Source organism: Acinetobacter rathckeae (assembly GCF_015627125.1).
GTDB lineage: Bacteria > Pseudomonadota > Gammaproteobacteria > Pseudomonadales > Moraxellaceae > Acinetobacter > Acinetobacter rathckeae.
Genome location: NZ_VTDO01000001.1, coordinates 115,343 through 173,013, shown reverse-complemented (window position 1 = coordinate 173,013; position 57,671 = coordinate 115,343). Strand labels below are relative to the sequence as shown.

54 protein-coding genes, 1 other RNA gene and 1 pseudogene (2 of these 56 running past the window's edge) are annotated in these 57,671 nt (G+C 39.7%); 20 read left to right on the top strand and 36 right to left on the bottom strand.

Translation table 11 applies throughout. The annotated features are described in order from the left end of the window. From I2F31_RS00805 to I2F31_RS00765, 9 genes are all read right to left on the bottom strand, one after another. Nucleotides 1-206: the beginning of a M20 family metallo-hydrolase gene (locus I2F31_RS00805; RefSeq protein ID WP_195769091.1), read on the bottom strand. The gene continues 1,036 nt to the left of window position 1, outside the view; only the first 206 of its 1,242 coding nucleotides appear in the window; it begins with the start codon at nt 204-206; the stop codon falls past the left edge of the window. Next, the gene (locus I2F31_RS00800; protein ID WP_195769092.1) at nt 199-1,011 is read right to left on the bottom strand and encodes an amino acid ABC transporter ATP-binding protein; all 813 of its coding nucleotides are present in this window, start codon (nt 1,009-1,011) and stop codon (nt 199-201) included. Before I2F31_RS00800 ends, I2F31_RS00805 begins: the two co-directional genes overlap by 8 nt. 2 nt (nt 1,012-1,013) lie before the next feature. Next, complete coding sequence (locus tag I2F31_RS00795) at nt 1,014-1,652, bottom strand: amino acid ABC transporter permease (RefSeq protein ID WP_195769093.1); 639 nt, start codon at nt 1,650-1,652, stop codon at nt 1,014-1,016. Continuing rightward, a complete protein-coding gene (locus I2F31_RS00790; protein WP_195769094.1) occupies nt 1,649-2,311 on the bottom strand; it encodes an amino acid ABC transporter permease in 663 nt (220 codons plus the stop codon). The genes I2F31_RS00795 and I2F31_RS00790 overlap by 4 nt, the downstream gene beginning before the upstream one ends. A gap of 12 nt (nt 2,312-2,323) precedes the next feature. After that, on the bottom strand, nt 2,324-3,181 hold the full coding sequence (locus tag I2F31_RS00785; protein WP_195769095.1) for a transporter substrate-binding domain-containing protein: 858 nt from the start codon (nt 3,179-3,181) through the stop codon (nt 2,324-2,326). 551 nt (nt 3,182-3,732) lie between these two features. After that, complete coding sequence (locus tag I2F31_RS00780; protein ID WP_195769096.1) at nt 3,733-4,227, bottom strand: DUF934 domain-containing protein; 495 nt, start codon at nt 4,225-4,227, stop codon at nt 3,733-3,735. Then, nucleotides 4,220-5,863: a nitrite/sulfite reductase gene (locus I2F31_RS00775; protein WP_195769097.1), complete on the bottom strand. Its 1,644-nt coding sequence runs from the start codon at nt 5,861-5,863 to the stop codon at nt 4,220-4,222. The genes I2F31_RS00780 and I2F31_RS00775 overlap by 8 nt, the downstream gene beginning before the upstream one ends. Before the next feature lie 163 nt (nt 5,864-6,026). After that, nucleotides 6,027-8,435, bottom strand: coding sequence for a glucose/quinate/shikimate family membrane-bound PQQ-dependent dehydrogenase (locus I2F31_RS00770; RefSeq protein ID WP_195769184.1), 2,409 nt, complete (start codon nt 8,433-8,435; stop codon nt 6,027-6,029). A 185-nt stretch (nt 8,436-8,620) separates the two neighbouring features. Continuing rightward, nucleotides 8,621-9,859: a carbohydrate porin gene (locus I2F31_RS00765; protein WP_228285107.1), complete on the bottom strand. Its 1,239-nt coding sequence runs from the start codon at nt 9,857-9,859 to the stop codon at nt 8,621-8,623. A gap of 405 nt (nt 9,860-10,264) precedes the next feature. Between I2F31_RS00765 and I2F31_RS00760 the strand changes: the two genes are divergently transcribed. Next, nucleotides 10,265-11,299, top strand: coding sequence for an AraC family transcriptional regulator (locus tag I2F31_RS00760; RefSeq protein WP_195769185.1), 1,035 nt, complete (start codon nt 10,265-10,267; stop codon nt 11,297-11,299). Between the two features lie 41 nt (nt 11,300-11,340). Here I2F31_RS00760 and I2F31_RS00755 read toward each other — a convergent pair whose 3' ends face one another. After that, nucleotides 11,341-12,555, bottom strand: a complete 1,215-nt coding sequence (locus tag I2F31_RS00755) for a class I SAM-dependent methyltransferase (RefSeq protein ID WP_195769099.1) — start codon at nt 12,553-12,555, stop codon at nt 11,341-11,343. Between the two features lie 102 nt (nt 12,556-12,657). Between I2F31_RS00755 and trhA the strand changes: the two genes are divergently transcribed. After that, the gene (gene trhA, locus I2F31_RS00750) at nt 12,658-13,299 is read left to right on the top strand and encodes a PAQR family membrane homeostasis protein TrhA (RefSeq protein WP_195773450.1); all 642 of its coding nucleotides are present in this window, start codon (nt 12,658-12,660) and stop codon (nt 13,297-13,299) included. A gap of 31 nt (nt 13,300-13,330) precedes the next feature. Here trhA and I2F31_RS00745 read toward each other — a convergent pair whose 3' ends face one another. Genes I2F31_RS00745 through ppx form a run of 5 tightly spaced genes read right to left on the bottom strand, consistent with a single transcriptional unit; the run spans nt 13,331 to nt 18,474 of the window. Next, nucleotides 13,331-13,930, bottom strand: coding sequence for a YggT family protein (locus I2F31_RS00745; protein ID WP_195769101.1), 600 nt, complete (start codon nt 13,928-13,930; stop codon nt 13,331-13,333). Nucleotides 13,931-13,940: 10 nt separating this feature from the next. After that, complete coding sequence (locus I2F31_RS00740) at nt 13,941-14,780, bottom strand: pyrroline-5-carboxylate reductase family protein (protein ID WP_195769102.1); 840 nt, start codon at nt 14,778-14,780, stop codon at nt 13,941-13,943. 22 nt (nt 14,781-14,802) lie between these two features. Beyond that, nucleotides 14,803-16,158: a tRNA lysidine(34) synthetase TilS gene (gene tilS / locus I2F31_RS00735; protein ID WP_195773293.1), complete on the bottom strand. Its 1,356-nt coding sequence runs from the start codon at nt 16,156-16,158 to the stop codon at nt 14,803-14,805. Then, nucleotides 16,095-16,919 carry an acetyl-CoA carboxylase carboxyltransferase subunit alpha gene (locus I2F31_RS00730; protein WP_195769104.1) on the bottom strand — a complete coding sequence of 275 codons (825 nt, stop codon included), beginning with the start codon at nt 16,917-16,919 and terminating at the stop codon, nt 16,095-16,097. Before I2F31_RS00730 ends, tilS begins: the two co-directional genes overlap by 64 nt. Nucleotides 16,920-16,953: 34 nt before the next feature. Further along, on the bottom strand, nt 16,954-18,474 hold the full coding sequence (ppx, locus tag I2F31_RS00725) for an exopolyphosphatase (RefSeq protein ID WP_195769105.1): 1,521 nt from the start codon (nt 18,472-18,474) through the stop codon (nt 16,954-16,956). A 264-nt stretch (nt 18,475-18,738) separates the two neighbouring features. Here ppx and trxA point away from each other — a divergent pair, with 264 nt between their 5' ends. From trxA to I2F31_RS00705, 4 genes are all read left to right on the top strand, one after another. Then, a complete protein-coding gene (gene trxA, locus I2F31_RS00720; protein WP_195773292.1) occupies nt 18,739-19,062 on the top strand; it encodes a thioredoxin in 324 nt (107 codons plus the stop codon). A 328-nt stretch (nt 19,063-19,390) separates the two neighbouring features. Further along, nucleotides 19,391-20,653, top strand: coding sequence for a transcription termination factor Rho (rho, locus tag I2F31_RS00715; RefSeq protein ID WP_195769107.1), 1,263 nt, complete (start codon nt 19,391-19,393; stop codon nt 20,651-20,653). A 393-nt stretch (nt 20,654-21,046) separates the two neighbouring features. Then, nucleotides 21,047-21,262 (top strand): hypothetical protein, encoded by a 216-nt coding sequence (locus I2F31_RS00710; RefSeq protein WP_195769108.1) that lies wholly within the window; start codon nt 21,047-21,049, stop codon nt 21,260-21,262. Nucleotides 21,263-21,325: 63 nt separating this feature from the next. Next, entirely contained in the window at nt 21,326-21,916 is a 591-nt protein-coding gene (locus tag I2F31_RS00705; protein WP_195769109.1) for an HAD-IB family hydrolase, read from the top strand. Between the two features lie 64 nt (nt 21,917-21,980). Here the strand turns inward: I2F31_RS00705 and I2F31_RS00700 are convergent, their stop codons facing one another. The 5 genes from I2F31_RS00700 to rpmI form a co-directional block, all read right to left on the bottom strand. Continuing rightward, nucleotides 21,981-22,274, bottom strand: coding sequence for an integration host factor subunit alpha (locus tag I2F31_RS00700; protein WP_195769110.1), 294 nt, complete (start codon nt 22,272-22,274; stop codon nt 21,981-21,983). Continuing rightward, nucleotides 22,271-24,649: a phenylalanine--tRNA ligase subunit beta gene (gene pheT, locus I2F31_RS00695; protein ID WP_195769111.1), complete on the bottom strand. Its 2,379-nt coding sequence runs from the start codon at nt 24,647-24,649 to the stop codon at nt 22,271-22,273. Before pheT ends, I2F31_RS00700 begins: the two co-directional genes overlap by 4 nt. A gap of 77 nt (nt 24,650-24,726) precedes the next feature. Next, entirely contained in the window at nt 24,727-25,707 is a 981-nt protein-coding gene (gene pheS / locus I2F31_RS00690; RefSeq protein WP_195769112.1) for a phenylalanine--tRNA ligase subunit alpha, read from the bottom strand. A gap of 223 nt (nt 25,708-25,930) precedes the next feature. Beyond that, nucleotides 25,931-26,290: a 50S ribosomal protein L20 gene (gene rplT, locus I2F31_RS00685; protein WP_195769113.1), complete on the bottom strand. Its 360-nt coding sequence runs from the start codon at nt 26,288-26,290 to the stop codon at nt 25,931-25,933. Nucleotides 26,291-26,301: 11 nt separating this feature from the next. Beyond that, on the bottom strand, nt 26,302-26,496 hold the full coding sequence (rpmI, locus tag I2F31_RS00680; protein WP_001096359.1) for a 50S ribosomal protein L35: 195 nt from the start codon (nt 26,494-26,496) through the stop codon (nt 26,302-26,304). A gap of 308 nt (nt 26,497-26,804) precedes the next feature. Between rpmI and I2F31_RS00675 the strand changes: the two genes are divergently transcribed. From I2F31_RS00675 to I2F31_RS00660, 4 genes are all read left to right on the top strand, one after another. Beyond that, on the top strand, nt 26,805-27,596 hold the full coding sequence (locus tag I2F31_RS00675) for an HAD-IIB family hydrolase (protein ID WP_195773291.1): 792 nt from the start codon (nt 26,805-26,807) through the stop codon (nt 27,594-27,596). A 26-nt stretch (nt 27,597-27,622) separates the two neighbouring features. Continuing rightward, on the top strand, nt 27,623-28,843 hold the full coding sequence (locus I2F31_RS00670) for a glycosyltransferase family protein (protein WP_195769115.1): 1,221 nt from the start codon (nt 27,623-27,625) through the stop codon (nt 28,841-28,843). A 297-nt stretch (nt 28,844-29,140) separates the two neighbouring features. Further along, the gene (locus I2F31_RS00665; protein WP_195773290.1) at nt 29,141-29,725 is read left to right on the top strand and encodes a biliverdin-producing heme oxygenase; all 585 of its coding nucleotides are present in this window, start codon (nt 29,141-29,143) and stop codon (nt 29,723-29,725) included. Between the two features lie 237 nt (nt 29,726-29,962). Continuing rightward, nucleotides 29,963-32,167 (top strand): OsmC domain/YcaO domain-containing protein, encoded by a 2,205-nt coding sequence (locus tag I2F31_RS00660; RefSeq protein WP_195769117.1) that lies wholly within the window; start codon nt 29,963-29,965, stop codon nt 32,165-32,167. Between the two features lie 49 nt (nt 32,168-32,216). Here I2F31_RS00660 and I2F31_RS00655 read toward each other — a convergent pair whose 3' ends face one another. The 7 genes and pseudogenes from I2F31_RS00655 to I2F31_RS00625 form a co-directional block, all read right to left on the bottom strand. Continuing rightward, on the bottom strand, nt 32,217-33,002 hold the full coding sequence (locus I2F31_RS00655) for an ABC transporter ATP-binding protein (RefSeq protein WP_195769118.1): 786 nt from the start codon (nt 33,000-33,002) through the stop codon (nt 32,217-32,219). A 12-nt stretch (nt 33,003-33,014) separates the two neighbouring features. Further along, entirely contained in the window at nt 33,015-33,806 is a 792-nt protein-coding gene (gene ssuC, locus I2F31_RS00650; RefSeq protein ID WP_195769119.1) for an aliphatic sulfonate ABC transporter permease SsuC, read from the bottom strand. Next, entirely contained in the window at nt 33,803-34,972 is a 1,170-nt protein-coding gene (gene ssuD, locus I2F31_RS00645; RefSeq protein WP_195769120.1) for an FMNH2-dependent alkanesulfonate monooxygenase, read from the bottom strand. Before ssuD ends, ssuC begins: the two co-directional genes overlap by 4 nt. A 15-nt stretch (nt 34,973-34,987) precedes the next feature. Continuing rightward, nucleotides 34,988-35,962, bottom strand: a complete 975-nt coding sequence (locus I2F31_RS00640) for an aliphatic sulfonate ABC transporter substrate-binding protein (RefSeq protein ID WP_195769121.1) — start codon at nt 35,960-35,962, stop codon at nt 34,988-34,990. A 497-nt stretch (nt 35,963-36,459) separates the two neighbouring features. Beyond that, nucleotides 36,460-37,386, bottom strand: a complete 927-nt coding sequence (locus tag I2F31_RS00635; protein ID WP_195769122.1) for an AEC family transporter — start codon at nt 37,384-37,386, stop codon at nt 36,460-36,462. A 20-nt stretch (nt 37,387-37,406) separates the two neighbouring features. Next, nucleotides 37,407-38,521, bottom strand: a pseudogene (locus I2F31_RS00630) (NADH:flavin oxidoreductase/NADH oxidase). Between the two features lie 29 nt (nt 38,522-38,550). Next, a complete protein-coding gene (locus I2F31_RS00625) occupies nt 38,551-40,689 on the bottom strand; it encodes a TonB-dependent receptor (RefSeq protein ID WP_195773289.1) in 2,139 nt (712 codons plus the stop codon). Between the two features lie 141 nt (nt 40,690-40,830). Between I2F31_RS00625 and mutM the strand changes: the two genes are divergently transcribed. After that, nucleotides 40,831-41,643 carry a bifunctional DNA-formamidopyrimidine glycosylase/DNA-(apurinic or apyrimidinic site) lyase gene (mutM, locus tag I2F31_RS00620; protein WP_195769124.1) on the top strand — a complete coding sequence of 271 codons (813 nt, stop codon included), beginning with the start codon at nt 40,831-40,833 and terminating at the stop codon, nt 41,641-41,643. 7 nt (nt 41,644-41,650) lie between these two features. After that, entirely contained in the window at nt 41,651-41,938 is a 288-nt protein-coding gene (locus I2F31_RS00615; protein WP_195769125.1) for a peptidylprolyl isomerase, read from the top strand. Between the two features lie 43 nt (nt 41,939-41,981). On the opposite strand, the gene mscL is transcribed toward I2F31_RS00615, so the two are convergent. Both mscL and typA read right to left on the bottom strand, forming a co-directional pair. Then, complete coding sequence (mscL, locus tag I2F31_RS00610; RefSeq protein WP_195773288.1) at nt 41,982-42,419, bottom strand: large conductance mechanosensitive channel protein MscL; 438 nt, start codon at nt 42,417-42,419, stop codon at nt 41,982-41,984. Between the two features lie 199 nt (nt 42,420-42,618). Continuing rightward, entirely contained in the window at nt 42,619-44,457 is a 1,839-nt protein-coding gene (gene typA / locus I2F31_RS00605) for a translational GTPase TypA (RefSeq protein WP_195769127.1), read from the bottom strand. Nucleotides 44,458-44,627: 170 nt separating this feature from the next. Between typA and I2F31_RS00600 the strand changes: the two genes are divergently transcribed. The 4 genes from I2F31_RS00600 to I2F31_RS00585 all read left to right on the top strand — a co-directional run bounded on the left by I2F31_RS00600 (nt 44,628) and on the right by I2F31_RS00585 (nt 48,853). Further along, nucleotides 44,628-45,995 carry a uracil-xanthine permease family protein gene (locus tag I2F31_RS00600; protein ID WP_195769128.1) on the top strand — a complete coding sequence of 456 codons (1,368 nt, stop codon included), beginning with the start codon at nt 44,628-44,630 and terminating at the stop codon, nt 45,993-45,995. Nucleotides 45,996-46,062: 67 nt separating this feature from the next. Next, a complete protein-coding gene (locus I2F31_RS00595) occupies nt 46,063-47,070 on the top strand; it encodes a methyltransferase (RefSeq protein WP_195769129.1) in 1,008 nt (335 codons plus the stop codon). A 22-nt stretch (nt 47,071-47,092) separates the two neighbouring features. Next, nucleotides 47,093-48,562 carry an amino acid permease gene (locus I2F31_RS00590; protein WP_195769130.1) on the top strand — a complete coding sequence of 490 codons (1,470 nt, stop codon included), beginning with the start codon at nt 47,093-47,095 and terminating at the stop codon, nt 48,560-48,562. A 135-nt stretch (nt 48,563-48,697) separates the two neighbouring features. Next, on the top strand, nt 48,698-48,853 hold the full coding sequence (locus I2F31_RS00585) for a hypothetical protein (RefSeq protein ID WP_195769131.1): 156 nt from the start codon (nt 48,698-48,700) through the stop codon (nt 48,851-48,853). 102 nt (nt 48,854-48,955) lie between these two features. Here the strand turns inward: I2F31_RS00585 and lysM are convergent, their stop codons facing one another. From lysM to I2F31_RS00550, 7 genes are all read right to left on the bottom strand, one after another. Next, nucleotides 48,956-49,432: a peptidoglycan-binding protein LysM gene (gene lysM / locus I2F31_RS00580; RefSeq protein WP_195769132.1), complete on the bottom strand. Its 477-nt coding sequence runs from the start codon at nt 49,430-49,432 to the stop codon at nt 48,956-48,958. Nucleotides 49,433-49,599: 167 nt separating this feature from the next. After that, entirely contained in the window at nt 49,600-50,679 is a 1,080-nt protein-coding gene (omp38, locus tag I2F31_RS00575) for an outer membrane protein Omp38 (RefSeq protein WP_195769133.1), read from the bottom strand. A gap of 372 nt (nt 50,680-51,051) precedes the next feature. Further along, nucleotides 51,052-51,306 (bottom strand): hypothetical protein, encoded by a 255-nt coding sequence (locus I2F31_RS00570; RefSeq protein WP_195769134.1) that lies wholly within the window; start codon nt 51,304-51,306, stop codon nt 51,052-51,054. A gap of 138 nt (nt 51,307-51,444) precedes the next feature. Then, complete coding sequence (locus I2F31_RS00565) at nt 51,445-52,683, bottom strand: FAD-dependent monooxygenase (protein WP_195773287.1); 1,239 nt, start codon at nt 52,681-52,683, stop codon at nt 51,445-51,447. Further along, nucleotides 52,680-53,885 (bottom strand): 2-octaprenyl-6-methoxyphenyl hydroxylase, encoded by a 1,206-nt coding sequence (ubiH, locus tag I2F31_RS00560; protein WP_195769136.1) that lies wholly within the window; start codon nt 53,883-53,885, stop codon nt 52,680-52,682. Before ubiH ends, I2F31_RS00565 begins: the two co-directional genes overlap by 4 nt. A gap of 11 nt (nt 53,886-53,896) precedes the next feature. Continuing rightward, entirely contained in the window at nt 53,897-55,216 is a 1,320-nt protein-coding gene (locus I2F31_RS00555; RefSeq protein WP_195769137.1) for an aminopeptidase P N-terminal domain-containing protein, read from the bottom strand. Nucleotides 55,217-55,252: 36 nt separating this feature from the next. Beyond that, nucleotides 55,253-55,882 (bottom strand): UPF0149 family protein, encoded by a 630-nt coding sequence (locus I2F31_RS00550; protein WP_195769138.1) that lies wholly within the window; start codon nt 55,880-55,882, stop codon nt 55,253-55,255. 63 nt (nt 55,883-55,945) lie between these two features. On the opposite strand from I2F31_RS00550, the gene I2F31_RS00545 reads away from it, so the two are divergent. From I2F31_RS00545 to I2F31_RS00530, 4 genes are all read left to right on the top strand, one after another. Beyond that, nucleotides 55,946-56,500 (top strand): hypothetical protein, encoded by a 555-nt coding sequence (locus I2F31_RS00545; RefSeq protein ID WP_195769139.1) that lies wholly within the window; start codon nt 55,946-55,948, stop codon nt 56,498-56,500. After that, the gene (zapA, locus tag I2F31_RS00540) at nt 56,497-56,784 is read left to right on the top strand and encodes a cell division protein ZapA (RefSeq protein ID WP_195769140.1); all 288 of its coding nucleotides are present in this window, start codon (nt 56,497-56,499) and stop codon (nt 56,782-56,784) included. Before I2F31_RS00545 ends, zapA begins: the two co-directional genes overlap by 4 nt. Before the next feature lie 108 nt (nt 56,785-56,892). Beyond that, a non-coding RNA gene (gene ssrS, locus I2F31_RS00535) (6S RNA) lies at nt 56,893-57,077 on the top strand. A 219-nt stretch (nt 57,078-57,296) separates the two neighbouring features. Continuing rightward, nucleotides 57,297-57,671 carry the 5' portion of a hypothetical protein gene (locus I2F31_RS00530; protein WP_195769141.1) on the top strand. It continues 261 nt past the right edge of the window, so only the first 375 of its 636 coding nucleotides appear in the window; it begins with the start codon at nt 57,297-57,299; the stop codon falls past the right edge of the window.

Below are 57,671 nucleotides of genomic sequence, written 5' to 3'. Positions count from 1 at the left end.
GCACACTCATCTGTAAAAACCTTACAGCCCAAGCTATAAGCCCAGTCAATTAACCAACGTCGTGCCTGTATTTCTATTTTAGAAAGTGCTTGACGATCAACACCACCGTTATCTAAAGCACCAAAGAATGCCAATTGTTTTAATTGATCTAACAAACGTTGTTTGCTCACCTTCGATGCAATGTGTACAGGCGTATTTTCAGACATCACTGACTCCCTGTTCAGCAAATATGCGCGAGCGTTTAAACCAAGGTGCGAGAAAGTTTTTCAGACGCTCAGTTTTAGGCTGATGAAAAAGCATATGAGGCGAACCACTTTCAATGATGCCGCCATCGGCCATAAAAACAATCCGCGATGAAATTTTTGCAGCAAATGACATCTCATGCGTGACCATCACCATGGTCATACCTTCATTCGCAAGAGATTGTATAACCTCTTCAACTTCCTCTACCCGCTCAGGATCTAATGCCGATGTTGGCTCATCTAAGAGCATTAACTCAGGCTCTAAAGCCAGTGCACGGGCAATACCCACTCTTTGTTGCTGGCCACCTGACAGTTGGGCTGGACGAGATAATGCTTTTTTCTCCATACCCACCTGAGCCAAAGCCTTGGATGCTTTTTCTCTGGCAAGCTCTTTAGGCATTTTTTGACCAAGAATCAATGCCGCACAGACATTTTCTAATACCGTCATGTGTGGCCATAAATTAAACTGCTGAAATACCATAGCCAAAGGTTGACGCACCTTTGCAATCAATGCCGCACTATCACGGTCTTTCAAGCCACGTGCAGGACTGCTATAGCCCAGCATCTGGCCTTTTATGTACACTTCACCCTCGTCATAAGCTTCTAGAAAATTCATGCAACGTAATGCGGTGGTCTTACCAGAGCCTGAAGGCCCAATCAATGTGACAATCTCACCCTGATTGACCGTTAAATTAATATCTGTTAACACTTTATGATCTAAAAATGATTTTCCGACATGGCGTAGTTCAAGAATCGGTTGACTATGCATGATTATCCTTTTAAAACCGTACGACGAAGCAATTGAATACATACACTCACACCTTGTGCAAGCAGCCAGTAACTCATAATTAACAAGGTATACGGTATAATATAAGTATAAGTATTCGCGACTATTTGCCCTGTAATCATGGTAAGTTCGGGTACAGTAATCACAGAGGCAACGGCACTCTCTTTAATGGTTAAGATGATCTGATTGCCCAGTAAAGGAAGGCTAAAATGGAGTGCTTGCGGCGTTTTAACATGCCAAAAAATTTTCCAAGCAGAAATATGATGTACTTGTGCAGCTTCTATTTGCCCCACAGATACACTCTTCCATGCCACACGAAATATTTCCCCAAAATAAGCTGCACTATATATTGCCAATGAAATAACAGTGGCTTCAACCGCACTGAGCATAATGCCTACTGAAGGCAGACCAAAATAAATTATGGCAAGCTGTGCTAAATAAGGCGTGCCACGAATTAACCAAATATAAGTACGCCATAAGCCATATAGTAATGGGTGTAAATGAGAAATGGCCTGAAAAGTAAAGCCAATAATCGCTCCAAGCAATGCTGCACATAAACTGATACTGAGTGTCACACCAATTGCACGTGCAAAATCGGGCAAATAAAGTAAAAAATCACTCATGGCCCTTCCTCTTGATACCAACGCTGTTCAATAAAATGACCAAGTAATGAGAGTAAACTGGTGAGGACTAAATAAGATAAAGCAATAGCAATATAGACTTCTAATGGCTTATAGCTAGAAGAGGCTAACTGTTGCCCAACCCTCATCAAGTCTGTAATGGCTATCACAGAGACCACAGCAGAGGCTTTAATTACATCAATCAACTCTGAAATGAGTGAAGGTAATGTTAAACGTAGCACTTGTGGGACTTGCACATGCCATAAAATTTGACGTGCGGTCATACCACAGGTGAAAGCAGCTTCTATTTGGCCTTGTGGTATGGCATTAAACCCACTACGCAAAATTTGTGACTGATATGCAGCGGTATTTAATGTCAGTGCAACCATGGCGGCAACATAACCTGGCAATGATAAATCCAATAGACCTGGCAAGTAATAACAAAGCAGTACTTGTGCTAATACAGGCGTACCACGAAAAATACTGATATACACAGAGGAAAACCCTCGGGTGTATACCGATTTATCAACTTGCATTAGATAAACCAAGATTGCGACAAAGAAACCCGCAACCATGGCGACACTACATAATAAAGCAGTTGTGATTGCACCATCTAATAGCATGGGTAGCCAGTCAATCAGCAAGCGTAAAAAATCAACCATAATGATAAGCTCTTAAAGCTCAGGTACAGGCATTTTTTCTGCAGGTACATCCATTACAAACCCAAACCATTTTTGTTGTAATGCTTTCATCGTGCCATCTTTATTGGCTTCGGTCACACCATCACTAAAGAGTTTGACCAAGGATGCACTGTCTTTATCTTGACGCCCAACCCATCCAAAATAAGTGGTTGGACCAAGCATGGGTTTAAGGGTGCTAAAAACACCTGGGCGAAACTTAATCAATGGACCTAAATTTGAAAGTGATTGAGCAACACCATCTAAACGTTTATTGGCTAGATCTGCATAAGCTTCATCAAAAGACACATATTGTTTAATTTCTTTAATACCAGGCTTACCACGAGCTTTTAATTGCTCATTAAAAATCTGAAGCACCTGAAGTTGCCCTGAACCTGCTTGTGAGCCCACAACTTTGCCACTCAAGTCATCTAACGTGGTGATCGTACTGTCTGCATTACGCTTAAGTAAAGCCACTGTAGATTCAGCAATTGGAGCAGTAAATGCAAAGTGAGCGATACGCTGTTTATTTACAGTTACCGCAGTTACCACAAAGTCAAATTTTTTCGCATCAAGACCAGGTAAAATACCTTGAAATGGTACATCTAACTGTTTCACTTTCACATTTGGTAATTTCTTTTGAAGAATATGATTCATTAAATCGACATCATAGCCAACGATTTTCCCATTTTCTATTGACTCAAAAGGTGCGTAACGTGCTTCTGTGGCAATGGTAATGGTTTTCTCTGCTTTAATACGCTCTAACAAATCTGCACTATGTGCTGTAACAGAAAGTCCGCCAGCCAACCCTAACATTACCCCCAAAAGAGAAATTTTTTTTATACTGAATGTCATATTTTCCTCCAAATAAAGTACCTAACAATAAAATTCAAGTAACTTGAATAATGTTAAATATGCATGAATTATGCCATTTTTAAATTCATTCAAAATATAATTTTTAATAGACTGTAATTTAAATAGAAATTAAATTTGACTTAAAAAGCATTAAGTTCAGATACCCAACTTTTGATCCCCAAAAAGCGTTTTTATTTTTAATAATGGTGCAAGAATTATTCTTTTTGTAAGCAAAAATCTAAAATGATCAATATATGTTTTAAAGTCTGATATGTTTATTAAACCCTACAATAAATTTTTATGCCCCCAAAATTAAGAAAAAACTGTTTTTGGAGATTCACAAAGATTTTCTTTTTGAACTTTCGATTAAAAAATAGAAAATATCATCGAACACCGAGTTCCTTATACAACTGTGAAAAACACTTGAAGTAAAATATCAATAGACACTTTGAACCATGCTTTACCTTTTTTTCACCCAAGGCCACATTTTTAATAGCATTCTGACATAAAAAAATAGAGCCATTGAGGCTCTATTTAAAGTGTAGATCTATTTAATGTGTGATCTGACCCGTCTGATAATTTGCATTTGGCACAGCCGTTGAAATCTGATACGGCTTGGTAAAATCATTCAGCCCAGACTTGGCTTCATCTATACTCTTGCCTTCTTTCAACACAAAGCTGTCAAAGCCCGAACGTTTCAAATAGTTTAATACATCTTTAAAAATATCACCCACCGCTCTTAACTCACCTTTAAACCCCTGACGGCGTAAAAGTGCAGCAAAAGAATAGCCTCGACCATCATTAAAGCCAGCAAATTCAATGAAAATACTGTCTAAATCAGTCAGAGGAAACACATGATCTTCAGGTGTATCATCTACCGTAATTAACAGTGCTTTTTTACCACTGATTTGTGCAAGTAATTCGAGCTGTGCTGTGGTTAATACAACATCACCTTGTGGTAAAACACCCTCTTCATCAACAATCTGATAAGTGTTTTTAGTTACTAAACCATCTTTTTGTAGCACAGGAAAGTCAAGATTAAGCATATGCTCGCTCCTTAAATGGTTTAATACCTACACGGCGATACGTATCAATAAACTTTTCATCGTTTTCACGCACGTCTAAATAAGTATTTAAAATTTCTTCAATCACATCAGGTACGGCATCTGCGGCAAATGCTGGCCCTAAAATATTACCAATAGAAGCATCATGGTCGGCATGACCACCTAAAGTAATTTGGTAGAACTCGGCACCTTTTTTATCAACACCTAAAATACCAATATTTCCCACATGGTGATGACCACAGGCATTCATACAACCTGAAATATTTAAGTCTATTTCTCTTAAGTTATACAGCATGTCTAAATCGTCAAAACGACGAGTAATCGCTTCAGAAATTGGAATAGATTTGGCATTGGCAAGCGAACAATAGTCACCGCCTGGGCAACAAATAATATCTGTTAAGAAGCCAATATGTGCTCTTGCCATATTTGCTGCTTCTAACTTTTGCCATAATTCAAACAAACGTTGTTGCTCTACATCAACCAAAGAAATGTTTTGTTCATGCGTGGTTCTTAGCTCGCCAAACGTATATTCATCGGCTAAGTCTGCAATAAAGTTCATTTCTTCTGTGGTCATATCACCAGGGGCAACACCTGCACGTTTTAAGTTAATGTTAACAATACGATAGCCTGATACTTTATGTGCATGCGTATTGACGTTAAACCACTGCTTAAATTTAGGATGTGCTTGAAATAATGAGTCAAAATTTTCATCTGCTTTGTCTTGGTATGCAAATGGCTTAAACACCTCGTCCATTTTTTGTAGCAAACTTGGCTCTACCGTTAACTGCTCACGCGTATGTACAAACTCAGCCTCTACTTTTTCTGCAAAGACTTCAGGTGTCATGGCTTTGACCAAGATTTTAATACGTGCTTTATATTTGTTGTCTCTACGACCATGCAAATTATATACACGTAAAATTGCATCAAGATAAGCAATTAAATCTTGGCGAGGGAGAAACTCACGAATCACGCTACCAATTACAGGGGTTCGGCCTAAACCACCACCTGCTTTAATTTTATAGCCAATCTCACCCGCTTCATTTTTCACAATATAAACACCAATATCATGAAAAGAGGCTGCTGCACGATCTTTTTCTGCTACAGCAGACACTGCTATTTTAAATTTACGCGGTAAAAATGCAAACTCTGGATGGAATGTACTCCACTGACGAATTAGCTCACAGGTTGGACGAGGGTCAGCCACTTCGCCTGCAACAACACCTGCATATTGATCAGTAGTCGTATTACGAATACAGTTACCACTGGTTTGAATGGCATGCATTTGCACTGTTGCTAACTCTTCCAAAATATCTGGCACATCTTCTAACGCAGGCCAATTCAATTGAATATTTTGACGGGTTGAAATATGAGCATAGCCACGGTCATACTGTGTCGAAATATCAGCAATCTTTCTCAGTTGTGTAGAGTTCATTAACCCATACGGTACCGCAATACGTAGCATTGGGGCATAACGTTGCACGTACAAACCATTTTGTAAACGCAATGGGCGATATTCATCTTCAGACAACGTTCCTGCTAAGTAACGTTGTGTCTGATCTCTAAATTGGGCAACTCGTTCATTCACAAGTTGTTGGTCATCATCAGTATATAAATACATGGCGTCTAGCTAGTAAAATTAATTTTATGTTCATAGCATACGAGTATTTGATCTATCAGCGAAATGCTTTTTTTGCATATTTAATAGCGGTTTTGCTTATAAAGGAATAACAAACATAAAAAAAGCCCAGTCTAAACTGGGCCTTTTTTACAACTGATTTAAATTATTTTGTATCAGGTAAAGCATAAGCAACGAGGTAGTCACCCATTTTTGTACCAAATGAACCATGACCACCAGCCATAATTACAAGGTACTGCTTACCATCAATTTCATACGTCATTGGTGTTGCTTGACCACCTGCAGGTAAGCGAGCTTCCCACAGTTTTTCACCATTGGTAATGCTGTACGCACGGATATAGTTATCTTGTGTGCCTGCAACAAACATCACATTACCCGCTGTAGAAATAGCACCACCAAGGCCTGGCACACCAATTTTCATTGGTGGTAATTGGAACAATTTCGGTAAACTGTCACGCACTGTACCAATACGTTTTTTCCATGCCACTTGGTTTGTATTTAAGTCTACTGCTGCAACATAACCCCAACCTGGTTGTTTACATGGTAAACCAAGTGGTGATAAGAACGCAGAGATTTCAACACCATAAGGTACGCCGTACATTGGTTGAATACCATGTTCTGTACCTGCACCTTTTTCCGTCACTTTACGATTAGGATCTTGTGGAATCAGACGAGAAACGAATGGTAAAGCCAATGGATTCGTCACAGCAACTTGACGGTCAGGGTTAACTGAAATACCGCCCCATTCAAACACACCTAAGTTACCAGGGAATACTAACGTACCATTTTCAGAAGGTGGCGTATAAATACCTTGGTAGTTTAACTTTTTAAAGTAAATACGGCAGTACAACTGATCGAACATTGTTGCACCCCACATTTCTTTATCTGTTAACTTATCTTTTGGTGCAAGATTCAGCTCAGAGAAAGGTTGTGTCGGAGAATAACGCTCGCCTTTAGTTTCAGGGCCAATGAGTGTCTTTTGTGGAACAGGACGCTCAGTAATTGGTACGATTGCTTTACCGTCACGACGGTCAAATACAAATACGTTACCAGTTTTCGTTGGCACATAAACCGCTGGCACAACTTGACCTGACTTATCTTTTACATCAGCCAATGTCGGTTGTGACGGAACATCCATATCCCAAAGGTCATGATGCGTGGTTTGGAAGTGCCATACCAACTTACCTGTTGTTGCATTTAATGCCAATACAGAGTTTGCATAACGCTCTTTCAGCTCAGTACGGTCACCACCCCAAATATCAGGCGTACCTACACCTGTTGGAATATAAACCATATCTAACTTTTCATCATACGCAAGCGGTGCCCACGCATTTGGAGAGTTATTTACATACGTTTGGTTAGGACCAGGAATTAAGTTCGGATCTAACGCACCTGTATCGAATACCCAAAGTAACTTACCAGTATTGACATCATAACCACGAATCACACCAGATGGCTCTTTAGTAGAGAAGTTATCTGTTGTTGCACCACCAATAATAATAGTTGTACCTGTTACAACAGGCGGTGATGTTGGGTTATAACCACCTGGATACGCATACGGCATATCTTTTTGTAGATCAACTTGGCCATCTTTACCAAAGTCAGTACATGCCTTACCTGTGTCTGCATTCACAGCCACTAAACGACCATCATTGACAGGTAAAATCACTTTACGAGGACATTGCGTTGATTCAGACTTTTTGAACTTCAAGCTTGTTGCAAATTCTTGAGTATTGTTGGCATCATAATAAGACACACCACGGCATGTTAAATGCTGGAATGTAATATCAGATTTCAACTTAGGATCAAAACGCCATTTTTCTTGACCTGTTTTAGGGTCAATCGCTATCAATTGCTGATGTGCAGTACAAATAAACATGTTACTACCAATTTTAATTGGCGTAACTTGGTTTGTAATTTCACCAGGATCATTTGCAGTTTTAAAGTCACCTGTACGGAATACCCAAGCCTCTTTTAACTCTTTGACATTTTTGTCGTCAATTTGAGTCAGTGGCGAGTAACGTTGGCCATCTTGTGTACGACCATATGCAGGCCAGTCACCATCAGCTACGCCAGGCATTGTTGATGCTTTTGCAGGCTGTGCAGTAGTGATTTCGCCATTAATTTCTTGCGGGTCATTAAATATAGAATAAATCATGACCAAAATTGCGATCGCTAACGATCCTGCAAGTACTAAACGGCTAGGTGCAGTTGGTTGTTTAAGCCCACGAGTAATCGCAGGCAGTAACATCCAAACACCGAGTACACCTAAAATACCCAAACGTGGTACCAATGCCCAAAAATCTGAACCGACTTCCCAAAGTCCCCAGATTATTGTACCAAGTACAACAATTGCGTAAATCAGATAAGATACGATTGATGCGCGAAACAACAATACGCCAGATACAATAAGCAATAACCCAGTAATCACATAATACGTTGTGCCACCGAGTACTGCTAGATAACCACCGAAAGGAAATAAAATAAGGCCCAATACCACTAGGATAAAAGCAGTAAAATTCCTCATTCCTGAGCTCTTTGAGGGTTGATCCATAATCACCTCTAGTTTATGGCTAAAGCCAAGTAAAGACATACATCTTACTTTTGCTTTGCCAGTCTTTTATATCAATGGGGATAGACCAATGCTTATATTATGTTTTTAGTTCACACTTCAAACAACCAAGCACAGATCTATGATGAAAAAATATATTACTTTTTACAAAAATCGTAGCCAGTATTTTAGAATGCTGTGGTCAATTTCACACCACCAACCCAAGCATTATTGCCATCTTTTAAGGCACCAACATGGTATACATATTGAATATTTGGGCGGACTGTAAGCCAGTTCGTGACATTCATACCATAGTAAAGTTCAGCATTATATTCGCTATTATAGCCTGATACATTTTTATGTATACGACTAAAGCCTAATGCAACCTCATCTTTCGCTCTTGCATCAAATAAACCCACATAGCTTAGGCCAATGTTTTGCATATTCGATACTTGGCCATCATCACTATTACTTGGGTCATGATCAAAGAATGAAGCACTTGCAAAACCAGTTAAGCCACGCGTCGTATCACCCGCTTGAGCAGTAAGTTGTTGTTTTGCAGAAACCCAAGCACCTTGTTTATGGTCAATCCTTTGACCGCTGGTGTTTTGATCTACCGTACTGTAATAATAACCTACACGATATTCACCAGGTAAATGCTGTGCTGTCAGTTTCGGTTGCCATACCATCTCTACAGGAATTAAAGCACCATTTGAACCATCTGTGTTTAAATTGAAACCTTTACCACGGTCTAAGTTTTCAGCATTGTGCTCAAATGCACCCACTTGTACAAAAAGATCTGGTTGTAAATTGTATTTTACGCGAACCGCCCATTGGCTGACTGGCCAGTTGTACCATTGATCACCTGCCCAGTTACCCATTTGACCGCCACATAGGGCCAAATTTTGAAAGTTACAGTCTGCACTATTAAATTCGCTGGGTTCGCCAAAACGACCCACTTTAATATCTAATTTTTGATCAAAAAATTGTTTTTTAATCCATAGATTGGTTAAACGCCACGTTTGACCACGACCATAAACCTCTTGAACTTGGCTAACTTGGTGTTGTAAGGCATCAGCACTACTGGTGAGGTTTTGACCATTACGATAAGTCAGGGTAATGCCTGCTTGTGTGTCTTGCCAGCCTAAAATTTTACTCAGGTCTAAATCTGCGCCTAAACTAAACTGGTCTGCATATTTTGTAGGGTGACTAGAGGTATTCTTTGAGTCTAAAACTGTTGCTAGCTCCCCCGTATAACCCATTGAAAAGTCATAACCTTGAGCTTTAAGTGCTTCTCTTTGTCCATTCCAATCGCCCAACATATATGGGCTATTGCGATCAAAAGCAGTCGACGCTTGAGCTTGAGTAAGTCCTGCACATATTGCGACACATACGCAACATGCTAATGTTAATTTTGTTGTTTTCAACGTTACACATCCTATGTTAATTGTTGACTTGTGTAGCATACTATTTATTTTGTTACACTTGTAATTTATTTTGTTAACCTGTTGAATATTAAAAACTTATAGTTAGAACAACAATATCCAAAGTACATAAAGTGCTTTAATCGTACTAAAAAATAAAGCTAGGACTCTGTTTTTAATAAAATTATTATTCAAACATAGCGAATCCGCACAATAAATAAAGTATTTACTCTATTTATATGAAATATGCTACCATCTTGCCAAGTTTATCGGTCTAGCAATCATTTAACCTTGTGCCAAATACCTCGAATGAGCTGTGTGTAACAACTTCAACCCGTATGAAGGCCAAGAAAATATGCGACCCCAATATGATTACATGACAAACATTTAGGTTAAATTGCTGTGATAATGAGAGCACTTGAAGAATTGAGCGTAAGCCGTGATACGATTAGTATTTATTTTGTGAATGCTGCTTTAAAAGGCGTAAAAAAATTAGGCATGGATGCTGAAACCCTGCTGTCACATGTGGGAATTGAAGCTGAATTACTCAAGCAACCCAAAGCACGTATTTCACCAGAGCAATATACTCGCTTTGTTAAAATGTTATGGATGGTCACACAAGACGAACATGCAGGATTTTCTTCACAACCTCGCAAGTTAGGTACGTTTGCCATTATGTGCCAATTGATCATTCACTCAAAAACCTTAGGTGAAGCACTCGAATTATCTAGCCAATTTTATAGACTGTTTGCGGATGATTGGTTTATTTCAGTAGAAAAAGACAAACATGAAGCACGCTTTGTACCTATGATTCCACAAGCCGATGACCCAGACCATTACATGACTGAAAGCATGCTCATGATTTGGCATGGCTTAGCATGTTGGCTCATTGATCGCCGTATTCCACTCGAGCGTGTTCATTTCAACTACCCTCGACCAGAGCAAGCAGATGAGTACGACGCTTTATTTTTTGCACCTGTGATTCAATTTGGTATGGCACGTACAGAAATTACCTTTGCTGCCGACTATTTAGACCTACCAATTCGACAAAATGTAGATACTTTAGAAGAGTTTCTAAAAGCTGGGCCAACCCAACTGTTGGTTAAATTTAAAAATACCAATTCTTTAACTTCTCGTATTCGAGATGTACTCAAAAGCCACATTGGCGAAGAAATGCCAACACTGAATGATGTCGCATCTATGTTATATCTTTCTCCACAAACATTGCGTCGCCGTCTTGCGGCCGAAGGTCGCAGTTATCAGGGTGTCAAAGATGCTTTACGCCGCGATGCAGCCATTCATTTACTATTACAACCTAAACTAACATTGGAAGATGTTGCTCAACAGGTTGGATTTAGTGAAACCAGTACATTCCACCGTGCATTTAAAAAATGGACTGGTGTAACCCCTGGCTTATACCGCCAACTACACGGTTCTCTTTAAATAAAAAGCCCAGTCAAATACTGGGCTTTTTATTGATATGCTTAACAACGGCAACCATGCTTATCTTCATCCACTAACTCATTAGCAAGCAACCGCTCTAAGCTTTGAGTTTGTATACCATACATTGCTTTTAGGTCTTGAATCTGTTGCATTATTTTTGCATCAGGCTTGTCTAAGTGTTTTTTCTTTACCGCTAAAATCATTTTATTTTTATTGGTATGACTGAGTGCTACAAATTCGAATACTTTGGTTTCATAGCCATATGCATTTAACAATAGAGCTCTGATCGTATCAGTAAGCATTTCGGCTTGTTGCCCTGCATGCACACCATATTGCAACATTGGTTGTACTACATTTGGGCTAGTCAGTTGTGGTCTAAGCTCTTTATGGCAACAAGGGGCACATAAAATCAGTGATGCATTTAAACGTATACCACAGTGTATGGCAAAGTCAGTTGCAATATCACAGGCATGTAAAGCCACCATCACATCTAGACGTTCAGGCTGATAATTCCGTACATCTCCTTCAAAAAAGTCTAATGCCTGAAAATTGTTTTTTACTGCCACATCCTGACAGAACTGAACTAAATTCTCTCTCAGCTCTACACCAGTGATTTTTGGCTTCCATTTATTTTTCTGCAAATAGTCATACATTGCAAAAGTTAAGTAACCTTTACCTGAGCCAAAATCAACAACATTTACATCATCTTTAAGCTGTTTTTGCTCAGAGAGTGCTTGGGAAAAAATCTCAATAAATTTATTAATTTGTTTCCACTTTTTTGCCATACTTGGAACTAAAACGCCCGCATGATCTGTAATACCAAGTTCCTGTAAATAAGGTGCTGTTTGCTCTATAAGACGTTGTTTTTCACGGTCATGTTTTACTGTGAGTGTTTTTTGTTTTGCCAACGGCTGTATGGTCATTAAGTCTCTTTTTTTACCTCTTTTAAATTGTACTTGTTGTTCTAGCTCCCACAAGTTTGCTTGTTTTACTTGAGAAAATAATGCTTCAAATACTGCTATGCCCTGCTCAAGGTTATAATTCTTAGTCACATCTTGAGTTTTGTAACGATACAGCACAGACAGCTTTTGTTGTTGCTGTACTTCTACCAATCGAAAAGTTATTTTTTCTAGATCAGCTTCTTCACCTACATACTGACTTAAAATTAAGCGATCAAACTGTCCACGGTCTAAGCACTGACGCAATAGAGCCACAAATGAGATGGCTTGCGGGGAAGGTAAAATGGCTTTAGACATGGTTGGATCCTTTAAAACAGTTACAATTTCACCATAAATAGGTTTACTTTACAGCGAAATTTCAATTAATATACAAGTGTATTTTTAAACAATGTGTTGATGATGAACCATATTACCGCTTTAGATTATGATTCCACAGAAGAAAGATTGAACGTGCTTACTCACGGTATTGGTGCGGTGGTTGCCATTATTGCAAGTGCAGTATTGCTCTATCAGCAACGTGAGCTTGCCACAGGTGCATGGCTTAGCTTATGTGTCTATTGCTTTGGTTTAATCTTTGTGCTCAGTAGCTCAACACTCTACCATTGGTCAAAAACACTAGAACAACGGCGTATCTATAAAAAACTCGACCATACAGCAATCTACTACCTGATTGCAGGAACATATACACCACTACTGTATATCAACATTCCCACCACCAAAGCACATTATATCTTGATTACCTTATGGGTGATTACTGCAATTGGGACTATTTTTAAGATTTTTCTCGCACATCGTTTTGAGAAAATGTCCTTATTTGCTTATATTGCGATGGGATGGCTTGCGGTTTTAATGTTCAATGACATGCGAGTGTATCTCAAACCTGAATGCCTTCAGCTTATTGTGGTTGGTGGCATTGCCTATACTGTGGGTGCTATTTTCTATGCCATTGAACGTATTCGCTTCAACCATGCAATTTGGCATGTGTTTGTACTACTTGGTGCCGGTGCTCACTTCTTAGCAATTGCAAAATATAGTGTATAAAAAATAAGGGCATATCATATGCCCTTAAATATTAAAATGTAGCAAGAAGTACAATAGAAATTTGTTTCATAATCATTTCAATAAGTTGCAATGCAAAAAAAGCAATAATTGGAGATAAGTCAATCATGCCCATATTTGGTAAAATTTTACGTAGTGGGGCTAACAATGGCTCTGCCAATTCTTGAATCACTTCAATATACGGTGAACGAGACTGTGTAAACATCACTACCCAGCTTAAAATAATGCTGGCAAAAATTAAATAACGACAAAACAAAATCACACTTTCAGTGACTGCCATAAATGTACCGAGTAATAACCCAACAACACTACTGGCTAAATTGACATATTTCACGTCAAAAATTTCTATCCCATTACCAAAAGTGCTATAACCCCACACTTTAAATAAGAATAAAATGAGTAATAGAACAACGGCCGCAAGATTAATACGGCCTTTGGCTAAAGTTGGGAAAATTCGGCTAAATATATCTACAAAGCGTGTTGACTTTAAAGTCGCTAACACCACAGGGTTGTATGGGCTGACCATTGCCAACTGCGTTAAAAACCGAAAAAACACCAATAAAATTGCGGCATTTACAATCACACTAAAAATTAGCGCACTACCTGCACCCATATAAATACCTCTAATTCGATGATTTAATATGATCACTGAGTTGTTGCACTTGTACTTCGCTACTTTTTTGTGCCGCAGCCAAAGCGATCTGAATACTCTGTGATACTGACAACTGGTCAAAGACCTCTAAAGCTGCTCGGGTTTCACCTTGAGCAGAGATTAAATTTTTCCGTAAATCTGTTGGCGAAAGACCACTACTAATCGCCATTTGTGCAGCGCCTAAAGCTGTTTGTAGGGTAAGTGCTGTTGCTGTTTTTTCATCTAATCCTAAATTACGGCCTGCACGGATCATACTTTCCATCATATAAAAAAAGTAAGCAGAACCAGAACCAGAGACTGCAGACACTATATTTAGATCAGACTCTGATGCAACCCAAACCACCAAACCTGTACTGGCAATCACTTGTGTCGCTAAAGCTTTATCTGCTTCAGAGATGCATGGTTTAGCATACATACCATGCGCACCTGTTTGAATAAATGCAGGTAAATTACTCACTGCACGAACAACTCGGTTTGTTGCTAATAAATGCACTAAGGTATCTATTTCTACACAACGTTGTAAAGATAAAATAAGCTTATCTTTCAAGTAAGGTGCTATGCTTGGTAAGATCTGGCACAGTGCATCTAACTCTAATGCAATAACGACAACATCAACATCTTGCAATGCATCAAGATAATCTGTACTGACATATATATGCTTTTCTTGAAGCACATCATATACATGAGGCTCTGTATCAGCCACTTTAATCTGTTCTGAGCTTAAACCACGTGACAACAGGCCACCAATTAAGGCTTGTGCCATGCCACCACCACCCAAGAACCCCACATTGCAACTTAAAGCAATACTCATATTTTTCGCCTGACACTGAAATTTACTGTTGCACCAATACTGGCAACCAACCACAGGGCTCACAAAATTTAGAGTCTGCAAGCCAAAACCCATGTGGGGTAAAGACCCCTAGAATAACACCATCTGATTGCAAAATTTGTACTCTATGGCGTAACCACGGAAAAATTTCCGCCTGTTGAATGGCTTTTTTCAGTGGCCAATGCCCCACCCTGCCATACAAGTGTACCTTTTCACCACCAACACGTTGAGTTAAATCAAGTTTTTTACCTAAAAGTTGCCACGACAGTCCCATATTTTGCGTCGCTTGCACATCAAATGAGCCACTCAACAACTGACATCGCATAGACTGTTGTAATTGCACAGTCATCTTGGGGTCTATTTGGTCATACTGTTTCGCTAAATATTGCGTTGGCATAAGCTGATAAACAAAATGACCAAACCTGACATACCAAAAAGGCTTACAAAATAAAGCGGCTTGTGCATCGGCTCTGGCATATATGACTTCTTGTTGCAATCGCTCGACCAATGCGTAACTTGGCCGATAAACCTCTTGGGCTTTGAGCCATACAGACAACATTTGCCGTTGCCGTGCAAGTGAAAGACTTTGGTACTGTTTCAAGTCTAATCGATTCGCTGTCACACACTGCTTCAAATCCATTGACACAATATCATTTAAGATATCTTCTGCATCTTGCATCAGTAATGCAGTGCGTGAAACTGCTGCCTGCATATGTGGAAAACGACTGGATAATACAGGCCACAACATAGACCTTGCCCATGCTCGATCATAATGTGTGTCTAAGTTAGTCGGATCATTGACATAAGGTAGGTTTAACGCATGTGTCCATTGGCTTATTTTTTCACGAGATAAACGTAAAAATGGCCGCCATATCCGTAAATCATCACGGCAGTCTATGGGTTTCATAGCAGATAAACCAGATACACCAGCACCAGAAAATAAATTTAATAACACTGTTTCTGCTTGGTCTTGCTCATGATGTGCTAACACCAAGACTTCATTTTCTTGAATATGTGCGTTAAATGCAGCGTAACGTGCATTTCTGGCTTCAGCTTCTAAGTTACCTGATTTGACTTGAACAGGCACACATGCACAACTCACACCAAGCTGTGTGCAATAGTCACTGACTTGCTCACCCCACTGTGTACTAATGCTTTGCAACTGATGGTCTACATAAATTGCACGCACACGGTTGGGAAAAAGACAATAAAATAGGTGTAGCAACAGCATGGAATCCATGCCACCACTACACCCAATTAGAAAGTCTTTTTCAGCAAAAACACTTTCCGCTACAGCTAAGAAACCAATCCTGGATTCTCGCTGCCAAACTTCATTAAACGTTGATAACGTGCTTCGCATCGTTCATCTGCATCCATGCTTTGTAATTCAGCCAAGTTTTCTTTGATGACACCACGTAAACGCTCCATTACTAGATCTGCATTTAAGTGTGCACCCTCGCCCTCGTCAACAATATGCTCAACAATACCCATTTTTTTGAGTTTGTCTGCGGTCAATGCAAGTGCATCACTGGCTTGTTCCGCCTTATCTGCTGTTTTCCATAAAATAGACGCACAGCCTTCAGGTGAAATCACTGAATAAATACTATGTGACAACATAATCACACGGTCAGCCACACCAATACCTAATGCACCGCCAGAACCACCTTCACCAAGCACTGTTGCAATTACAGGTACTTTCAAACGAGACAACTGCGCCAAACTTGTTGCAATTGCTTCTGCTTGACCACGCTCTTCTGCACCCACGCCTGGGTATGCACCCATGGTGTCAATAAAAGTAAGTACTGGTAAGTTAAAACGTTCTGCCAAATCTAACAAACGCTGTGACTTACGGTAACCTTCTGGGTTACACATACCAAAATTATATTTTAAACGTTCACGTGTAGAACGCCCACGATGCTGACCTACCACCATCACAGGTTGGCCTTCAAAACGTGCTAGCCCACCCACCATTGCACCATCATCACCAAACAAACGGTCGCCATGCAAGACATCAAAGTCCTCAAAAAGCACATTGGCATAATCTAAAAACTGTGGACGTTCAGGATGACGAGCAGTTTGCACCGTCTTCCATGCTTTTACTTGGGCTGATTTATTTTTCATAGGTCGAATATTATCCTTAAATTAACTTATTGCGTTAATCAATAAATTTTTCCGACTGAATGATCAAATCAATGTTCCAGTGCTTAAATTGCGTTTGCTCATCGTGCAAATCGGCAACCAGTAATGGCCATTGTTTCGCATCACCAGAAACAGTTAAGCACCATTGTTGCTCATTCACAACGGTTAATTCAATGGCAGGAAGCATCTGATCACTACGGCTGTGGTTTAATAAAACAGCTAAACGAAGCAGTAGACATAGATAAACCAGTGCAGGTGTACCTACTTTTAACACTTCATTTTTAAGATCAGATTTCATTTTTCTACGGTGGTGTGCCACTAAATGAGCCAAGCAGTTTTGGTCAATTCTAGAAAAACCAGGAATATCTGAATGCTCAAGTACATATGCCCCATGACGATGATACCCACCATGACTAATCGCTAAACCGATCTCATGTAAATAGGCTGCTCTACGCAGTAAATCACTGTCTTCATTAGTTAATTTTAGTGGCTCAGCAACATCATCAAATAATTTTTGTGCAGTCGCAACCACGCGTTCAGCTTGTTTTAGATCGATGCTATAACGACCCACCAACGCTTGCACACTACGATCACGAATATCTTCATGCTTAAAACGACCCAGTAAGTCATACATCACACCTTCACGGAGTGCACCATCTGAGTACATCATGCGGTCAATGTCCATGACATTAAAAATGGCATAAAGGATGGCAAAACCTGCTGGCAAAACTGCTCGTCTATCTTCTTTTAAACCATCAAAATCAAGCTCAGAAACATGCTTGTACTTCAATAGCTTTTCTTTGAGCTTTTCAATCCCTGTACGCGTAATGGCTTGCTTCTCATCACTCCAACCCATGTTAATGATAATTTGGCGACACGCTTTAATCGTACCACTTGAACCAACGACTGTTTCCCAGCCCTCTTCTTTATAGGCATTGGCAATCGCTAAAATCTCTTTGGTGGCAGCAGATACTGCTTTATTAAAGTTTTTTGTATTAATTTCACCATCGGCAAAAAACTTATTGGTAAATGCCACACAGCCCATTTGTAGAGATTCTGTATAAATCGGTTCGAACTGTTCACCAATAATAAACTCTGTTGAACCACCACCAATATCAACCACCAAACGACGACCACCATTCGCCATGGTATGAGACACACCTAAATAAATTAGGCGAGCTTCTTCTCTACCTGCAATAATTTCAATGGGTTTTGGTAAAATTTCTGCGGCTTTATCGATAAACTCTTGGCCATTTTTAGCTTGGCGTAACGCATTGGTTGCCACTATACGTAAGCGATTGGCTTGTACCGAACTTAAACGCCCAACAAAACGAGATAAGCATGCAAGTCCTCGTTGTTGTGCAACTTCTGTTAAATTATTATCGTCATCTAGGCCTGCGGCAAGCTGTACTTTTTCTGACATAGATACGACTTTTTTGACTTCGCCATGATCTAAACGAGCGATGGCCAAATGAAAGCTATTAGAGCCCATGTCAATTGCGGCAAGTAATTCTTCATCAATTAAAAAGTCAGACATTGTGCAAAATGCTCAAAAGTAAATTTTCCTTAGAGTAATTCACATACTTTGAATTGAAAAGTGCTTTAGTTACAATGAAGCAAAGTTTTTTGATTTTTTCCTTATTGTTCAAGACAATTGTACATATCGTAAACCTCTATTAGACAAATCCCATATAGACAATTAAATTGATTTAAATTTACTATATTCCTAAATCATTTGCCGTGTAGTCTAAAGTTTCGCTAGACTAGTGTAAAAGATAACATACTCATTTGGAGCAAACGCATGTCAAACATTGTTAATACAACTGATTCTCAATTTCAATCAGATGTACTTGAGTCACAAACCCCAGTGCTTGTAGACTTTTGGGCAGCTTGGTGTGGCCCATGTAAAGCGATTGCACCTGTTTTAGAAGATTTGTCTCGTGAATACGAAGGCAAAGTGAAAATTGTTAAAGTTGATGTAACTTCGTGTGAAGAAACTGCTGTGAACTACAACATTCGTAACATTCCTGCATTGTTACTGTTCAAAAATGGTGAAGTTGTAGCACAACAAGTAGGTGCATCACCTCGTTCAAAACTCGTTTCATTTATTGATGACAACATCTAATCACTCATATTTTCTGCTTAATCGTAAAATACGCTATAAATTAGCGTATTTTACCGACAATAAAATTGACAATTCCCAATACGTCACTTATATTTCAAGTCTAAGAAAGGCCAAGCACCTTCGCTCGCTTTTTTTTAAAAGATACAACATACAAATCGCCGTTCGGCACAGCAATTGAAATGTTTATTTCCTTTTTTTTAATAAGCATATATCTGAGTTTATATTGTACAACTGACAGACAGCTCATGAATGCTTGCTGTATTCGACCGATTTTATACTTTTTCCTCTTTCTCTGACCTTCAATGTTCTCATCTATACTGAACCACCTATGAATCTAACTGAACTCAAGAAAAAACCGATTGGCGAACTCATTAAAATTGCTGAGTTTATGGGCCTTGAGGGCATGGCACGTAACCGTAAACAAGATATTATTTTTGCGATCTTAAAACGCCACGCCCTCAATGGCGAAGAAATCTTTGGTGATGGCGTATTAGAAATCCTTTCCGATGGCTTTGGCTTTTTACGCTCAGCAGCAGGTTCATACCTTGCAGGCCCAGACGATATTTATGTCAGCCCATCTCAAATTCGTCGCTTCAACCTCCGCACAGGCGACAATATTGAAGGGACGATTCGCCCACCTAAAGAAGGTGAACGTTATTTTGCATTACTTAAAGTCAATCAAATTAACTACGACACACCTGAAAACTCCCGCAACAAAATCCTATTTGAAAACCTCACCCCATTATTTCCAACTGAACAATTAGTTATGGAACTCGGTAATGGTAGCCGTGAAGATTTAACTTCTCGTGTGGTTGATCTGATTGCACCTATTGGTAAAGGTCAGCGTTCAATTATTGTTGCGCCGCCTAAAGCGGGTAAAACAATGTTACTGCAAAATATTGCACAGTCTATTGTTCGTAACAACCCAGAAGTATTTTTGATTGTACTACTGATTGATGAACGTCCAGAAGAAGTGACTGAAATGCAACGTAGTGTGCGAGGTGAAGTCATTGCTTCAACGTTTGATGAATCTCCTGCTCGTCATGTTCAAGTCGCAGAAATGGTGATTGAAAAAGCCAAACGTTTGGTTGAACACAAAAAAGATGTCGTGATCTTACTCGACTCAATCACACGTTTAGCACGTGCATATAATACCGTTATCCCATCTTCAGGTAAGGTCCTTACAGGTGGTGTAGACGCCCATGCACTCGAAAGACCAAAACGTTTCTTTGGTGCTGCACGTAATATCGAAGAAGGTGGCTCTTTATCTATTATCTCTACTGCCCTGATTGAAACAGGCAGTAAAATGGATGAAGTCATTTACGAAGAGTTTAAAGGTACAGGGAACCAAGAAATTACCCTAGACCGCCGTATTTCAGAAAAACGTGTCTTCCCTGCCATGAACTTGAAAAAGTCTGGTACACGCCGTGAAGAGCGCCTAATGACTGAAGAGAACCTACGTAAAGTATGGATCTTACGTAAACTCCTTCATCCTATGGACGAGCTTGCTGCAATGGAGTTCTTACTTGACCGCATGAAAGAAACCAAAACCAATGATGATTTCTTTGAGCAAATGAAACGTAAGCAATAGCCCCTTTTTTACCGAAGTCTTTATATATCAAAGGCTTCGGTTTTTTCATTTTACATAAAATAACAAAGCTATATTTATAAATCGTCCCCTCTTTTACTCGCTTTGTTTCACACATAAAAAACTGCCTTAATTTAAGACACTTAATGAGCAATTAAACCAATATACTACGCAAGATTGATTGTTATTTTCTGTTAAAAATAGGCTTAAAAAGCTCTCTTTTTTTGTTTTTTTTTCATCTGCCTAGTAGTAATTCAATATACTCAGTGATAGCATACACGCATACCAGTTAACCTGCTCCATGCGTTGTTACCTATCGAAAACGTATAGTGATAATAAAAGCTTAAACAGGTTGGCGTTGGTTTTTTTTCTCAATTATATTATGAGAGTGATGCCATGTTATTCAAAAAATTCGCTATCGTAGCTGCTGTTGCTACAACTCTAGCTTTCGTTGGTTGTGCTAAGAAAGAAAGCGCTCCTGCTGCTGCATCTGAAGCAACTGCTGCTGCTTCTCAAGCTGTAGCTGCTGCTTCTGAGGCGACTGCTGTAGCTTCTCAAGCAACTGCTGCTGCTTCTGACGCTGCTCCTGCTGCTTCTCAAGCTGCTAAGTAATTCGATTTTTCGACTTACTAGAAAAAAAGAGCCTTACGGCTCTTTTTTTTATGGGTATATCTAATGAACCTTGCATTATTTGACTTTGATAACACACTCACCAACACCGACAGCTTTCAGGCATTTTTGTCTTATAGCTTGTCTAAAACAGCATACTACAAAGGTGGTTTTAAACTCTTACATTATCTACTCGCCTATCAGTGCAAGCTCATCACAGACCAAAAGCTACGGCAGAAAATTTGTCAAACTGCTTTCTCTCAGTACAATAAAAAGCAATTACTAAACATCGGACAAGCCTTTGCAGATACTCACCTCGACCAAATGATATCTCCACATGCCAAACAACGCCTGAATTGGCATCAATCACAAGGCGATCAGATTGTTGTGGTTTCTTCATCTTTAGATGTTTATTTAAAGCCTTGGTGTGAGAAACAAAGCATTGATGTGATTTGCAATCAAATAATCGATGATGGCACACATTACACAGGAGTATTTCTTAACGGTGATTGTGGCTATGAAGAAAAGGCACGCAGAGTACAACAACGCTACAACTTAACTGACTATGAGCAGATTTTTGCCTATGGCGACTCAAATAACGACATAGCAATGCTCGCTTTAGCAGATCAAAAATTTTACCGTTGGCAGAAACAATAAAACCCCTAGCGTATCAATACACTAAGGGTTTTGTGATGTTATACAGACAATAAGAAAGTAACGACTACTCTTGTTCTGTACCTACACGTTGTCTAAATTTCTGACCTGCTCTAAAGGTCACAACACGGCGTGCAGAAATTGGAATTTCTTCGCCTGTTTTAGGGTTACGGCCTGGGCGTTGACGCTTATCACGCAACTCGAAGTTACCAAAGCCTGATAGTTTCACATGCTCGCCTTCAATGAGCACTCGACTAATTTCATCAAAAAATAATTCAACCATTTGCTTCGCTTCACGGCGGTTTAATGCGGTAAGCTCACTCAAATGATCTGCCATTTCTGCTTTCGTTAATGCTGTCATGACGCCCTCAATGTTGCCTGATATGTGCTTTCGAGCACGTTAATTATTTGATCCATACCTAGTTTAATTTCAGCATCTTCTAAAGTACGTGATGGATGTTGCCATAGTAATGCAAATGCCAACGAACGTTTACCTTCTTCAACACCTTGACCAGTATATACATCAAACAACCATGTTGAATCGAGTAACTCACCACCCGTGTTTTTAATTAACTGCTGAATTTCTTTTACACTTATCTTATCATCAATTAAAAGCGCAATGTCACGTCTAATTGAAGGAAAACGTGATAATTCTGTAAAATTAGATACATAAGACTGTAAAACAGCACGTTGATCAAGCTCTGCAACCCACGTTACGCCTAAATCTAGATTTGACTCTAAAGATGGGTGTAAACGCCCCAAATAACCAATCGATTGGCCGTTAAGTAATATTTCTGCTGATTGACCAGGGTGTAACCAAGCACGTTGCGAACGCTCATAAGAGACATTTACACGACCTGCTGCAAGTATTTCCTCAACTTCACCTTTAAAGTCAAAGAAATCCATACTTTGTGGTTTCGCATGCCACTGTTCAGGTGTACGTGAACCCACAGCAATCAGTGCAAGTGTTGGAATTTGCTTTAACTCATCTAAATGACTGGCATTTTGATAATCAAAGCGTAGCCCCAGTTCAAAAAAGCGTACTCTATTTTGCTGACGATTCAAATTATATTGTACACAAGGAATCAAACTAGACAATAGCGTACTACGCATGGCTGCCAACTCACTTGAAATTGGGTTTGCCAACATCAGAGGTTGTACATCTGGGTTCAGTTGTTTTTCAAGTTTTGCATCGGCAAAGCTGAAGCTAATCGCTTCTTGATAGCTCAAAGTAACAACCGTTTGACGCAACTGTACCAGTTCAAATTGGTCTTGATAGCTAGGCAGTGCTACATCCATTTGTGGCAACGCCACTTCAATATGGTCATAACCATGAATACGTACAATTTCTTCAATTAAGTCTTGGTAAATCACCAAGTCATAACGATATGACGGCGGTGTCACTGCCCACGTTTCATTTTGAGCAACAACATCACAACCTAAACGCGTGAGTGCATCTGTAATGAAATCTTGCGCAATATCATAACCAAGTAGTGCTTTAACTTGAGCATACTCTAAATAAATTTGGTCACGTTTAGGCAGATTTTCTGTTTTTTCTACTACCGTAATTGGGCCAAACTCACCACCTGCAATCTCTTGAATAAGCTGAGAAGCTCTATGCATGGCCTGTAGTGGCAATTCAAAATCTACACCACGCTCGTAACGTTGTGATGAATCTGTATGTAGACCAAAGCGGCGAGCACGACCTGCTATCGCTAATGGATCAAAAAAGGCACTTTCTAAAAAGATTGCTTTTGTATCTTCGGTCACACGTGACTCAAAACCACCCATAATCCCTGCTAAAGCAAGTGCTTTTTCATCATCAGCAATCACCATCATATCTGATGACAATTTAACTGCTTGCTCATTTAGTAGCACCAAAGACTCGTCTTGTTTTGCTTGACGAACAGTGACTTTGCCCGCAATTTTATCCAAGTCAAACGCATGCATGGGTTGGCCAAGTTCAATCAATACATAGTTGGTAATATCAACCAATAAGCTATGTGTACGAATGCCTGAGCGTTGTAATACCTGTACCATCCAATCTGGTGTGACTGCATTAAAATCAATATTGCGAACAATTCGACCTAAATAACGTGCTGTACCATCTGTTGCAAATTCAACGGTTTTTTCTTCACTGAGTGTTGAGGTAACATCTTTAATTTCTGGTGTTGTTACCGCAAGCTGGTTAATTACGCCAACTTCACGAGCAATACCACGTAAACTAAAGCAATCACCACGGTTGGGGGTAATTGAAATATCAAGGATTTGGTCATCTAAGCTTAAATAATCACGAATATTTACACCTATTGGTGCATCTACTGGTAGCTCAAGCAACCCATCAATTTTATCTTCTAAATCAATCTCAGATGCACCACATAACATGCCATGTGATGCCACACCACGGAGCTTACCTTTTTTAATTTTAAAGTCACCTGGTAATACTGCACCTACTAAAGCCACAGGCACACGCAATCCTACACGTACATTAGGCGCACCGCATACAATTTGTAGTGCTTCTTCTTGCCCAATATTCACAGTAGTTACACGTAAACGGTCTGCATCTGGGTGTTGCTCTACTGTGAGAACCTCACCAATCACCACACCTGAAAATGGTTTGGCTACAGAAGAAACATCATCAATTTCTAGACCTAACATGGTGAGTTGGTCGGCTAAAGTGTCGCTATTTACAGGTGGATTAACCCACGTACGCAACCAATTTTCGCTAATTTTCATTGAATATAACCTTAAAAATTTTATTTACTTGCTCAATAAATACATCTGCATCAATGCATTGTTTTATTTAAAATAAATTAAGCAAACTGACGTAAGAAACGTACGTCGTTTTGGTAAAACATACGTAAATCATTAATGCCATAACGTAGCATTGCAAAACGCTCTACTCCTAGACCAAAAGCAAAGCCTTTGTATTTCTCAGGGTCAATACCCGCAGCTTGTAATACATTTGGGTGTACCATGCCACAACCTAACACCTCAAGCCACTTACCACGCTCATCCATAATATCTACTTCAGCACTTGGCTCTGTAAACGGGAAATAAGATGGGCGAAAACGCACTTTCAACTCTTTTTCAAAAAACTCATTGAGTAAGTTAATAAGCAAACCTTTCAATTCAGCGAAGCTTGTATTTTCAGCTACATATAACCCTTCAATTTGATGAAACATTGGAGAGTGTGTCTGGTCTGAGTCACAACGGTAGACACGACCTGGGCATACAATACGAATCGGTGGTTGTGAGGTTTCCATAGTACGTATTTGCACACCAGAGGTATGGGTACGAAGTAAGTGAGTTGCATCAAAATAAAAGGTGTCATGCATTGCACGTGCAGGGTGATGCCCCGGAATATTGAGTGCTTCAAAGTTGTGATAATCATCTTCAACTTCAGGCCCCGTTGCCACTGTAAACCCAGCTTTGGTAAAAAATTGACAGATGCGTTCTTGTACTTGAGTCACAGGGTGAATGCTCCCCACCTGTTGGCCACGCCCAGGTAAAGTAATATCAATGGTTTCACTGGCAAGCTTTTGCTCTAATGCCTGTTGTACTAACACCTGTTGACGTTCAGTCAATGCCTGCTGAATGGCTTCACGCACCGCATGAATTTTTGCACCTTCAACTTTACGCTGCTCAGGGTCCATTTTACCTAACGATTTTGACTGCTCTGCAAGTTGGCTTTTCTTACCTGTAAATTGCACACGTGCTTGGTCAAGTGCATTTAAGTCTTGTGTTGCAGCGATCGCTGTTAGTGCTTCCGTGGTCAAGTTTTCCAATGACATAGTTACTCTCAAAGCATCTTTGTAATAAACGTAAAATTCTTTTTATTCTAACAGCTTTTACTTGATTTAATGCATTTTTAAGCCATGCTTATGCACTAAGCCATGCGGTTTTTTAGGGATTTTTTATATTTATTGAAAACATTTTTTGAAAGAAGTCGAACAAATTAAAATTATGAGCAAAAAAAAGACCGCTAAATAGCGGCCCTTTTTTGAATCTCTACACTTATGCAGCAAGCGCAGTTTTAGCTTTTTCAGCTAAAGCAGCAAATGCAACTGCATCATGCATAGCGATGTCAGCAAGTACACGGCGATCTACGATCACTTGTGCTTTTTTCAAGCCAGCAATCATACGGCTGTAAGACAGACCGTTTAGACGAGCACCAGCATTGATACGTGCAATCCACAATGCGCGGAATTGACGTTTCTTTTGACGACGGTCACGGTAAGCATATTGACCCGCTTTAATTACTGCTTGGAACGCAACACGATAAACACGTGAACGAGCACCATAGTAACCTTTTGCACGAGCAAGAATTTTTTTATGACGACGATGCGCCACTACACCACGTTTTACACGAGCCATTTATAATCTCCTTAGATGTACGGGCACATACGACGAACTGAAGCAACGTCACTCACGTGAACCATTACACAGCCGCGTAACTGACGGATACGCTTAGCAGATTTTTTGGTCAAAATGTGGCGTTTAAACGCTTGTTTACGCTTGAAACCGTTTGCAGTCGCTTTGAAACGTTTAGCTGCACCACGGCGTGTTTTTAGCTTAGCCATAGTAATCTCTTTTGAGCACCTGTTCGGTATGTTTGCACCATTGCAATCACCCTGCAGGTAAGGAAGCGCATATTTTATAGGAAAACCATATAAAGTCAAAGAGAAATATATCTTGTTTATAAAACAACCGCCTCCTCGTTTTCAAGCATGCTACTCATATATATTTGCTTGCAATCTTTTAAAATAACTTTCAATAAAAACATAGTGTCTGGTCGTAAAAACCTGTAAAACAAAAGGTCGTTTTAAAACCCAAAATTTTCGGAGCGTGACCCGCCAATTTCATTGAGCACACCAATGCGAGGGACTTTATGTTAGATCTGTCTAGCCCACTTATGATCATCACCGACCTAGATGGTTCGTTATTAGACCACCATAGCTATGATTGGAAACCTGCACAGCCTTGGTTAGATCGACTGCACACACACCATATTCCTGTGGTTTTTTGTACCAGTAAAACCGTAAGCGAAGTACAGATGTTGCAACAGCGTATGCAATTAACACAGTGGCCTTTTATTTGTGAAAATGGTGCGACGGTTTATATCAACCAAAAACCACATATTATGGCAGCACAGCAAGACCATGCCCTCAACTACACACAAATCTGTGAAGAAATTTGTCATATTCAACAGCAAGGCCATTATAAATGTGTTGGCTTTAGCAATATGTCTGCACAAGAAGTGAGCCAACATACAGGGCTGTCTTTACAACAGGCTCAACAGGCCAAAATGAGATCAGGTTCTGAACCATTGCTTTGGCAAGACAGTGAACAACGGCGTATCACTTTCACAGATGCATTGCATACGGTTGGTTTAGATATGATTAAGGGCGGCCGCTTTTGGCATGTCATTAACCAAGGGGCAAATAAAGCCACTGCTTTAGACTACCTACTCAAACATTATGCACCCAAAAAATTCAACACCATTGGTTTAGGTGATGGCCCCAATGACCTTCAACTGCTTGAATATACAGATTACGCAGTGGTGATTAAAAATCATCAAGGGCAACATATTCAATTGCAAAAACAGCAGCATGTTAAATATACCGCAGGCAATGGCCCAACAGGTTGGGCAGAGGGTTTAAGTTACTTTATTCAGCACTAGCACGTTTACACGGAGATGTATTACTCATGTCAGATTTTTACCAAAATGGAATTGTCACCAACTTTCACAATTTAAGTCAGCGATCTGTCACCTCTTTAGAAACTGAACTCTGTACCTTTGCTGAAAAACGTAAAATGGGGCTGATTCTACCCTCTTTATTTTCAGAGCTTGAAGGGCCTGCACTCAATCATATTATTGATGAAATTGCACAAATCCCTTACCTCGATGAAATTGTGATTGGACTTGATCGTGCCAATAAAGAGCAATTTTTATATGCCAAATCATTTTTTTCCAGACTCCCTCAAAGACACCGTATTTTATGGAATGACGGCCCACGCCTCCAAGCCATTGACCAAAAACTCCGAGCACTGGGTTTATCTCCAAATGAAGCAGGCAAAGGGCGAAACGTCTGGTTTTGTATGGGTTACACGTTGGCCTCAGACCGTACCGACTGCGTGGCACTGCACGACTGCGACATTGTGACATACGAGCGTGGCATGTTGGCACGTTTACTCTACCCTGTGGCTAATCCTCATTTTCAATATACTTTCTGCAAAGGTTTTTATGCCCGCGTAGCCAACAATAAACTGAACGGACGAGTCTGCCGTTTATTGGTTGGGCCTTTATTACGCTCAATGCAAATGGTGTACGGCCACTCCGAGTATTTAGACTACTTAGCCAGCTTTCGCTACGCCCTTTCAGGCGAATTTGCCATGCGTACCCGTGTGCTCAACGACTTAAAAATTCCGAGTGATTGGGGGCTTGAAATGGGCATGCTGTCTGAAATTTATCGCAACTACAGCACCCGAAGAAGTTGCCAAGTTGATATCTCAGACAACTATGAGCACAAGCATCAACCTTTAAGTAATGAAGATGGTACAGGTGGGCTTGCTCGTATGAGTACCGACATTATTGAATCTGTACTGCGTAAATTGGCTACACTTGGAGTCAATATTACCAATGATTCTTTTCGTGTACTCAAAGCCACGTACTACCGAAATGCTTTAGATATGATTGAAATTTATAGTCACGATGCAAAAATGAATGGCTTTTCTTTCGACCAACACATGGAAGAAGTGGCGGTGGAGTTATTTGCACAAACCATCTTAGATGCAGGGCAAGAATTTATTGCCAAACCTAACGAACAACCCTTTGTTCCGAGTTGGAATCGTGTTGTGTCGGCATTTCCAGACATTTACCAAGAAATTTACCATGCTGTAGAGCAAGACAATTTAGGACACGTGTAGTCATACACTTGAAATATAAACTTATCAGTAGCAACCGCCCTCTTTTTCATCATGAGGGCGTATTTAAATCAATAAACATTTATAAAACAAAAGAAGATCTCCATCACAGCGTTTACGCCATTATGTAAATCAGGCCATTCATGCAATCGGTACATTCAAGATAAGCCCATATTTTGATAATAATTATCATTTATAATTTTTTAAAAAATTAGGTTACCTTAAATAAATCTTTTAAAAATCACTTTTTCACACATTACCACCAAAGAAGCATTCATTCAGCAAAAAAGGATAAACACCATGAATACTTGTGTTAACCCAACAGAAATACCAAGCTTATCTTCGCGCTTAAAAGAAGAAACCAATGCAGAACATGAAAGAATGCATCAACTGATGAAAGAAGCAGATGTCTTTTCTAATCTGCAACAATATACCAAGTTCACACATGCACAATATGTGTTTCAACAACAAATAGAACATTTATATACAGATGAAAAAGTACAACAACACGTACCAGATTTAGACATTCGTGGTCGAGCCGATGCCACTTATCAAGACCTTGTCGACCTCAATGCAACACCTCAGCAAACCCTACCGCTCCAAGAGATGTCATATTTACAAGCATTGGGCTGGATTTATGTATCTGAAGGCTCAACGCTAGGGGCTGCTTTTTTATTTAAACAAGCACAAAAGAAATTAAACTTGTCTGAAACGTTCGGAGCAAGGAACCTTGCGGCTTACCCTGAAGGGCGTATGGTGGTCTGGAGAAGATTCCAAGCTGCTCTCAATGATGCTCAGTTTAGCCAAGTACAGCAAAACGAAGTGATTCAAGGTGCATTAAATGGCTTTGATTATTTTGGTAACTTACTGATAGCTACACACTAAAATCTCATACGCTTGACTAAATGATCAATACATCAAGCGTCATTTTTAAACAGATTTGCCACAAGTTGTCTTTCATGTCAGATAAAATGTCACAAAAGTCATTAATCGTCTAAAATGGCCCTATAATATGGCAATCATTGCTCCCTTCATATCATTCGATATGCGATAGCCTTCAATTTTATCTCCAATTCTTAGCACATTATCGTACTGATGGATTAAGAACAATTAGGTGCCCACATGGAAATCAAAGTCAATTTTCTTGACAACCTTCGACTCGAGGCAAAGTTCGATGACTTTACAGTCATTGCCGACCAACCCATTCGCTATAAAGGCGATGGCTCTGCACCAGGCCCATTTGATTATTTTTTAGCATCTTCTGCACTCTGTGCCGCATATTTTGTCAAACTGTACTGCTCAACACGCGATATTCCGACAGAAAACATCCGTTTGTCACAAAATAATATTGTTGACCCTGAAAACCGCTATAAACAAATCTTTAAAATTCAGGTGGAATTACCACATGATATTTCAGACAAAGACCGTCAAGGTATTTTGCGTTCGATTGAACGTTGCACGGTCAAGCGTGTAGTACAAACAGGCCCTGAATTTATTATTGAAGAAGTCGACAATTTAGATGCAGATGCTCAAGCATTACTAATTGCAGATGCAAATCCTACCTCACAAACCTACATTACAGGTAAAGACTTACCCCTTGAGCAAACCATTGCCAATATGTCTGCAATTTTAGCCGACCTTGGTATGAAAATTGAAATTGCATCATGGCGAAATATTGTACCAAATATATGGTCACTCCATATTCGAGATGCACAGTCGCCAATGTGCTTTACCAATGGTAAAGGTGCAACCAAAGAAAGTGCTTTGGCGTCTGCATTAGGTGAGTTTATTGAACGCCTCAATTGTAATTTCTTTTATAATGATCAATTTTGGGGTCAAGAAATTGCACACGCCGATTTTGTTCACTACCCAAATGAACGTTGGTTCAAGCCTGGCCCAAATGATGAGCTCCCAAGTGACTTACTTGATGAATATTGCTTAGACATTTACAACCCAGACCAAGAACTGTGTGGCTCACATTTATTTGACACCAACTCAGGCAATACTGAACGTGGTATTTGTGCCCTGCCTTATACGCGTCAATCTGACGGCGAAACCGTGTATTTCCCATCAAACTTGATTGAAAACTTATTTTTAAGTAATGGTATGAGTGCGGGTAATACCTTAGCTGAAGCACAAGTACAGTGTTTATCTGAAATTTTTGAACGTGCAGTGAAGCGTGAAATTTTAGAAAAAGAAATCACGTTACCCGACGTGCCTCAAGAGGTATTGGCAAAGTACCCAAGCATTTTAGCAGGCATTCAAGCGCTTGAAGAACAAGGCTTTCCTGTATTAGTGAAAGATGCCTCTATGGGTGGTCAATTCCCTGTGATGTGCGTGACGCTCATGAACCCACGTACAGGCGGTGTGTTTGCCTCATTTGGTGCACACCCTAAACTTGAAGTGGCACTTGAACGCAGTTTAACTGAGCTATTACAAGGGCGTAGTTTTGAAGGGTTAAATGACCTACCTCAACCTACCTTTAGTAGCCATGCCGTGACTGAACCAAACAACTTTGTCGAGCATTTTATTGACTCAACAGGAGTGGTATCTTGGCACTTCTTCAGTGCAAAATCTGACTTTGAATTTGTAGAGTGGGACTTTTCTGCACAAGGTGAACAAGCGTCAGCACAAGAAGCAGACACGCTATTTGCTATTTTGAAAGACATGGGCAAAGAAGTGTATATGGCTGTGTATGACCAGCTTGGGGCAACCGCTTGCCGTATTTTAGTACCCGACTACTCAGAAGTCTATTTGGTTGAAGACCTCATTTGGGACAACACCAATAAAGCACTTCAATTCCGTGAAGACATTTTAAACTTACACCGACTTGATGATGATGCTTTAGAAGCTTTGGTTGAGCGTTTAGAAGAAGCTGAGCTTGATGATTACACCGAGATTAAAACCCTAATTGGTATCGAATTTGATGACAATACAGTATGGGGTCAGCTGACGCTTTTAGAGCTTAAATTACTCATTTATGTGGCACTACAACAGTTTGAAGAAGCCAAAGACTTAGTCGAAGCCTTTTTACAATACAACACCAACACGGTAGAGCGTGGCTTATTTTATCAAGCCATGAATGTAGTGTTAGAAGTCATGCTTGATGATGAGCTTGAGCTAGAAGACTACTTATTTAACTTCCGCCGTATGTTTGGTCATGAACGTATAGATGCTGTACTGGGTTCGGTACAAGGCACGGTTAAATTCTTTGGCCTCACCCCAACCAATATGCAACTTGAAGGGCTAGACCGTCATTTACGCTTAATCGACAGCTATAAAAAATTACATGCTGCTCGTGCACGTGCATATCAGGCAAGCCTTTAACAGATCAGCCACTCGGTGGTTTAGTCAACTTACCGAGTGGTCGCTTCCATTAAGTGGCCAATACAGCATTTAGTACCTCTTGTTCAAGCTGTGTAAATGCTGTATTTTTTTGTCTCGGTCTTGGCAAATTCACTGCAAACTGCGCTTCAATTTCTCCACGATTGAGTAAAATAATACGGTCTGCAAGCTGTACTGCTTCGCTGACATCATGCGTGACCAAGATTGCAGTAAAGCCCTGATCTAACCATAAATTTTCAATCAATTGCTGCATGTCTAAACGTGTCAGTGCATCTAATGCTCCCAATGGTTCATCAAGCAATAAAACTTTAGGTCGATGTAACAATGCTCGTGCAAGTGCCGCCCGTTGACGCTGACCACCTGAAAGCTGTGTGGGCCATAATTGGCTTTTTTCTTTTAAACCCACTTTTTCCAATAGCGTAAACGCTTGATATTTTTCTGTTTTTGAACGACCTAAATTGACGTTATCCACCACGCTTCGCCACGGCAGTAATCTTGGGTCTTGAAACATGACCCGTACATCAGGTGTATGGCCTTTACTTTGACCATTGAGTTGAATATCACCAGAACTGCTTTGCTCTAAATCTGCAATCAGACGCAATAATGTACTTTTACCACACCCACTACGTCCGACAATCGCTAAAAACTCACCTGCTTTTATATCGAGATCGAGATTTTCTAAAACGCTCACTTGCCCATAGTATTTATGTAGCTGTTTAATTTGAATTTCAATGCCTTTGGCATCTGGTGTATGAGCTACAGGACTTGAACGTGTTAAAACCTGTTGCTCTAAATGGGTCACACTTAAATTTGACATGATTCACTGCTCCTATTTACCCTGATACCCTGCATGCCAACGTAGTAAATAACGCTCCAAATAATGAGCAAACACATCGGCCAATTTACCCAACAAGGCGTACAATAAAATACCCACCAACACCACATCTGTTTGCAAAAACTCACGGGCATTCATGGTCATATAACCAATGCCTGACTGTGCAGATATGGTTTCTGCAACGATTAATAACACCCATACCAAGCCCAATGAAAAACGCAAACCAACCAAAATTGATGGCATTGCCCCTGGCAAAATAATGTCTTTATACAGCTGCCAACGTGTTAAGCCATAACTTTGCCCCATTTCAATTAAATCTGGGTCAACTGAACGAATACCGTGATAGGTATTGAGATAAATTGGGAAAAACACACCAACGGCTACAAGAAATAATTTTGCAGACTCATCTATACCAAACCATAAAATTACCAATGGAATGAGTGCTAAGGCAGGAATATTACGCACCATTTGTATACTGGTATCAAAAAGTGTCGATGCAATTTTTGATGAACCATTCAACAAACCCAGTACAAAACCTAAACCACCACCCACTAAGAGCCCAAGTAATGCTCGTCCTGCACTCACCTTCACGTTTTGCCAAAGCTCTCCGCTGAGTAACAAATGCCAAAATGCCAATACCACAGCACTAGGTGCAGGTAATATCTGTGCACTCAATGCACCGAGTGATGAAGCAATCTGCCAAACGCTAATCAGTACAATAGGAACAAGCCACGGTAAAAGATATTTCAAAGGCTTGAGCAACCGTCTTGTTTTTTGCTGACTCATGTGGCCACCTGCTGTGCTTTATTTTTTGCACTTGGGGTATAGTTATGAGCAATAATTTCACCAAATGGCCCTGTTAAACTTGGCTGTGAGAGTTTTTGTTGCACTTTTAATGGCAATAAAGGAAATACAAGCTCTGCAAAACGTATAGATTCTTCTAAATGCGGATAACCTGAAAAAATAAAGGTATCTATGCCTAAATCTGCATACTCTTGAATACGATCAGCCACCGTCTGTGCATCTCCAACCAGTGCTGTACCTGCACCACCACGTACCAAACCAATGCCTGCCCATAAGTTTGGTGAAATTTCTAAACGATCTTTATTACCGCCATGTAATGCAGCCATACGTTGCTGACCCACTGAATCCATTTGAGCAAATTTCTTTTGAGCGGCTTGTATGGTTTCATCATCTAAGTAGCTAATCAGATCATTGGCCGCCGCCCATGCTTCTGCATTGGTTTCACGTACAATGACGTGTAAACGAATGCCATAATTAAGGGTACGACCACGTGCTTTGGCTTTTTCACGAACCACAGCTAATTTCTCTTTCACTGCCACAGGTGGCTCACCCCATGTTAAATAGGTATCTACCTGATCTGCCGCCAGATCAGTGGCCACCTCGGATGAGCCACCAAACCATAAGGGTGGATACGGCTTTTGAATAGGCGGATACAATAATTTGGCATCATCAACACTCAAACGCTGACCATGAAAAGTAAGCCCTTCACCTATATGTGAGCGGGTCAAAATTTCACGCCAAATATGCACATACTCTTTGGCTGTTTCATAGCGTGTCGCATGGTCTTCGTATAAACCATCGCCTTTCAACTCTTGCTCATCACCTCCTGTGACCAAGTTTAATAACACTCGACCACCAGACAAACGATCAAAGGTTGCCGCCATACGTGCCGCCAATGCAGGTGTCGTCACACCAGGACGTAATGCCACTAAAAACTTCAGACGTGTTGTTGCATCAATTAAACTGGCTGCCACAATCCAAGGGTCTTCACAAGAGCGACCTGTCGGAATGAGCACGCCCTCATAACCTAACCGATCAGCAGACACCGCAATTTGCTTCATGTATGCATGGTCCACTTGGCGAGCACCTTTGCTTGTACCTAGGTAACGACTATCACCATGTGTTGGAATAAACCAAAAAATTTTCATACCGTCCCCATTCATTTACTGTGCTGTGTTTTGCCAAACAGCTTGTTGAACAGCTATTTTTTGTGGAATCAATTGCTCTGTATAAAAACGGTCGGCAATATGCTGTTGTGCTTGAGTGACCGTTTCATTCATGTTGTGAATTAACGATGGTTTATCACGCTTATCTAACACGCGTTGGGCAATATTTTCATTCAAGCCAATGGTCTGCGAATATAACTTAAGCGTTTCTTGTGGATGATCAACAATCCAACGAGCCGCATCATTAGACACCGCAATAAACTTTTTCACTTCTTCAGGATGTGCTTTTACAAAGTCAGGACGACTAATCAAAAAGTTATACGTGGTTTCAAAACTTGAGCCATCAATCACCGAACGTGCTTTACCTTCAACCTCAGCTGCACTTAAAAATGGTTCCCAAATGACCCATGCATCAACTGATTTTTTATCAAATGCTGCACGTGCATCGGCAGGGGCTAACCATATTGGCTGAATGTCCGACCACTTAAGGTTGGCCTTTTGCAATACACGACCCAATAAGTCATGTGCACTCGACCCTTTTTGCACGGCAATTCTTTTTCCTTTGAGCTGCTCAATACTGGTAATTGAGCTGTCTTGTGGTACTAAAACGGATTGCCACTTTGGATGGATATTTTCATAACCGACATAAGTAATATTTTTATTGGCTGCCTGAGCAAATACAGGAGGAGTATTCCCCACTGAGCCAAAATCAATTGCACCAACAGACAGTGCTTCAAGCATTTGGGGGCCCGCAGGAAACTCACGCCACTGTAATTGTGTGTTTGGAAATTGCTTTTTAAACAGCTCTTGCTCAGATTTTAAAACAATTGAGCTGAGTGATGATTTTTGAAAACCAATGGTTAAAGTATCTACATCTTTTACTGTGGTGGGTTCTGCTTTTTTTTCAGCACATGCGGTCAGCCCAACACTAATAGCGGTTAAAGCAAATGCGAAAGATTTTAAATATGCCATGTGTGACCTCAAAATATTTTGTTATCAATAAGTGTTTTGCGTTTTTGTTGATCACATGCACATATAAAAAGATGATGTAAAACCAAAGGCCAATGCGGTATTTTTTTGTTGCTCTTTCATGTCTTCGCTCATTCAATCAAAAGGGTTGCTGTTTGATTTTTATACCCTAGCGTCCGTAAGCCATCTGTAAAAGCATATTTTTTTGCATTGGTTATGTTTTTAAAATATAAAATAAATTTTGCTAAAGTTATCTTATTAAATGCTAATTTCTTATTTTTACAAAAAACATAAAGTACTGATAAAAAACAATTAATACAAAACAATATCATCAAAAATAGACTAATTATTATTTTTACTGATATACCTTATCTTCATTGAATATTTCATTTTCTATTTATTGTATTTACAACTGTAGATTGCCACCTTATACACCCCCAATTTTATTTGGGTCATTACAATCATTTGTGCTGATTTTGTCCCGAGCCACTGAAAATAGACTAATACCAAAAATGAATACACATGCTAAGCAAGCATAAAGAAGAAATATTACTTAAAATAAATGCATTATTGGTTCTTTTTTCAATGCCATAAATTTGTCCCAAAGTCATAAACAATGTCGGCATGGGTAACATTGCAATCATCACGGCAATATGAACCATGGCATCATCTACCTTTGGTATCATTAGAAATAAAGCAAAAACTAAAGCAGGTAGACAAAGTGTTTTCAACACCATTAAAAGTATCGCTTGTTTTTCAATATGGCGTAACCGCAGTTTACTGAGTGTGCCACCGATCACAAACAACGCCAATGGTGCAGAGACTTTTCCAAGCCATGCTAGAGGCTCCATGAGCAGTGAAGGCGGTTGATATTCAAAAAGTAAGCATGTCAAACCGATTAAAATGGCTAAAACCAATGGGTTTCTAAAAATATGTTGTAGTGTTTTTTTAGATAACACAGAAAACTGTGCCGTGGTAGATGTACTCGACTCTGCCAAAAACAACATCAAACTGGTTAAAATAAAGCTTTCAAATAAAATCGTGAGTGCTAAATAGTACATCACATCTTTCCCAATCAGCATGGGTAAAATAGCAGCGCCCACTAAGCCTGTATTTGATGTCGCAGCACCTAAAGACAGTACCAATGCAGACGCAGGACGTTGTAAAAACCAACGTTTAAAACAATAATATGCTGCAAAAAAAAGCGCGAGTGATGCCACACCATAGACCATTAAATAAGATGGTATCCACAAATCATCGAGTTGATTGTCTTGTGACAAGGTATAAAGCATAAATGCAGGCAAAGATACTTTCATCACAAAAGTACCTAAGGCCTTGGTCTGTTCTAATTGAATTAGCCCCATGCCAACACTGGCATACCCCATCAGGATTAATATAAAAATGGGTAACATAACGCTCAGTAGCACGTGGCACTCTCTAAATCAGGCTAACTTGTTCTAAAGGGTTGAAATACATCTTTCACCCCATGGGGTTGGCATCGTAAATATTGCGGGGCGATTCGTATTTCTTCACCCAAACTTGCGGCTGCATGCCACGGCCAGCGTGGGTTATATTGCATAACTCGCCCCAAAGCAATAGCATCTGCTTGGTGTTTTTGTAAAATGTCTTCAGCTTGCTGAGGCTGAGTAATTAAGCCCACTGCAATCACAGGTACATTCACAGTCTTTTTTACACTTTGAGCAAAAGGCACCTGATAGTTTTCTTTAACATCAATGACTTGATACTCATGTAAACCACCGCTCGACACATGAATATACGCTGCCCCAAGTTGCTCAAGTACCTGAGATAGTTTAACTGTCGACTCAACATCCCAACACTCAACTTGCATCCAATCTGTGGCAGATACACGTACACCCACAGGGAAATAATCAGGCACTGCATTTTTTATGGCCTGAAAGGTTTCTAAGACCATACGCATACGGTTTTCTAATGAGCCACCATATTCATCTATACGATGGTTAGACAACGGCGATAAAAACTGATGCAGTAAATAACCATGCGCCGCATGTAATTCAATTAAAGCAAAACCTGCCTCAACTGCACGTTTGGCTGCATCTGCAAAATCTTGCTGAATGGCTTTAATTTCTTTAATGCTTAATTCATGCGGTAAGGCATCATCTGAAGAAAATGGAATAGGACTCGGTGCAACGGTTTGCCAACCCAAGACATCATCTGCTGGTATTTGCTTACGTCCCTGCCAAGGACGCTCAGTCGAAGCTTTACGCCCTGCGTGTGCCAACTGAATTGCAAATGGCATGGGTGAAAAGGTACGTATTTTATGTAATACGCTTTTTATGGCTTCGCCTTGTTCATCATTCCACAACCCTAAATCTGCGTAACTAATACGCCCTTCAGGATTTACTGCAGTAGCTTCTACAATACACATGCCCGCACCAGAAAGTGCATAGCTTGACCATTGTTGCTCGTGCCAAGCACTCCCCCCCCCTCTTGGCTTGCTGAGTATTGACACATGGGTGCAATAATAATTTTGTTTTCTAACGTTAATGAATCGAACGCAATAGATTGAAATAACTCGCTCATATACAACCTCTCTTCATACTAAAAACAGATTAAAATGGTTTGCTCACACTGAGCCCTGCACTCCAGTTACGACCATCAGCAGGTTCAAAAGCACGTGGGGTAGGTTTTCCATCTACCATAGTTGAATCATTCACAACAACTGAACCAATATAATGACGGTTAAATGCATTGTCTAAACGTGCATAGGTATTGAATGACCAATCTTTAATTTTATAACGATACCCTATATTCAGTGAAGTCACGGTATAACGTGGTGCTGCATCTGAGTTTTGATCATTTATGTAGATTTTATCCATATAACGAAGATCGGCACCTGCATACAAACCAACCTCAGGTTGCCATGCAAGACCTGCATAGGCTTGATTTTTAGCAACGCCAGGAATATATGTGCCTTTGCTAATTTTATTTAACGTACCTTTTGCAGGAATATCGGCATTAAATGTGGCATCTAAGTAGCTATAACTCGCCCGTGCAGTCAAGTCTTTCCATAGTTTTTTATTCCAACTCAGCTCAAGACCTTCACGCAAGGTTTGATCTGCATTACGAAATGTTGAACGACCATCTAAAGTGCCTGCTGAAACAATGTCATTTTTGGTGCGTGCTTGAAAAGCGGCAAGGGTGAAAAAGCCAAGGGTATTGTCTGTTTTTAAACCTACTTCATAGTTATCACTACTTGATGCCAACAAATCAAAATTAAACCCAGATTTACCATCGATTCGATACGCCATTTCGGTAAATGTTGGTGTTTCAAAGCCTTTGGCATAACTCGCATACGCTGTCAGCTCAGGCAAAATCTGCCAACTTAATGCAGCCGATGGCAGTACTTTATTATACTTGGTCTTACCACTGTCATTTGGATTAGTCGCAGTCACATAATGGTCTTTAGACTGATAATGCACATTACTATAACGCACTCCCGTGTCTAAACGCCATGCAGGTAAAAACTGCCATGAGGCTTGCATGTACGGGTCCACATTCCACAACGTATTGTTTTCATCACGGCGTAAATTACCCATCACACCAAGCTGATTACCAATAAAGTTCTCGTATCCTTTACGGCTTTCATTCATGGCATCAATCGCTACGCCAAGATTGAGCGTAGTCTTCGGCAGTAAATCACGGCCTGTCCAACGTAAATCTGTCCCATAATAATTACGGCTAAAGTCAATCACACCACCTGCATGTTTAGGATTGGCTTGAGTCGCCTTTGGAATAGACTGATACTGCGTCACTTGCCGTTGCCCAACATACCCCATCACTGAAATAGATTGGTGATCTGTCAGTGGTTTATCCCACGTTGCCCCTGTTTGTAATTGCTCAACGGCTTTACGTGTATTAAAAGTATATGCTGAAGTCACCGCTTGCTTGGCATTTTTCAACCAATCTTGACGAGTCAACCCCATTGGGTCAGCCGCATTAATTTTAGTATAATTAGTCACCCAATTAATTTTACTGCCATCATCTAAATGCCATGTGAGCTTGGCATTGTTTTGTACTTTATCTGCTGCACTATGGTCACGAAAACCGTTAGTATTAAAATAAGAGGAACTAATCACATATGAAGGTTGCGATGCTGTTTTTGAACCGCCTTGTAAAATAATATTCGACTGATTACTCGCATGACTACCTCCACCATAATTCACAGTTACACTGTCTGGGCCCTTACCCTCTTTGGTGGTTGTTAACACTGTACCGCCCGATGAATTACCATACAGCGATGAAAATGCGCCCGTAAGCACTTCAACATGATCTAAACTATTTAGATCAATATTCGATGTTTGACCCTGCCCATCTGGCATGGTAGATGGAATCCCATCAACATAAATACGAATCCCTCTCACCCCAAAGGTCGAACGTGCACCAAATCCACGCATAGAGAGTTGCAAATCTTGTGCATAATTTTGTCGATTATTCAGTTGTAGGCTGGGTATGCCTTGCACAACTTCTGTTAGGTTTACCCCAAGGCTGTTTTTATTTTCTGGTGCATCTACTCTATACACCGATGCAGGCGTGGTTAAATAGTTGGTCTCTGTACGAGTCGCTTCTACGATAATGGTCGCTAAATTTTCAACATGAGGTGTAGGTGTCTGTGCATAAAGCGACTGAGCAATACAAGATGTCAGTAAAGCCAAGCTAATGTTGTATGTTTTATGAGATGGAAATGACATTATTTTTTCCTAATCATTGTGCGTCATGATTTAAATTGTCAGAGAGTATAGCAGGCATTACTCAGATAAATCAGTACCGATTCCCTCTATAAATCGAAGCATGCTAAAATAAGTCATCCTATTTAAGCATCATCTCACCACATGCCTGAGCTTCCAGAAGTCGAAACCACCAAAAATAGCTTATTGCCATTGCTTCAACACAAGGTCACAGCTGTGACGGTCTACCAACACAAACTACGTTGGCCGATCCCATCTGACTTAGAGCAACTTGTGGGTCAACAACTCACCAACCTGTCACGGCGTTCTAAATATATTTTTGCTGCGTTTGAAAGTAAAAGTATGCTATGGCATTTAGGTATGTCTGGTAGTTTTAGATTATGTGAGTTAAACGAACCACTACGCAAGCATGACCATTTGGTGATTCGCTTTGAAGATTTAGAGCTCAGATACCATGACCCTAGACGGTTCGGCTGTATTTTATGGCTCAATGATGACACACATACAAAACTTATTCAGCCACTTGGCCCTGAACCACTCAGTACTGCCTTTAATGCAGAGTACCTTAAAACAGCCTTACAGCGTAAAAAAACTGCCATTAAAGTCGCCATTATGGATAACCATATTGTGGTAGGTGTTGGAAATATTTATGCCACAGAAAGCCTGTTCAACATTGGTGTTCACCCGGCACAACCAGCAAACACACTGACAGCTCAACAAATTGAAGAACTGACCGTAGAAATTAAACGCATTTTGGCACAAGCCATACAACTGGGTGGCTCGACTTTACGAGATTACACCAATGCCATGGGTGAAAATGGCTATTTTCAGCAAACCCTACTCGCTTACGGACGTGCCGGTGAAATGTGCGTAAACTGCGAAACTACCTTAGAAAATCTTAAACTTGGGCAACGTGCAAGCGTATTTTGTCCGCAATGCCAACCCCTTAAAGCATAGGTGACTTATGAGTACTGCCATTGTTCGTCATATTTTGGTAAAAGACTTAACTCTTGCTCAACAGCTCAAACAAAAGCTTGCCGATGGTGCCGATTTTGCCAAGTTAGCCAAACAACATTCAACCTGTAACTCGGCTAAACGTGGCGGTGAATTAGGCGAAGTCAAAAAAGGGCAACTGGTGACAGTGATTGATAGATTGGTTTTTTCCGCACCTGAAAAAACCATTCAAGGCCCTGTAAAAAGCAAGTTTGGCTATCATTTAGTTGAAGTCAAATTTCGTATGTCACATTTTTAAATAAAAAAAGCCACCTAAAAAGGTGGCTTTTTAACATTTTTAATTATGCATCTTTGCGTTTCAACTCATCACGAATTTCACGTAACAATTGAATATCTTCTGGTGTTGGTGCAGGTGCTGCAGGTGCGGCCTCTTCTTTACGACGTACTTTATTAATTAAACGAACCATCATAAATACAACAAAGGCCAAAATAATAAAGTTAATAAAGATGGTAATAAAATTACCATAGGTTAATACATTCACACCTGCTTTTTGTAGTTCAGCCAGTGATTGTAGATTATTTGGGTTACTTCCAAGCACAATAAATTTTTGCGTGAAATCAACACCCCCACCAGTAATTAAACTGATAATTGGCATAAAAATATCTTTTACTAAAGAGTCAACAATTTTACTAAAAGCACCACCAATGATTACACCAATTGCGAGGTCAATCATATTGCCTTTAATTGCAAACTCACGAAACTCTTTCATAATACTCATAAAGTTCTCCAATGTTATTATCAAGTGTGTAGGCTACAACCTACTACTCTTTTTCAGTGTTGTTAAAATTTGTGAACTGATTCTGATTTAAGCACATTTACATGACAAAGAAATAAAGAAATACATGAAATATACAAATATCGGCATAAAAAAAGCCATCATAAAGATGGCTTTTTTCATCAAGCAAATAATTTAAATATTACTTACCACGATTACGCTTACGTTCGTTTTCAGTTAAGTATTTTTTACGCACACGGATCGATTTTGGCGTTACTTCAACCAATTCGTCATCTTCAATGAACTCAAGTGCTTGCTCAAGTGTCATACGAATCGCTGGCGTTAACGTTAATGCTTCATCTGTACCAGACGCACGCATGTTCGTTAATTGTTTTGCTTTCGTTGGATTCACAGTCATGTCATCAGAACGTGAGTTAATACCCACGATCATGCCTTCATATACTTCTAACTGTGGTTCAGCAAATAGACGACCACGGTCTTGCAATGTGAACAATGCAAACGCCAAGCATGTGCCATTAACCATAGAGATTAACACACCATTTTGACGCTTCGCTACAGTACCTTGCTTCGCAGGACCATAGTGAGAGAAGCTCGATGTCATAATCCCAGAACCAGAGGTAATGGTTAAGAACTCTGAGCGGAAACCAATCAAACCACGAGAAGGTACAGTCGCTTCAATACGAATACGGCCTTTACCATCAAGCTCCATGTTAGTCATTTCGCCTTTACGGTTACCCATTTGTTCCATAATCGAACCCTGATGCTGTTCTTCAACATCAAATGTTACATTTTCATATGGTTCTTGGATTTGACCGTCAATTTCTTTCATGATTACTTCAGGACGAGACACACCCATCTCAAAGCCTTCACGGCGCATGTTTTCAATTAAAACAGATAAATGAAGTTCGCCACGACCAGATACTTTAAAACGGTCTGGACTGTCTGTGTCTTCTACACGCAATGCAACGTTGTGAATTAATTCACGATCTAAACGCTCACGAATATTACGTGATGTTACAAACTTACCTTCACGACCAGCAAACGGTGAGTTGTTAACTTGGAATGTCATAGATACTGTTGGTTCATCTACAGACAATGGTGGTAATGCTTCAACATTTTTCGGATCACAAATCGTGTCAGAAATGTTCAGTGCATCAATACCTGTAATACATACGATATCACCAGCGCCTGCAGACTCTACATCTACACGGTCAAGACCATGATAACCCATGATTTTTAAGATACGACCGTTACGTGTTTTACCTTCTTTATCAATCACAGTCACTTGCGTGTTCAGTTTTACAGAACCACGTTGGATACGACCAATACCAATAACACCCACGAAGTTGTTATAGTCAAGTGATGAAATTTGCATTTGGAATGGACCATCTGCATCTACTTTTGGTGGTTCTACAATATCAACAATTGTTTCAAACAATGGCGTCATATCTGGTGCAAGGTTATCTACTTCGCGACCAGCAATACCATTTAGACCTGATGCATACACCACTGGGAAATCAAGCTGCTCATCGCTTGCACCTAAGTTATCAAACAAATCAAATACTTGATCCATTACCCAGTCAGGACGTGCGCCCGGACGGTCAACTTTGTTTAATACAACGATTGGCTTCAAGCCACGAGCAAATGCTTTAGATGTCACAAAACGTGTTTGTGGCATTGGACCATCTTGTGAATCTACAAGAAGTAGTACACAGTCAACCATAGACATTACACGTTCAACCTCACCACCGAAGTCGGCGTGTCCTGGGGTATCTACGATGTTAATGCGGTAAGTCGTGTCTGTACGCTTGTCTAACCAAGTAATTGCAGTGTTTTTTGCAAGAATGGTAATACCACGTTCACTTTCAAGCGCATTCGAGTCCATGACACGCTCAATCTCGCCTGCACGATCACCTAAAGCACCTGATTGTTGAAGAAGTTTATCAACCAAAGTTGTTTTACCATGGTCGACGTGCGCAATAATTGCAATATTACGGAGATTTTTAATATCTGATGACATGAATTTCGGTACGCCTAAAATTTGAGGGCAAATTATACAAAAAAACACTACCATTGAGTAGTGACATTTTATTGACAATCACACTTTTTTAAGTTCAATCACATGTTTTATTTTGTAAAGACATGTAAGTCGATTAGAATAACGACTCGTAAACTATACCACACTTTTCTATGTCTGACCCATTATCACCACATAAAGACGACTCATCTGAGTTAATTATTCATCTTAATGAGCGTCCGAAAGTCTCTGTGACCTTACTTGCAGCCTTACAACACTTATTTGCGATTATTGTTCCTATTTTAACCCCAGGTCTTTTAATCTGTGGCGCACTTAAAGTTCCTGCACATGAAACCACCATGATTTTATCGATGTCACTGGTGATTTCAGGGATTGCGACTTTTTTACAATGTAAGAAAGTTGGGCCCTTAGGTGCAGGGTTACTTATTGTACAAGGCACAAGCTTTAACTTTATTGGCCCAATTATGGCCATAGGTAGCTTAATGATTGCCAATGGCACACCGTATCAACAGGTGATGGCCGCCATTTTTGGTGTCGTCATCGCAGGTGCATTTATTGAAATGGGTGTATCTCGTATTTTACCCTGGATCAAAACCCTCATTACTCCTTTAGTTACAGGTGTTGTGGTACTTCTTATTGGTCTAACTCTTGTCAAAGAAGGATTGATTAGTATGGGCGGTGGTTATGGTGCCATGGCTGATGGTACTTTTGCCAACAGCGATAATCTAATGATGTCATGCTTTGTGTTGGCATTGATTATTATTCTTAACCGTACCCGTATTATTTGGCTCAAAAGTGCATCTTTATTTATTGCACTGATTGCAGGCTATATGCTAGCAGGCTTACTTGGCCATTTAGATTTTTCGACATTCTATAATGCTCCTACCTTCCAACTACCATCACCGCTACACTTTGGTATTTCTTTTGATTGGTCGCTCTTTATTCCTTTAGCTTTTATTTACCTAGTGACCTCTTTAGAGGCGATTGGTGACATTACTGCTACCAGTAAAGTTTCTCAACAGCCTGTCAGTGGCCCAATTTGGATGCAACGCATTAAAGGCGGTGTATTAGTAAATGGTGTTAACTCATTTATTGCAGGCATATTTAATACATTCCCAAGCTCTGTATTTGCACAAAATAATGGTGTCATTCAAATTACCGGTGTCGCCAGTCGCTATGTAGGCATTTTTATTGCTGCAATGCTGGTTATTTTGGGCTTATTTCCTAAAATTGCAGGTATCATTCAAGCTGTGCCTCAAGCTGTTTTAGGTGGTGCAGTGATTGTCATGTTTGGTGCCGTGGCTGCTTCTGGCATTAATATTTTAGCCAGTACGAAGCTTGACCGTAGAGCCTTACTCATTATTGCTGTCGCACTGGCGTTAGGTTTAGGTATTTCTCAAGTTCCTGACTTTTTAAAACACATGCCTGAGTTAATGCGTAATATTTTCAGTTCTGGTGTAGCTACAGGTGGCATTGCTGCACTTATTTTAAATATTGTCTTGCCTGAAAATAACGAATAAAGTACCCTGCCCTGCCCAATATCAACGCATTGGGCAGTCCGTTGTTATATACATATGAGAGTCAATTATGGATCCACGTAGTGAGGTCATCTTACGCCAAGAAGCGTACTTAAAAGGAAAAGTTCTTTTTATTAATGCACCTAGTGACCAATTACTCTCACAACTCGATCATCGTATTGATGCCAGTATTTGGACATGGAATTTTTCGGATTATGAACAATACCACCCAGATTACAATACCCATTTTGGCATAACCCTACCTGCAGCAACATACGATCAAGCTGTTATTTTTGTGCCAAAATCTAAAGAATTATTAAGCTACGTACTACACCAAGTCGCGAGTCATTTGGCAAAAGATTGCCAAATATTATTGGTTGGCGAAAAGAAAATAGGCGTTGAACGTGCAGCCAAACAACTTAAAATGTATGGCAACACCTTAAAACTAGACAGTGCTCGCCACTGCCAACTCTGGCATACACAACTTGAGCAACCTGTCGCTAAAAAACCCATTCAAGATTGGGTAAAAACCTACCAGATTGATACAGAACACAATACCCTTAAAATTTGTGCTCTACCAGGTGTCTTTAGCCAAGATCACTTAGACATAGGTACAGCCGTCCTACTTCCACAACTCAAGTCAATGAAAACAGGACGTATTGCAGACTTTGGTTGCGGTGCAGGGGTGATTGCATGTTACTTAGCACAACAAAATAAAAAAAATACCATTTATGCTTTAGATGTTGATGCCTTTGCACTCGAATCGACAAAAATGACCTTTGAGGCAAACAATATATCAGAGCAACTTGAATGCTGTGCTGTGCAAGGCATTGCCGATATGCCTTCACAATTAGATGCCATTGTGAGCAACCCTCCGTTTCATCAAGGAGTAAAAACCCATTATGCGGTTAGTGAAGATCTTTGCCGTGAAGCCAAACAACACCTCAGAACCAACGGCGAATTATGGATTGTAGCCAACCGATTCCTAAACTACTCGCCGATTATTGAAAAATCTTTTGGGACATGCACCATAAAAACCGACCAAAATGGTTTTAAAGTCTTATATGCCCACGCTTAAACGCAACAAATAAGGAATTTAGATGAGCGAAAATCAACCTACGCATTTAAAACGCCAATTGGGTGCAAGACACCTCAACATGATTGCGATTGGTGGGTCTATTGGTACAGGACTCTTTCTTGCATCTGGCTCAACCATTGCTAGTGCAGGGCCTGGCGGTGCTTTACTTGCTTATGTGCTGATTGGCATCATGATTTACTTTTTAATGACCAGTTTAGGTGAGCTTGCTACACACAACCCAACATCGGGTGCATTTTTCACCTATGGTAATAAATATGTAGATAAAGGCTTTGGTTTCGCATTGGGTTGGAACTATTGGTACAACTGGGCCATTACCGTTGCATTTGAACTGGTTGCTGTACAGTTTATTATGAAGTTCTGGTTTCCCGAGATTGCAGGATTTTGGTGGAGTCTCATTTTTATTGGTATTATTTTCTCCATTAATGCCATGACCGTCAAAGGCTTTGGTGAAAGTGAATTTGTCTTCTCACTCATTAAAGTCATTGCAATTATTGCCTTTATTATTCTTGGCATATTTATGATTGCTAAAATTATGCTGAGTGAGCCAAGTGCTGTATTTGCAAACTGGCATTACAAAGATGCACCGTTTGTTGGTGGTCTTCAAGCCATGATTGGTGTGGCTATGATTGCTGGATTTTCATTTCAAGGCACTGAAATGGTTGGTGTTGCTGCAGGTGAGTCTAAATCTCCTGAAAAAACCATTCCATTGGCGATTAAACAAATCTTTTGGCGTATTTTATTATTTTACGTTTTATGTATTTTCATTATTGCCACATTGGTTCATTACGATGACCCTTTACTATTACAAGCGGCTAATGACAATAATATTGCACTGTCACCATTCACACTCCTCTATGAAAAAGCAGGGCTTGCCTTTGCTGCAGGCCTAATGAATGCAGTCATTTTAACAGCTGTACTTTCAGCAGGAAATTCAGGGCTATATTCATCGACCCGTATGTTATGGAACATGGCAAAATCTGGCAGTGCACCTAAAATATTTGCTCGACTTGATGCACGTGGCGTACCAATGAATGCATTGTACGCAACCACTGTAGTAGCTGCTTTATGCTTACTCACCTACTTTGTAAGTGAAAAGGAAGTGTACTTTTGGCTACTTAACATGTCAGGCATGTGTGGATTTATCGTTTGGCTTGGTATAGCTATTTGCCATTATCGCTTTCGTAAAGGCTATATGACCCAAGGCTACAAACTTTCAGATTTGTCATACAAAGCAAAGCTGTTTCCTTTAGGACCTTTATTCGCTTTTGCAGTGTGTTTAATTATTACGCTTGGGCAAAACTACCAAGCGTTTATTGGACATGAAATTGATTGGAAAGGCATTATTGCAACATATATTACCATTCCAGTATTTTTAGCCATTTGGATTGGTTATAAAATCAAATATAAGACCAAAATGGTTTCTTATGAAGATATGGATGTCAAACCAATGCCTAAAGATGCTACAGATTAGAACTTGACCAAAACATAATCTGTTGTAATATACACTCGCAACAAATAGAGACTAAACCATGATTAAATCATTGTTTATGTCTACAAAAAGCCTAGCTCAAGCTAGGCTTTTTTATCCAAGCAAAGGACTTTTATCATGAAACTAAAAGCACATGCTAAAATACGAAACCATGTTGCACGCTCACCTTTATTACAAAAAGGTGGTGTACATCATACGGAAGAGTTTCAAGCTCTTCATCGTAAGCAGCGTAAACAGGCCAAGCTCGCCATTAAACGTATGAACTGGTCTTAACCACTTTAGGAGACATTTAATGTACACACATTTATACAGCATGATGATGGTAAAAAGCCTGATTTTAAATCAGGCTTTTTTTATATCTTTTTAAAATATTACTTATTCTGGAATACGTAAAACCTGACCAGGATAAATTGAGTTTGCATCTTTTAGTAATGGTTTATTTGCTTCAAAAATCGTGTTGTATTTATTCGCATCACCATAAAACTGCTTAGAAATTTTTGAAAGTGTATCACCCGACTGTACAGTATAGAATTGACTAGGGCTTTGCTCTTCTGCTGTTTCAGCCACTGTCATTTGGTCATCAACTTGTGCAACATGGGCAACGTTACCTGCAGCTAAAATCACTTTTTCTTTATCTGCTTGACTTTGTGCCTCACCATGAATCACGGCTGTATCTGTATCACTATTATAATTTACAGATAAACCACCAATTGCTAACCCTAGGCTTTGAATATGTGACAACAACTGGTTTGCAATTTCTTGTGCAGTTGGTTCTGTTGCCACTGGTGTAGATGACTCTGTTTTACCTTGTAGCTTATCACCAATGCCTTTTACAAAATCAAAAATACCCATTTATATTTACTCCGTTATTGAAACGATATTGTTTTTGAACCAATTTTACTATAACAAATTTTTTTGATTTTTTATTTATATTACTCAACAATACGTAAAATTATGTAATTAAAAAGCCCCACCGAAGTGGGGCTTTTTAAAACTATTGATTAAAAATCAGTAGTTCATTATTTTGGTTGAGCAAGAACTGTACGGCTACCAGTAATGGTTGCAAATACACGACGGTTCATTGCACGACCTTCTTTAGTGCTGTTGCTTGCAATTGGTTGATCCCACGCAAAACCTTGAGTCGTTAAGCGAGCTGGATCAATACCGTATTGGTTAACAAGTGCAGATTTAACAGAGTTTGCACGAGCTAGAGATAAACGTTCGTTTAACTTACGTGGACCTGTGTTATCTGTGTGACCATCAATACGTGCTGTAGCATTTGGATATTGACCAAGTGCGTCTGCAACTTTTGCAATTTCTGGACGGTATTGTGGTTTGATATCAGATTTGTTTGTATCAAAGAACACACGTAGTTCCATGTTTAGATCTTCAGTCAACTCTTGTGGTTGAGGTGGCTGAACAACAACTGGTGCTGGAGCAGGTGCTGGAGCAGGTTGTACTGGTTGAACTTCAACTACAGGTGCTGCAGGCTTCAAGTGACCACCGATCACAACGTTTAAGCCAGCAAGTGCTGTGTAGTTCCAGAAATCTGCATTGATGTTATACGTTGCACGAGCTTCTGTACGAAGTGTTAATGCATCGTTTAACTGCCAAAGTACACCAGCACCTGTATTTACTAAACCGCCTTCACGGTTTTGGTAAGACGTACGTGGAACACCGTCAAAATCATATTTGTAGTAACCACCACCTAAAAGTACGTATGGCTTAATTTTGCTATCGTAGTTTTTAGTCAGTAAGTCAGATTTGATTAAGAAGTTACCGTTGATTTGTCTTTGCTTGTATTGAGCGCCTTGTTGAGCACCTTTAACGTCGCCTTTTACTTGTAAGTATTCAGCTTCGAAGTCAGCCCAAGGAGTTAGCTCAAGACCTAATGCTGCACCCACTGCAAGATCATCTTTCAGTTCTGGGCCAGTTGTTAAGTGTTGTTCGCTATCGTTAAGATTTTTAGTACCGTTGTTACTTGTAGAATCTTGGAAAGTATAACCAAGCAACAATGGTGTTACTGTTACGCCTGCATTAGCCACTACAAATGGGGAAGCTGCAAGCACTGTAGCAAGAGCAATACGACTCAATTTCATGGATATCCTCCAGAGATATAACATTTGTTTTTTTTAAGCTCAGCCTAAAATTTTTTGTTTAATACACTGAGATAGTTTCCTTACCCCAGTTAGTTTTATAACTAATGAACATATATAATACTAGAGCTTCTGCAAAAATTAAACTTTTAATAACAATAATATAAAATGTTAACAAAAATTAGCTTTAAGCAACAAAAAACTATAAATATTTGATTTAATTAGCAAATAAATACAATCCCAAAAACAGAATATATTTACCTGTAATATTAGAAATATTTTTAGTCATTGATTTTAAATACTATTTAATTTCCAAGGGGCTAAATAAATATATTTCATAAGCTCTGTAAAATCTTGTTACAAGCATCTATTTAATCAATCTAAACCACTGTCATCGGGTGGAACTTCTGTAATTTTACCGCCTTTAGCAAAAAACGCAGCCAACTCTTCCTCTAAAGTTTCTCGTTTTTTTTGCTTTGCTGTGACAGTTAAACTTTCAGCTTCAGCAATATCGGCATCATTTTGTGGATTATCATTGGCATTTTGTGCACCTTTTTCGGCAGCATCTGCTTCTGCATCATCAACAATATCATCATCTTTTGCATCATCATAATCATTCATATCAACCATGATATTTTCCACCATTTCAAAACAATTCAATTTAGTGCAAAGCACTTGATCTTAGAAAAATGCAATGTAGCAAGTAAGTTAAATATCTAAAAGGCTATTTTTACTTTTTTGCGTAATTACCGTGCTAATAAACCCTTTTTAAAGCCGATAACGTGTTTTTGCAAGTGCAGAAACACCACTGGCTTGTCGCATAAAATATGCTTTGAGTGGTAAAAAGTGATATACTGTCTTTAAACCAACTGCTCTTGCCCATACCATAGCAGTGTAGTCACTGCGTTGTAACCAGTTCATAAAAGACATACTATGCATGGTCATTTCATTTTCAAGTTTACGCTGTCTTTGGTACTTTTTAAGGCTAGACATAGTTGCCCATTGCCCTGTGCTTTTCCAGTCTTGAATTAATATATCTGCTAACAAGGCCGCATCTAGGCAGCCAATATTCACGCCCTGACCAGCTAAAGGGTGAATGACATGTGCTGCATCGCCCACTAACGCTAAACCAGCTTGTACATATTGTTTCGCTGCACGAGCTTTTAATGGAAAGCTAGCACGTTTTCCAACTTCAAGGACACCATCTTGTAGGTATAAACTAGATTGTGTCAGCTGTTTTACAAAAGCATGATCATCAAGTTGCATATATTGTTGGCATAATGCGTTTGGAAGTGTCCAAACAATAGACTGCCACTGGCCTTGCTCTTCGGTATCATTTACCGCAAGAGGTAAATATGCCAATGGCCCTGTTGGTAAAAAAATCTGGCGAGCAACGTGGTCATGTGGGTGTTTTGTTTTAATCGCACAGCCAATGGCCGCTTGCTTGTAGTCGAATACATTTATACCTATACCCGACTGCCTACGTACCAATGAGTTTGCACCATCTGCACCAATTAAAAGGTGTGTATAAATTTTTTCATCATTGGCCAGTGTAATACACCACCCTTGGTCATCTTGCTCAACATGCTTTACAGAAACAGAGGTTCTGTAATCTGTTAAAACTTCCAACATGCGTTGCTGTATTGCCAAATTAATAATACTTGGCTCAACCATTGAGCCTAGCCAATCTTTTTCCAAAGGTTGCTGTATGCTTGGCTGACCAAAAGAAATTTCCCCATAACCATTTTTATTCCATACATGCATGCCTGTATACGGTGCATGACGCTGTATATTTTGCCAAACATTAACCGTTTTTAGCAGATGAATGGTTGCGGTATTGAGTGCTAAAACCCGAGTATCTACTTGCTCAAGTACTTTTACAGCATCTAGCTTTGGAGATTGATCTAATACTACAGGTTGTATGCCTTCTTGTTGTAATAGCAGTGCAGTTAAACCACCGACCAAGCCACCACCAACAATAACAGCATCGTGTCTAATCTGTGTCATGCTTTCAACCCCATTGCATAATTAGCAACCAATGGTTTAATACCAGGTATACGATCAAATGCTAACAAACCGACATTACGTGCCAATTTAAGTATTGGGTGATGGTTACTAAAGCCTTTCACAACACTGTCACAAAAACGAATCACTCGCTGTTGGTCTTTTAACCTAGATTTTTCATAAGCAAGTAGTACGCTTGGTGTCCCAATATCTTCATGCTGCTGCAAATGTGAGGTCAAGTAACGAACGAGTACATCTGCATCTCGTAAACACAGGTTAAAGCCTTGTCCTGCAACGGGGTGCAGTGTATGTGCCGCATTACCCATCAGCACCACTCGCCCTACAGCTTGCTTGTCTGCCAACACCTGACTCAGTGGATAGCAAAAACGGGGGGCTGTTTTTTCAAAACGCCCTGCTCGATCACCATAAGCATGTTGCAGTGCTGCTAAAAAGTGATCGTCGTTCTCTTCACCTAGCCATTGCTCAGCTTCCCCTTTTTTAACAGGCCAAACCACCGAACGGCGATAATCACCTGGTAAAGGTAACAATGCCAATGGGCCAATCGGGCTAAAACGCTCAAAACCAATATGTTGATGTGGTTTACTGGTTTGTACCGTCGTGACTAATGCCACTTGCTCATAATCATGATGACTCGCACCCACACCAAGTAGCTGTCGGCATTTTGAATCACGCCCATCGGCAGCAATCACTAAAGGTGCATCAAAGGTCATGCTTTGATCTGCTTGTATTGCTGTCACCTGCACACGAGATTGATCTTGAGTCAAAGTGATGACTTCTATAGCGTCAAGTAATTCAATATATTCAGAACGTCTCACTTCTTGTAACAGGACTCTGCCAAGCCATGCATTTTCAATCACTTGCCCAAAGCTTTCTACATGTTCTTCTTGTGCACGCAATGTAGCATGCCCAAATGAGCCCTGCTCTGTAATTTGTACTTCTAAAATAGGCGTAGCATGCTGTTGTAATAATGACCAAAGGCCAAGTTGTTGATAAATACCAATACTACGACGTGATAAAGCACTATTTCTAGCATCAAAACTCGAATGGTATTCAAGCAATGTTTGGTTTGTCTCTGCAGGATATTTAATCGCTTCTAAAAGCTTTACCTTTATTTTCGCTTTGGCCAACATGAGTGATAGGCTTAGCCCCACCATGCCACCACCAACAATGATTACTTCTGGCATACCTATATCCTTCAAGTATTTTTATTTTTACCTTGCATTAACGCTTCAATTTGCTCAACTTCTTTAACAATAGATGCTGTTAGTACTTCTGGTCCCTGATCTGTCACCAAAACATTATCTTCAATTCGAATACCAATCCCTCGCCATTTCTCAGCAACACTTTGCTCATCTTTTGCAATGTAAAGGCCGGGTTCAATGGTTAACACCATACCTGATTCAAAATTGCGGTATTCTTCATTTATTTTATATTGCCCAACATCATGCACATCTAGTCCTAACCAATGACTTGTACCATGCATATAAAACTTGTTATAGGCCTGCGTTTCTAATAACTCAGTAAGCTCACCTTGTAACAGACCAAGATCAAGCAAGCCTTGCGTTAATATTTTCACAGCCACGTTATGTGGTTCAATAAATGAAGACCCTACTTTCACAGCATCAATTGCGGCAATCTCAGCATCAAGCACCAACTGGTATAATGCGCGCTGTTCAGCAGAAAATATCCCACTCACAGGAAAGGTTCGTGTCACATCTGAGGCATAATATTGGTATTCACAACCTGCATCTATCAGCACCAACTGACCATTTTCAATGGGTTGATTATTTTCAACATAATGTAATACACAGGCATTTTCACCCCCTGCCACAATGGTTCCATAAGCAGGTTCACAACCATGTTTATTAAATTGGTAATGCAATTCTGCCGCAAGTTCATACTCCATCACCCCACCATAAGCAGCTTGCATGGCATTGGTATGGGCTTTGGCTGTAATATCAGTTGCCTTTTTTATACGTTCAATTTCAAATGTAGATTTAAACAAACGCATTTCATCTAAGATAGGATTTAAAGGCAACGGCGTAATAGCTGTTTCGCTGTCCATCTCTTCTAAAATATCTAAAATACGTTGCTCAAAAATATCGTCATGTCCCAAGCAAATATAGACATGCGATTTATCTAATAGACGTTCTGAACACAGCGCATCAAAACTGTCTATTGGCTCAGCTTGATCTGCAAGATATTGTTGTACAGCTCCTTGCAGACCTGTACGGTAACCATTCCAAATTTCCTCATCGTGATTTCTTTCACGACAAAACAAGGTGTAATGATCTGGTTGATTCGCTTCAAACGTTTCAATCAACACAATTGCTTCAGGCTCATTAAAGCCTGTTAAATAATGAAAATAACTATCGGCACGATATGGATACTCAACATCTGAGTTTCGATAACTCACAGCATTGGTAGATACAAGTGCAATGCTATTGGGTTTAAGTTTCTGAACCAGCGTATCTCTACGTGCCATAAACTCTGATGCTACAACATGATTTACCATATAATTTTTCCATACCGTTCAAAGGCCAATCGTGTTTTAGCTCGGTCTATTCGGTGAAAATACGTTTACAATATTTGCATCTGTGTCATTTTCGACTTCACTGATACGCTCATGAATATTCTTGAGCAATGAGCTGTCTAACACAGGCTTACGCTTACGCCCTACCGCCAAACTCACAGGGATTAAACGTACAAATTCGTATAGCTCCTGATAACTTTCTTCACCTTCTTCATCATCATCTGTATCTTCAAATTCAACAGCAGCAACATCTTGTAAGTGACCGATTAATTCTCGCTCGTCGCTACGGATATGCCCAGATGCCAAGCCAAAGCCTAAAACCACACCTGCACACCAATCAGCCAATGCATATACACGGTCTTGTAGTGTATTTTTATCATCTGGCAACATCGGTAGATAATCTAAATCATCTTCAGACAGCGCATGTGCGGTATCTTCGGCTTCTTCTGTGAGTAACTGCAATGCTTCATTGTCTAATGTAGGCACATTCAGTGTTGATAGAATCAGTGACCATTGTTCTTGTGTCGGGGCTTCAGTCACACAAACAATCCCTGTAAGTAATCCATGCAGTTCACTTGGGCTAGAAAGCTCTACAATTTCAGAAAATTGTTTGTTCCACTGTGACCAACCTGTAATATCGTCTTGCATTCGTCTATCCAATCTCTATACTGCTTATATATTACCTTTGTTTGCAACTCTGTGCGACCACCTATGTTAGAAGAATTACAGCGACTTCAAACGCATTTTACCCATTTAAAAAATCGTTTAAGCAATCTTGAAACCGAACACGCCCAATTAAAGCAGGAAAAACAGGCTTTACAGCAAAGTAGTGCCAGTGAAATTGCGACACATAAGGCTACAATTGCCCAAAAAACGCAAGAAATTGATGCATTGAGTGTACATTCAGCAGATTTAGAGTCAAAACATGAAACGCTCAAAAATGATGCAAAAACACTGATTGAGCGATACAACCGCCTTGAAAAAGGCTGTAATGATCTAAAAAATCGCTTTCAAGAAATTTTAGCAGAGCGCAATGAGCTACGAATTACGAAAGAAAAGTTGCAACACGACTTACATAGTGCACAACAAAAAATAGAACTTTTGAATGATGAGCAAGGAAAACTTGTTCAAAAAAATGAACATGCCAAATTAAAAGTCGAAGAAATTATTGAACGCTTACGAATACTTGGCACAGCTGAAGACAAAAACACTCAAGCCCTCGAACAAATTACTTTATCAAATACGTTAGATGAGGATAAATCATGAGTGATGAAACCGTTGTTGTTGAATTACGTGTTATTGACCAACTTTTCAGACTTTCAACCAGTAAAGACAAACAATCTGAACTTGAAAGTGTTGTAAATATGCTTAATCAAAAGTTTCAAGATGCTAGATATGCTTCCCCTCGTACGGAACACAATAAACTGGTGATTTCTGTTGCACTCGCACTCATGCAAGAAATTGTTACGCTAAATAAGTCATTACAACATTACGAGCAATGCCATCACGTATTGCGTAATATTTTGGAAGAAGTCGAGTCATCTACATAACATCACGCCATATAGTTACATCATGTTTAAATTATGGGCATGTGTTGCATACATTAACACAATGCAACCTTAAGCTATATTCACAGTGCTAGGTTTTGTTTATAATGAGTCTATCTGAGGTGTTCGCCAGCGAGTCTGATTCCCCTGAGCCGATATCAACACTTTAGGATTGCGTTCTGCATATTTAGAGTGTATGCCCACCTTGAGTGGGAAACCCAGCAAGTATGCGTCGTGGTCCACCTTGAACTTTAGGGTTCAAGGGTAAAGACATGCAGCGGCATCTCGGAGCCTTATTTTTATTAAATATAAAAACAATAACTTAACTTTCTCAACATCAATCAACAGACATCAAAATTCTCAACAAAATCTAAATGTACACCCTGTGTATATACAGTAAACTAGTCAATTAATTTACACCCAATCTCCCCAACCCTATCAACAAATAAATTTATTATTTTAATACTTATGACATCTTTTTCCTGCAAAAATAAACATTTGGGGGAAATACGTACATGAAATTTAATACCAGTTTTGATGTTGCTATAGTTATTTCAATAGTTACCGTCTTTTTATTTGCTAACGGCCAAGCTTACTTAAGTGCATACCTGAATGTATTTGGTATAGATGTTACAAGCCTAAATTTATCAGTCCAAGATAAAGTATATTATGGTTATTTAAATGGGCTTCACTACTTACTTTATTCTCTTTATGTTTTAGTAGCTTATATAATGCTAATATATTGCATTAAATGCACCCAATGTTTTACTAATCTTAATCAGTATTTTCTAAAAAAAGCAGGCAAATATAAAAAAACAACTCTACGTATTCACAATTCCAAGTTTTATGATAGGTTAGACAAAGATTATAACAACAATAGCGCTTTGATT

Excerpts from the sequence above, each read along its gene's own strand:
- I2F31_RS00795 (WP_195769093.1), bottom strand. The coding sequence starts at position 1,652 with ATGAGTGATTTTTTACTTTATTTGCCCGATTTTGCACGTGCAATTGGT.
- rpmI (WP_001096359.1), bottom strand. The coding sequence starts at position 26,496 with ATGGCTAAGCTAAAAACACGCCGTGGTGCAGCTAAACGTTTCAAAGCG.
- I2F31_RS00655 (WP_195769118.1), bottom strand. The coding sequence starts at position 33,002 with ATGTCAAATTTAAGTGTGACCCATTTAGAGCAACAGGTTTTAACACGT.
- I2F31_RS00570 (WP_195769134.1), bottom strand. The coding sequence starts at position 51,306 with ATGGTTGATATGAATGATTATGATGATGCAAAAGATGATGATATTGTT.
- I2F31_RS00585 (WP_195769131.1), top strand. The coding sequence starts at position 48,698 with ATGAAACTAAAAGCACATGCTAAAATACGAAACCATGTTGCACGCTCA.
- ssuD (WP_195769120.1), bottom strand. The coding sequence starts at position 34,972 with ATGAAAATTTTTTGGTTTATTCCAACACATGGTGATAGTCGTTACCTA.
- I2F31_RS00745 (WP_195769101.1), bottom strand. The coding sequence starts at position 13,930 with ATGGGTGCAGGTAGTGCGCTAATTTTTAGTGTGATTGTAAATGCCGCA.
- I2F31_RS00710 (WP_195769108.1), top strand. The coding sequence starts at position 21,047 with ATGTTATTCAAAAAATTCGCTATCGTAGCTGCTGTTGCTACAACTCTA.
- rplT (WP_195769113.1), bottom strand. The coding sequence starts at position 26,290 with ATGGCTCGTGTAAAACGTGGTGTAGTGGCGCATCGTCGTCATAAAAAA.
- I2F31_RS00760 (WP_195769185.1), top strand. The coding sequence starts at position 10,265 with ATGAGAGCACTTGAAGAATTGAGCGTAAGCCGTGATACGATTAGTATT.
- lysM (WP_195769132.1), bottom strand. The coding sequence starts at position 49,432 with ATGGGTATTTTTGATTTTGTAAAAGGCATTGGTGATAAGCTACAAGGT.
- I2F31_RS00625 (WP_195773289.1), bottom strand. The coding sequence starts at position 40,689 with ATGTCATTTCCATCTCATAAAACATACAACATTAGCTTGGCTTTACTG.
- I2F31_RS00700 (WP_195769110.1), bottom strand. The coding sequence starts at position 22,274 with ATGACAGCATTAACGAAAGCAGAAATGGCAGATCATTTGAGTGAGCTT.
- tilS (WP_195773293.1), bottom strand. The coding sequence starts at position 16,158 with ATGCGAAGCACGTTATCAACGTTTAATGAAGTTTGGCAGCGAGAATCC.
- mutM (WP_195769124.1), top strand. The coding sequence starts at position 40,831 with ATGCCTGAGCTTCCAGAAGTCGAAACCACCAAAAATAGCTTATTGCCA.
- typA (WP_195769127.1), bottom strand. The coding sequence starts at position 44,457 with ATGTCATCAGATATTAAAAATCTCCGTAATATTGCAATTATTGCGCAC.
- I2F31_RS00595 (WP_195769129.1), top strand. The coding sequence starts at position 46,063 with ATGGATCCACGTAGTGAGGTCATCTTACGCCAAGAAGCGTACTTAAAA.
- zapA (WP_195769140.1), top strand. The coding sequence starts at position 56,497 with ATGAGTGATGAAACCGTTGTTGTTGAATTACGTGTTATTGACCAACTT.
- mscL (WP_195773288.1), bottom strand. The coding sequence starts at position 42,419 with ATGAGTATTATGAAAGAGTTTCGTGAGTTTGCAATTAAAGGCAATATG.
- I2F31_RS00785 (WP_195769095.1), bottom strand. The coding sequence starts at position 3,181 with ATGACATTCAGTATAAAAAAAATTTCTCTTTTGGGGGTAATGTTAGGG.
- I2F31_RS00740 (WP_195769102.1), bottom strand. The coding sequence starts at position 14,780 with ATGAGTATTGCTTTAAGTTGCAATGTGGGGTTCTTGGGTGGTGGTGGC.
- I2F31_RS00780 (WP_195769096.1), bottom strand. The coding sequence starts at position 4,227 with ATGCTTAATCTTGACTTTCCTGTGCTACAAAAAGATGGTTTAGTAACT.
- I2F31_RS00590 (WP_195769130.1), top strand. The coding sequence starts at position 47,093 with ATGAGCGAAAATCAACCTACGCATTTAAAACGCCAATTGGGTGCAAGA.
- I2F31_RS00550 (WP_195769138.1), bottom strand. The coding sequence starts at position 55,882 with ATGCAAGACGATATTACAGGTTGGTCACAGTGGAACAAACAATTTTCT.
- rho (WP_195769107.1), top strand. The coding sequence starts at position 19,391 with ATGAATCTAACTGAACTCAAGAAAAAACCGATTGGCGAACTCATTAAA.
- I2F31_RS00755 (WP_195769099.1), bottom strand. The coding sequence starts at position 12,555 with ATGTCTAAAGCCATTTTACCTTCCCCGCAAGCCATCTCATTTGTGGCT.
- I2F31_RS00705 (WP_195769109.1), top strand. The coding sequence starts at position 21,326 with ATGAACCTTGCATTATTTGACTTTGATAACACACTCACCAACACCGAC.
- I2F31_RS00615 (WP_195769125.1), top strand. The coding sequence starts at position 41,651 with ATGAGTACTGCCATTGTTCGTCATATTTTGGTAAAAGACTTAACTCTT.
- I2F31_RS00640 (WP_195769121.1), bottom strand. The coding sequence starts at position 35,962 with ATGGCATATTTAAAATCTTTCGCATTTGCTTTAACCGCTATTAGTGTT.
- I2F31_RS00800 (WP_195769092.1), bottom strand. The coding sequence starts at position 1,011 with ATGCATAGTCAACCGATTCTTGAACTACGCCATGTCGGAAAATCATTT.
- ppx (WP_195769105.1), bottom strand. The coding sequence starts at position 18,474 with ATGTCTGACTTTTTAATTGATGAAGAATTACTTGCCGCAATTGACATG.
- I2F31_RS00565 (WP_195773287.1), bottom strand. The coding sequence starts at position 52,683 with ATGACACAGATTAGACACGATGCTGTTATTGTTGGTGGTGGCTTGGTC.
- I2F31_RS00665 (WP_195773290.1), top strand. The coding sequence starts at position 29,141 with ATGAATACTTGTGTTAACCCAACAGAAATACCAAGCTTATCTTCGCGC.
- I2F31_RS00790 (WP_195769094.1), bottom strand. The coding sequence starts at position 2,311 with ATGGTTGATTTTTTACGCTTGCTGATTGACTGGCTACCCATGCTATTA.
- omp38 (WP_195769133.1), bottom strand. The coding sequence starts at position 50,679 with ATGAAATTGAGTCGTATTGCTCTTGCTACAGTGCTTGCAGCTTCCCCA.
- I2F31_RS00545 (WP_195769139.1), top strand. The coding sequence starts at position 55,946 with ATGTTAGAAGAATTACAGCGACTTCAAACGCATTTTACCCATTTAAAA.
- pheS (WP_195769112.1), bottom strand. The coding sequence starts at position 25,707 with ATGTCATTGGAAAACTTGACCACGGAAGCACTAACAGCGATCGCTGCA.
- trxA (WP_195773292.1), top strand. The coding sequence starts at position 18,739 with ATGTCAAACATTGTTAATACAACTGATTCTCAATTTCAATCAGATGTA.
- I2F31_RS00675 (WP_195773291.1), top strand. The coding sequence starts at position 26,805 with ATGTTAGATCTGTCTAGCCCACTTATGATCATCACCGACCTAGATGGT.
- I2F31_RS00660 (WP_195769117.1), top strand. The coding sequence starts at position 29,963 with ATGGAAATCAAAGTCAATTTTCTTGACAACCTTCGACTCGAGGCAAAG.
- ssuC (WP_195769119.1), bottom strand. The coding sequence starts at position 33,806 with ATGAGTCAGCAAAAAACAAGACGGTTGCTCAAGCCTTTGAAATATCTT.
- I2F31_RS00730 (WP_195769104.1), bottom strand. The coding sequence starts at position 16,919 with ATGAAAAATAAATCAGCCCAAGTAAAAGCATGGAAGACGGTGCAAACT.
- I2F31_RS00555 (WP_195769137.1), bottom strand. The coding sequence starts at position 55,216 with ATGGTAAATCATGTTGTAGCATCAGAGTTTATGGCACGTAGAGATACG.
- I2F31_RS00775 (WP_195769097.1), bottom strand. The coding sequence starts at position 5,863 with ATGTATTTATATACTGATGATGACCAACAACTTGTGAATGAACGAGTT.
- pheT (WP_195769111.1), bottom strand. The coding sequence starts at position 24,649 with ATGAAAATTAGCGAAAATTGGTTGCGTACGTGGGTTAATCCACCTGTA.
- I2F31_RS00600 (WP_195769128.1), top strand. The coding sequence starts at position 44,628 with ATGTCTGACCCATTATCACCACATAAAGACGACTCATCTGAGTTAATT.
- I2F31_RS00670 (WP_195769115.1), top strand. The coding sequence starts at position 27,623 with ATGTCAGATTTTTACCAAAATGGAATTGTCACCAACTTTCACAATTTA.
- trhA (WP_195773450.1), top strand. The coding sequence starts at position 12,658 with ATGAACCATATTACCGCTTTAGATTATGATTCCACAGAAGAAAGATTG.
- ubiH (WP_195769136.1), bottom strand. The coding sequence starts at position 53,885 with ATGCCAGAAGTAATCATTGTTGGTGGTGGCATGGTGGGGCTAAGCCTA.
- I2F31_RS00770 (WP_195769184.1), bottom strand. The coding sequence starts at position 8,435 with ATGGATCAACCCTCAAAGAGCTCAGGAATGAGGAATTTTACTGCTTTT.